Consider the following 57,671-nt stretch of genomic DNA (forward strand, 5'->3'; position numbering starts at 1 on the left):
AGATTGTTGGACCAACAAGGTCGTCATTCAAGATAGCGAATGGCGTATCTTGAAGAGCACGTTTAGCTAAAGTATTACGCACAACACGTGTAGCAACACCTAGTTTACGAGCTTCAACACGAAGAGCAGTTAATTGCTCAACAGTTAAACCTTGGTAGTCAGCAACAACGGCAGCGAACGCTGTAGAAGCAATTTCACTTACTTCAGCAACGATCTGTTTTTTGTCTTCGATAAGAAGAGCCATCGTAAAACCTCCTAACGGTGATTTATGCACTCATACGAGTGCACTCCCAATTCGTAAGCCCTATTCAGACTTACACGCGGAGGAGCAACAAATCACACCACCGCGTCTACTCAGACTGGATGATTAAGAAAAACATTCGAAAATATTTCTCGCCTGAGGTCTTTGACGCTGATAAACATTCATTTATCAATTCAAAGTTTGCCTAAAAACCCCTTCTCCCTCAGGGAGAAGGTAGGGATGAGGGTATAAAACCTCTCCCCAACCCTCTCCTATAAAGAGAGGGAGCCTTTCAGGGCTTCAAAATTCTTACTAATTACTTAGAAACGTTGCTTACGTCAACGATCAAACCAGGACCCATAGTTGAGCTCAAAGTGATCTTTTTAACGTATACACCTTTAGACGTTGCAGGCTTTAACTTTTTCAAGTCTGCAATTAAAGTTTCAACGTTTTGACGTACAGCTTCTTCGCTAAAGCCAAGTTGACCAATAGCAGCGTGGATGATACCCGCTTTGTCTACACGGTAACGTGCTTGACCAGATTTAGCATTCTTAACCGCGTTAGCAACGTCAGGCGTTACTGTACCCACTTTCGGGTTTGGCATTAAGCCACGTGGACCAAGAATTGTACCAAGCTTACCAACAACGCGCATTGCATCAGGAGCAGCAATAACGACGTCGAAATCAAGGTTTCCACCTTGAATGCTTTCAGCAAGGTCATCAAAACCAACGATATCAGCACCAGCAGCTTTCGCAGCTTCAGCAGCAGCACCTTGAGCAAATACTGCAACACGTACAGTTTTACCAGTACCCGCAGGTAAAGTTGTAGCACCACGAACAACCTGATCAGATTTACGTGGGTCTACACCAAGGTTTACAGCGATATCTAAAGATTCTTTGAACTTCGCAGCTGGAAGGCTGTTAAGAACTTGTACTGCTTCTTCCAAAGTGTAAACTTTGTTTGCTTCTACAGCAGCAGCAATGGCTTTTTGACGTTTAGTTAACTTTGCCATGTCTTATAGCTCCACTTCCAAGCCCATAGAACGTGCAGAACCAGCAATGGTACGCACACGAGCGTCTAAATCAGCACCAGTTAAATCTGGTTCTTTAGTAGTCGCGATTTCTTCTAACTGAGCACGAGTCAACTTACCAACTTTAGTTTTGTTAGGTACAGAAGAACCCTTTTGAATACCAGCAGCTTTCTTAAGAAGAATAGATGCAGGTGGAGTTTTCATGATGAAAGTGAACGACTTATCGTTGTACACAGTGATCACGACAGGAATTGGCAAACCAACTTCAAGTTTTTGTGTAGCAGCATTGAATTCTTTACAGAATGCCATGATGTTTACACCACGTTGACCCAATGCAGGACCAATTGGTGGAGATGGATTTGCTTTACCAGCTGGAACTTGCAGCTTGATATAGCCGTCAATCTTCTTAGCCATTGAAAATTACCTCTGGGTACAGACGCCGCTAGGCTCCCCAAAAAATTAAACAACACCGAAGTGTTAGAACAACAATGCCCGATCAGATCGGGCGCTTCTCAACCGACGCAGATTAAACCGTTTTTTCGACTTGGCGAAACTCGAGTTCAACCTGAGTTGGTCGATTAAATACATTAATCGTCAACGTTAAACGTGACTTTTCGTATTGAACTTCCTCCACGACCCCTTTAAAGTCAGTGAACGGACCGTCAACAACGAGCAATTCTTCACCAGGTTCAAACATCGTCTTAGGACGAGGTGCTTCACCTGTATTACGCACACGAGCAAGGATCGCATCAGCTTCACGTTGTGAAATCGGCGCTGGTTTCTCTGGTGTACCACCAATAAAACCAAGAACTTTTGGACACTCTTTTACAATATGCCAAGTATCATCATTCATTTCCATTTCGACCAATACATAGCCAGGAAAGAATTTACGCTCAGACTTACGCTTCTTACCATCCTTCATTTCCACTACTTCTTCAGTAGGAACAAGGACTTCACCAAAGCTTTCAGCAACAGTACTACGCTGAATTCGATCATTAAGCGAACGCATCACTTGTTTTTCAAAGCCTGAATAGGCATGAATAATATACCAACGTTTCATCGCGTTCTTACCCAATAATTAACTTAATAAACCAACCTAACCCGTAGTCGAAACACCATAAAACCAATGATGCAACAAGTACAACTAAGAGAACTTGCCACGATGTCGTGATCGTCTCTTGTTTTGTTGGCCAGGTCACTCGACGCAGTTCAATTCGCGCATCTTGCAATAAACGCACAAAGCCTTTGCCTTGATGGGTGGCGTATAATAAACCTAAAGCGACGACGACACAAGCCAAAATCACCCCAACACGCACCCAAATATCATTTGCTGGTGCCCAATAGGCAGGTAAATGCTGATTTACCAATGCTGAACCGACTAATAAAGCTATAGCAATCAACCACAAGACAACATCTAGCGGTGAACCAGAACTTACAACTTCTGCAACATTATTTCTTTGAGGGATTGGCGCGTCGCTTAATGCGTCACGCGATTTATCATTCGACATTTTTTTACTCGTCGTAGAATTCGCGACTTATTATATGACAACTCAGCCAGAATTAAGCTTTTTTATTTAAAAAAAGTGGCAGGCCAGGAGGGACTCGAACCCCCAACATTCGGTTTTGGAGACCGACGCTCTACCAATTGAACTACTGACCTAACGTGCAAATCGAAAGCCGGAGCTTTCGATTTGAGTGTAACACATGGTATTGGGCTTATGCAGTTACTTTAGCAACAACACCAGCGCCTACAGTACGACCACCTTCACGGATCGCAAAACGTAGACCTGGGTCCATTGCGATTGGGTGGATTAACTCTACCGACATCTCAACGTTGTCACCAGGCATTACCATTTCTACGCCATCTTGTAATTTGATCGCGCCAGTTACGTCAGTTGTACGGAAGTAGAACTGTGGACGGTAACCGTTAAGGAATGGAGTATGACGACCACCTTCTTCTTTAGAAAGTACGTATACTTCTGCATCGAATTTAGTGTGCGGCTTGATTGTACCTGGTTTAGCAAGTACTTGACCACGTTGTACGTCTTCACGCTTAGTACCACGAAGAAGAACACCACAGTTCTCGCCTGCACGACCTTCGTCAAGCAATTTACGGAACATTTCTACGCCAGTTACAGTTGTCTTAACCGTATCTTTGATACCTACGATTTCAACTTCTTCACCAACTTTTACGATACCAGCTTCTACACGACCAGTTACTACTGTACCACGGCCTGAGATAGAGAATACGTCTTCGATTGGCATCAAGAATGCTTTATCGATAGCACGTTCTGGCTCTGGGATGTAAGAGTCAAGTGCAGCAACTAAATCGATTACAGCTTTCTCGCCATAAGGACCATCGTTACCGTTTAATGCTTGAAGAGCTGAACCACGGATGATTGGAGTGTCATCACCTGGGAAGTCATAAGTAGAAAGAAGTTCACGAACTTCCATTTCTACTAATTCAAGTAATTCTTCATCATCAACAAGGTCACACTTGTTCAAGAATACGATGATGTAAGGTACACCAACCTGACGTGAAAGAAGGATGTGTTCACGAGTTTGTGGCATTGGACCATCAGTCGCAGCACATACAAGGATCGCGCCGTCCATCTGAGCAGCACCAGTAATCATGTTTTTAACATAATCGGCGTGGCCCGGGCAGTCTACGTGAGCGTAGTGACGGATTGGAGAATCGTATTCTACGTGTGAAGTATTAATTGTAATACCACGTGCTTTTTCTTCAGGAGCTGAGTCGATTTGTGAGTAATCTTTCGCTTCACCGCCGTAAGTTTTTGCACAAATAGTTGCAATCGCAGCAGTTAAAGTTGTTTTACCATGGTCAACGTGACCAATTGTACCCACGTTTACGTGTGGTTTATTACGTTCAAACTTAGCCTTAGCCATTTTGATTTTCCTCGTTTACGTCGACACCAGTTTAGAGAAAAACAACCCTGAAAAACCTTCTTTATCGACATTCGCCTAAAAAACTAGACACCTAATACTTGAAAAGCAGACTATAATAGCCTGCTTCTTTAAAAACCTGTGGAATAACCACTAAACTGTATATCTGGAGCTCTTATCGAGATTTGAACTCGAGACCTCTCCCTTACCAAGGGAGTGCTCTACCACTGAGCTATAAGAGCGACATCTTCGATGGAGCGGGAGACGAGGGTCGAACTCGCGACATGCAGCTTGGAAGGCTGCCACTCTACCAACTGAGTTACTCCCGCATATTGGTATTTACCACTTTTATCGAAGTTAGATGGTGGTGAGAGAAGGATTCGAACCTTCGAAACTTTCGTAGCAGAGTTACAGTCTGCCCCCTTTGGCCGCTCGGGAATCTCACCATATCACACTTACACAGTGCTGTTCTTTCACTTTATACTACCACACTTTAAGATGGTGCCGGCACACGGATTCGAACTGTGGACCTACTGATTACAAGTCAGTTGCTCTACCAACTGAGCTATGCCGGCTCTTTCTTAGTGTTTCGTACGTTTCGTATCGGAACGGTGTGCAGTTTAGCAAAACTCTGAATCGATGCAAGTGCTTTTTTCAAAAAAATCGCTAAAAACTCATAAAATCAATCCGTTTGATGATAATTCAACCGCTTTGATCACTGCGCGAGCTTTTATTTGGGTTTCATTCCATTCAGATTCAGGATTTGAGTCTGCAACCAGCCCTGCTCCTGCTTGTACATAAACCTTTTTATCACGAATTACACAAGTACGAATCGCAATTGACATGTCCATTTCACCATGCCAGCCTAAATATCCAACAGCACCACCAAATACACCACGTTTCACAGGCTCAACTTCGTCAATAATTTCCATGGCACGAATTTTTGGTGCGCCTGAAAGTGTCCCCGCCGGGAATGTTGCTTTAAACACATCTAAAGCATCCACATCATCACGGACTTCACCTTGTACATTGGACACAATATGCATGACATGTGAATAACGTTCGATCACCATACGGTCAGTGACTTGCACTTTCCCAATTTTAGATACACGTCCCACATCATTACGACCAAGGTCAATCAACATCAAATGTTCTGCAATTTCTTTTTCATCTGCCAATAAATCTTGCTCTAAAGCAAGATCCTCTTCTTTGGTTTTACCACGCGGGCGTGTGCCCGCCAAAGGACGTACGGTTGCAATGCCGTTTTCTAGGCGAGAAAGAATCTCTGGTGACGAACCCACAATATGGAACGGCTTTTGATCCGTTAAGGTTTGCCCTTGTACCAAGAATAAATACGGCGATGGATTTAAATGACGTAATGCACGGTAAACCTGCAATGCCTCACCATCAAAGTCAGATACCATCCGCTGTCCCGGCACAACCTGCATCACATCGCCCGCACGAATATATTCTTTGACTTTTTCTACCGTTTCAAGGAATTTTGCTTTACCCGTGATCGATTCAAAATGCGGTGCAGTATGTGGTTTCGCCTGCAAACTAACAGGTATCGCCAGCAATTGTTCAAGTTGATCCAGCTTTTGTTGGGCTTGAGCATAGGCATCGGGCTGATTCACATCGGCATGATGAATTAAAAATAAGGTATCTTTTAAATTATCAAACACAATCACGGTTTGAGAGAGCATCAACCAAAGATCAGGTAGCGTTACGGGATCAGCAGCAGGGACGTTTTTCAGTTTTGGTTCAATATAACGCACAGCGTCATAGCCCAAATAGCCCACCAACCCCCCAGTAAAGCTTGGCAGATCAGGTAATTCGACTTGAGTGGGGACTTTAAACTGACTTTGAAACTCACGGATATAGTCAAAGGGATCAGCACAATCTTGCTGTTTCACTGTGCCATCCGCCTGTTGAATGGTGAGTACACCTGCATTGCAGGAAAAAACAGTCGACTCACCTAAGCCGATCATCGAATAACGCGCCCAGTTTTCCCCACCTTCGACAGACTCAAATAGATAAGCTTGTTTTTGTTGTTTAAAACGTGCAAAAACAGAAAGTGGGGTTTCAGTATCCGCTAAACGTTGGCGGTAAACAGGAATGGTGTTATAGCCTGCTGCTTTTAATTGTTCAAATTGTACTAACGTGGTCATGAATCTTCTCTATGGTTTTAATTTCTGTGCGTTGTTTCTTTAGTGCTATCTCAAGCCCGCCATCGAAAAACCATAACCATCTTCATGCCTATCTCCTTATTCAATCCGCTCAAACCAATTCCACCAAACGATCGACCACTTGTTGTGGCTGGCAGTCATAGATACTCTCTCCATGATTATAGCCATAGCTGACCACAATACAATCAATACCTGCGCGTCTTGCCGCTTCAACATCATTACTTGAATCACCGATCATTAAGGTTGCGGCTATAGATGTGCCTTCCAGCTCCACACAGTGCAACAGCGGTAATGGATGCGGTTTTCGTTCAGGCAAACTATCACCACCAATCACTATTTTGAAATATGGACTCAATTGCAGAATATCCAGTATCCCTTTCGCCAGATGCTCAGGCTTATTGGTGACACATGCCATCGTAATATTATGGATTTGACAATAATCTAGAAATGGCAAAACACCCTCATACACTTGGGTATTTACACAGAGTTCCTGAGCGTAGACCTCAACAAATGTACTGAGAAGTTGTTCTTGCTGTCGAGCACTTACTTGCCCAAACAAATGTTCTAGCACAGCCTCACACAGTTTAGCTGCGCCTTTTCCAACCCAAACCCGAACTTGTGCTTCAGTCACTGTCGCGAAGCCCAGTTTTTCCAAACTCAAATTCATCGCTCGATATAGATCAGCGGCGGAATCTACCAGTGTCCCATCCAGATCAAATAAAACTAAATTACGGCTTTGTAACTGAGCAACAGACATATATTTCGCCCCAAGAAATGAAAAAGGCATACCAACGTGGGCATGCCTTGATTGTAAAAGCTTCGCCCGATTATTTAAAGAACAGCCAAGCAATCACCGCTAAAATGATCAGTACAATAATCGAAATCAAACCCACAGAAGCATTCTTTTGTTGCTCTTTTTCCTGAGCGACACGCGAAATAGGTTCTTCAACCACTACAGCTTGTGGCTCAGGTACTGCCTGAACACTCACCCCTTCAGGAATTGGGGCTGGTTTTGGAATACCAACTTGTTGCGGCATACCATCACGACTGATCGGTGTTTCAACTGCTCGCTCAGCAATGCTTGGCATACCTTGATCATGTGATGCAGCCGTCACAGGCTCAATCTCAATTTCAGGTAATTCAATCTCAGCTGCCGCTGGCGCAAGTACAGAGAATACAAAGCTGGCAAATTGTACGATATCGCCATCATGTAATTCGGTTTCCTGCTCAACACGCAGATCATTGATAAATGTACCATTTGACGAATTGAGATCTTGCACCCAAAGCTGCTGATCTTTCAACAACAAAGCTGCATGACGACGCGAGATATCCGCTGATTGCAACAAAATATCGGCATCTTGGTGTCTACCCACCAACATGTCGCGCTCGATATTCAGCTCTTGCCCCGTAAATTCACCTGTAATGGCTTGTAATTTCCAAGTCATAGATGCATATCCTTATATAATTTCTTGCAATCATAACATTGTGACATAAGCGCTTCTGTGCTTCTACTGTGAAGACGCTGGACGGATTGTCGTAGTGGTTACTGTGTTTTTACTACGCTCTGTTTCCTTGACCGGAAGCTGTACCCTTTTCTGCTGTACCGGAGGTTCTTCAATTGCAACTGGTGTTGTCACTACCACTGTTTTTTTAGCTTGGGTCGCGGTTGGAACTTTTTGATAAGGTGAATTCACTATTGCGGGTTGCGGATTATAAATATCCGTAACATTTTCTGGCAACTTAGCAAAATTACCATTTTTATCCATGGAGAGTTGCAAGCTATAGAGCTGATTATAGCGCTGTTGAGATAAACGTCTCACGTCATCCGAATCCCCAACAATGGTTGGATGAATAAAGACTAACAAGTTACGTTTTTCTTTACTCTTTGAATCCGCACGAAATAAACGCCCGACATAAGGAATATCACTGAGGATCGGTAAACCTTGGCGCCCCATCGTTGCATTATCAACGACCAAGCCACCCAATACCACTGTCTGCCCATGATCTGCCAATACGGACGTCTTAATTGCTCGCTTGTTGGTAATTAAATCCGCGGCCTGACCTTTCCCCTCCACATTGGAAACTTCTTGTTCAACTTCTAAACGGACTGAGCCACCCTCACCAATATGTGGAACAACTTTCAGGGTTACACCAACATCTTTACGCTCAACCGTTGTATATGGGTTCACAGTACTATTGCCAGTCGTTGCCACAGAGCCTGTAACAAAAGGAACGTTTTGCCCCACTACAATATAAGCTTCTTCATTATCCATCGTTACGATGGATGGTGTAGAAAGAAGATTCGATTGGGTATTTTCTTTTAATGCTTGAATCAGTGCACCATAGAGTTGACGAGAACCATTGCTGCCTTCTTTATACTTGCCTAAACCAATGGCAGCACCAGCACCCAGAGCAGCACCAGCACCTGCTGCACCACCCGTTAAATAACCAGCCGCAATTTTAGACAAACTTGATCCAACATTTGAGAAGTTGATTAACCCGACACCGCTATTTAAATCACCCATTGCCCATTGCACACCCAATTGGTCTGCATCATTTCCAACGACTTCAATAATAGCAGCCTCAATTAACACCTGCTGACGACGTGTATCCAATTGCTGAATCGCTGCATCAATTTCACGCATCAACTGAGGGTCAGCTTTCACCACCAATGCGTTTTGGGTTGGATCCGCAATAATACTGACACCCCCCTGATTAAAACTGGTGATACCTGAGTTCTGACTATTATTCGAATTGCTATTTAAATTAATTGAAGGTGTCGAAACAGAAGAACCTGTTGATGAGCTTGAGTTTTGATTGTTCGAAATTAAGTTGTTAATCGAATTTGATCTATTATTATTGCTATTTGATGATGAAGATGAAGCCGATTGTCCTGTCACCAAACCTTGTAAAATCTCAGCTAAATTCTTGGCACTGGCATATTTCAAGCGAAAGACTTTAAGACCACCCAAACGATCTGCGGAGGGTACATCCAACATTTCAACCATTTGACGTAAACGCTTACGTGAGTCTGGATCACCCTTGATTAAAATACGGTTAGTTCGATTATCGGCAATAATACGCACCCGTGAACCAATAAAATCTTTTGATGCACCTGTTGCACTCATGGTCTCCAATAAACCAATCACTTCTTCAGCTTGACTCGATTGCAAACTGATCGCTTCAATATCATTTTGACCCGTGCCATCCAAATTACGCACGATATTTTCAAGCTGATAAATATTGGTTGCACGATCAGAAACAATTAGGGCATTGGTTCCTGCCACTGCCGCCAAATGTGCAAACTGTGGCATGAGTGGACGTAAGGCTGGAATCAAGTCATTCGGATTGGTATTTTGCAGCCAAATCACCCGTGTTACGATTTGATCACCACCCGCACGGCTACGTGCATCGTAAGGAATTCCAGAGTTCTTCGCATTACTGTCGGGGACAAGCTTCACCGTGTTCCCAGAAGGGAGCGCCACCACACCATTGACATTGAGTACACCTAGAAATAGGTCATACACCTCGTCCTTATTCAAAGGCTTGTTGGAAATAACCGTCACATTACCACGCACACGAGGGTCAACCGCAAAGTTCTTCCCTGTAATATCCGCAACTTCATTAATAAATGCGGTTAAGTCTGCATCACGTAGATTAATCTTCCATGTTTGTGCTTGCACATGGGTACTGATTGTCGCGACCAAGGGTGCGGCAGCAAGTAATGCCCAAAGTGGACGTTGATGATTTAAAAAAGCCATAACCTGCACTTATTCCTAACTGATGTGTGACGTGTGATCACTAAAAACTTTGTTGTATGGTCATCACTTGATCACCACGTTTTATTTCTATTTTGGCATGCCCTTCACGACGTACTTGCTCTAATAATTGTACTTCGTTGAGTCCCTGCCCGACACTTTGACCATTGATCGATAGAATACGATCACCAGAACGTAAACCCAAGGTGTTTTTTAAATTCGATGGCGTCTTATCTGATATTTCATAACCATCTGTGCCGCCACCGCTCACCCCCATATTTTTTAGATATTGATCGCGATTGTCCTGCATTTGCTGGATCGCCTGACCTAAAGCGGATTGTGGTGAGTTCTGAGTTGGTGCAGCTGCTGCAGGTGGCACACTGTTGTTACTGTTCAATACCGGTGCAATGGGTTGATATAAGCCCTTATCCAAACCCTTAAACTTTACTTCTCGAGTTGCGCCATTACCTTGTCTCAAGATCACATGATCCCAATACACTTCTGCCAGTTGATATGAAGTCGAACCAACAGTTTCTCCTACACGATAACGTTCAGCCGTATCATTCAACTTAATCACTGCCGAAGACAAGTAATTTGGCTGACCTAACAATACACCTTGCAACTCCAAGTTAACATTATCATCAGCCGAAGTTGCTGCAGGTTCATTGAATAACGCAAAAGAACTGATATTAGGCACTTGAGCTTGCTGCGAACCCAATTCAACTCGGTCAAACTGCATTGGTTGTGGTGGCGCAACCACCCACCAAAACAATGAAGCCAGTTTCCAACATAACCACAAAATCAGCAGTGCTAAAACCAGACCACTGAGCTTATCCAGTTTTTGCCAACGCAATTGTTGTATTTTTTCAGTGATTGCTTTCATTAGAAACCACCTTGCAACAAGGGTTGCCGTGAACTAATCACATAGGTGTCCAAGCCAGCTTTACCTTCATACGAGGGAATGTTTAACAACATGCGTTGAGTGAGTTGTACATCTAGCATCAGACTCGCATCTAAGCTTAGGTTTGCCATTTTCTGACTACGTTGATCACGCACATCAATTTGTAATTGTCCGTTTTCATCTTTGAGTTCAGCCACTAAAGACGGCATATTCATACGATCTTGTCGCTGACCAAAAGTATAGGCCAACGCACCACCGCCCCAATTCAATTGTCCGTCTACCGCACTAAAGCCTTTTTCTTTTTGGTAATTCAATTGTACGTCTTTCAGTTGGATTGAGTTTTCAGGCCACTGCCAGTTGGCAAAATATTTTAATGTTTCAGGCGAGATTTTCCCTTGCAGGTCTTTAATCACGATTTTCTTGCTTAGACCATAAGCAAAAACGCCATTGAACTGGGTATTACCGCTATGGATATCAAGATCTGCACCAACGCGCAGTAATAGCAAATCCAGAGGACGGGTTTTCCAATGCACTGAACCACGCAACTGACCACGTTGCCAGTCTGCTTGCCCCTGCCAAATGTTGCCGCTGACATTATGTAATATTTGATTATCTTTTGAAAATTTCGCAATTAACCATGTTGCTGGAATTTGTAAAATAATAAAAATTAAAAATGCAAAAATGGCGAAAATCCACCATCTCCATTGCTTGGTTTTTTTCTTCATTCCACCCTTACCAACATGCAAATATCATCCTTTTTGAGACAATCGCCCCCTGAATGACATTATGCATACTTTTTCAACATCGCCAATTCTCTGATATAAAAAAACCAAGCTTTTTAAGCCTGGCTTTTGATAAAGGATAAAGTCATCGTATGACAGAACGATGACTTTTAAACTTGCTTAGATTAAGAAATCTTCAAGTTTTGCACCTTTCTCTAATTCAGCAACTAACCAGCGCGGCTGTTTACCACGACCAGTCCAAGTTTCTTCAGCATTGCTTTTATTACGGTAGCGTGGCTCTACTGCTTTACGCGTTGTTTTCTTACGCTTTTGCTCACCCACTTCCAATAATTCTTCAACACTGAAGCCAATCGCTTCTGCAATTGCAATAATTTGATTATATGCATCTTCAATTGCTTGATCTTTTTTACTCGCAATTAAAGCTTCTGCTTCAGCTTGTAAACGTTTTAAATCTTCTACAGATAACTCGCTAATATCTGGTTTCATTAGAACCACTCCAACTTAATAGGGGAAATATATCACTCAAAAATAAAATGAATTTCAAATTCGATTCAATATTAATTTATAAATGATTAAATAATCAATATAAGATTACCCCACTTAATCATATATCAAGCACTAAATCACATTTTATTTACAATAAACCCAAAAAAAAGCAGCCGTGTTATATAAAAACATATTTTATAAAAGTGAATAGCTGGCTAGCAGCAATACGATTTATATTAATTTACTCTTAATTTTATCTAAAAAATTCTAATTTTATTGGGCTTATCAAGGTTCAAATACACCAATCTTTCCGATGCAGCGTATTTGAATCTTATTATATGAATTTACGATATAATCAAACAAAAATAGACATAATCGTCTTTATAATCATTCATATTATATTAAAGCATGCCCTACGCTTTGCTCTAACTGAATTATTTTCTGTCTAATCTCATCAGGAATATTTAATTTCTTTGAGCTAGCCTTATCCACACAGACCATAACTGCCTCACCTGTCGCTACGGTTTGCTGTTGTGTTTCACTCCACAACACATAATGCATACGAAAAGCGCTATTTCTTAACTCTTCGATACGCGCACCAATATGTAGCACGTCAGGGTAAAATACTGGACTTAAATATTTACATTGGCTTGATGCAACGACTGTCAATATATCCTGATCAAAGATATTCAACGCCATTAAATAAGCAATGCGTGCACTCTCGATATAACGATAATACTGCACATTATTTACATGACCAAAAGCATCCATATCTCCCCAAGCAACCGTTTGCTTAAGTACAATCGGATAGACAGACAGTTCCTTCATATTTTTACTCATATCTTAAAATTAAGAAAATTCACATCATTTTCAAATATTAAATTTAACTGCCTGATTAAATCAGGATTATCACCCAAAGTTGATTTAATCCTTAAATAGCTCATTAAAATATTATCTGGATATAAAGTTAATAATTGCTCTGCTTCTGCCTGTCGTTGTGTTGCCACATAAATATGCCATTTTGCAAAGCTAAGCATCGGCACACTGGTGTAACGCTGTTCAAGCTGCATAATGCGCTGCTCAACATAGGCATAATCTGGAATCTGCTTCAATAATTGTTGTTGGAACCACAGATAAAACACTTCTGGATCAAACTGGTCTTGTAATAAATGCAAAGCCAGATCTTCATGCTGCAAACTCATTTCTGGCATACGTGCCAATAATTTCAACCAGAGTACTTTACTACTGTACGGACGAGTTTGAATTTCATCCTGTAAAACCAGATAACGTTGTTGCAATGCAGCAAGATCATCCACAGAAGCCTGATCAAATCGTATAAGCAACTGCTGTAACCATAAGTCACGATGTTCTGCATCTAACAAACCATATTGGGTTGTTTGCAAGAATAACCACGGTTCTTGTAAAGCAAGCTTCCCCCATAACGCAGTAATACGTTGCTGATAAGCGGTTTCAATCTCAGTCAACCAAGGAGAAAGCTGATGTTGAGCAAGAAACTCTAGATGGGTCAGCGCTTTCTGTGTTTCTTGCCGCTCAAGATAAATATCTATGCGTTGTAATTCAGCCAGCTCAAATGCCATCGGTGCAGATTTTTCCAAACTATGCAAGGCAGTTTCATAATCGCCATTCTTATAATCAAATTGCGCATCAATAATATGATTGAGCAATCCTGACTGAGTATAAACACGCTCAATAAAGACTTGCTGATCTTTCGCCGCTTCCAACAGCCAGACAATGCCAAGCTGCTCATAAGGATGCAAATCTTTAAAATGAAGGATTGTTTCTTTTTTTCGCTGCTCGCGGGCAAGATAACGTTTACCAAATAACCAAGTCAATTGTGCCAATAAACTGATCAGAATAAATAGTCCAATGAGCCCTAAAACACCCGTTTGAAATTGCCAATCTCGCCAATAGATATAGACATAGCCATTTCCATAGCCATAACTCAATACAGAAAACAGTGCGAATAGCACCAAACTTGCAAGTACATAAATCAACAGTAAACGTTTCATAATGCCTTATCCCAACAAACCCAGTGTGGTTAATTTTGGTGTTGGTACTACAGGTAGATTTGAAATTTTCTCTAAGCGCAATTTCATTTGTTGACTATTTTGATCTGGCAATTCAGCAAGTAATTGCATCACTTCCAGAGTAGATTTTCGATATTCTGCTCGTTGCCCTTGTTTTAAGGCTTGAGAAGCGAGTAACAAACGTAATTGTGCTTCTTTCAAGGTAATATTACGATTCATCAAGTCAGGTGAGTTGCGCTGTACTTTTTCTAATTTGAACCACTGCCACCACGATGCCGTTTCATTTTTTGTCATAGACAATTTCGGATTTCGGATGTCTTGTTGAATCTTTTGATCTAGTTGCTGCAATAGATTATCAAGTTGCTGTTGTTGTTGTGTCTGACTCAATACATATTGTTGAATCGCTTGTTTATCCTGCTCAATCGACTTAACCAAGCTATGTTGTAACGCAGGAGATACTGCATATTGCACAACATGCTGTTGCACTTGATTAAGCTGATCCAGCGCATAAATAAACTGCTGTTGATCCAATGCAAATTGAACCAATTGCATGTGCTGCTTAATCAAAATAACTGGCGCAATCCCCGTCACCGTAGTCGGGATGGAGACGCTATCCGTAGGCTCTACCGAGCTGGTATTTTGTAACTGGCGTTGGACTGCAACAAATTGATCATTCAATAAAGCATAACGCTGCTCGGTCTGATCTAATTGCTGTTGTAACTGCGGTACAGTTTGAGAATATTGCGCAACATCGTAACTGAGTTTAGCTAACCACAATAAACTCAATCCTAATATTAGATAACCAATTTTTCTCATACATGTCCTTGCCAATCACTCATGCGTTGAATGATCTCTGATGCAGATAAATTTTCAAGCTGAATAATGTTAAATCCTTGAGCAGTCTGGTCCCGCACCTGTATCAGAATCTGAGCCAGACGTGAGCCTAAAACCAAATAAACCCACTCTGCCGTACATGCATGCTGACCACATAGCTGCTGCCAATAGTTCCAGCTTGCTTCACTACTAATCAACACCGCAACAGGCTGATTTAAACTTATTTTTTTTACAATTTCAGGAAATTTGGAAAAACTTTGTTCTGGGCATTGGCGGCGATAGAGCACAAAATTTAGAATCTCAACACCTTGTTGCTGCAATTGCTGCATCATAAACTGTCGCCCTCCCAAACCACGCCAGAATGCAATTTTTTTTAAATGCATCTGCTGTTTTAGGATGGGAAGCTCCAGCATTCCCTCTGAAGTTTCCACCTCAGGAACAACACTTGCTATTTTAAATTGAGCTAAAGCCTTTGCCGTAGCTTGCCCCACTGCGACCCATTGAATATGTTTAAGCTGATCAAGTTGTAATCCCGCTTGCTGCAAATAACGCACTCCAATATCAACAGCAGTCGGACTAACCACCACAATCACTTGAGTCTCCGCCAAGGCTAAGTAAAGTTGTTGCAAAACTTCAGAAAAAGGCTCTGCAACCAACTCAAGTAAAGGCAGCGCTTCGACCTGATAACCAACTTCTCTCAGAGCTTGAGTTAAAACAGAAGCACGGTCATCAGGACGTGTATTAATAAACAGCATTAATACAACGCTTTAAGCAATTCACCCGCACCTTGCGCTAGCAATCGCTGAGCGAGCTGTTCACCCAATTGCTCAGCATCTACTGTTGCACCAACCAATTGCTCTTTCAACAAAGTCTTGCCATCCACACTACCAACACGCCCTTCTATTTGCAGTTGATCATTGGCCAAGATCGCATAACCAGCAATCGGCACTTGGCAACCCCCTTCCAGATAGGCATTAAAGGCACGTTCTGCACGTACACAAATCGAGGTTTCTTCATGCTGTAAGGGTTGGATCAATTTTAATAATTGCACATCATCCGTACGACATTCTAAACCCAGTGCACCTTGCCCCACCGCGGGCAAACTTACAACAGGGGTTAAGCAATGGCGAATTCGATCCGCTAGGCCTAAACGTTTTAAGCCGGCACTGGCCAAGATAATCGCATCATATAAACCATCATCCAGCTTGGATAAACGTGTCCCTACATTTCCACGTAAATCGATAATCTCTAAATCAGGGCGTAGCTGTAAAATTTGACACTTACGGCGTAGGCTCGATGTGCCTACTTTTGCACCTTGTGGCAACTCATCAAAATGTGAGTATTGGTTTGAGACAAACGCATCTAGAGGATCTTCACGCTCACAGATCACAGCCAAGCTTAAACCTTCAGGTAAATGCATCGGCACATCTTTCATTGAATGTACAGCCAAATCCGCACGACCATCCAGCAATGCTGCTTCCAGCTCTTTTACGAATAAGCCTTTACCACCAATTTTGGCTAATGGTGTATCTAAAATCTTGTCGCCTTGGGTGACAAACTTAACCAATTCAACCGTTAAATCCGGATAAAGCGCATTTAAACGAGAACGAATATGTTCCGCCTGCCAAAGTGCAAGAGGGCTTTGTCGAGTCGCAATTTTTAAGGTTTTCATAAATTCAAGTTAAGTATTGATCAAAGCAATTGCTCCAAACTTAACTTGATCACCTGAAATTGCAAGTAAAAATTCATAAAGTGATCAATCATTCAGCTAAAAAGCTGGGTTTTATAATTGATGCATACACTCTCTTAAACTCGGTAAGTGACGGCGACTGACGGATAAACGTTCCTCCAGTTCACGCAAACGTACCTGATATTGCCCTGCTGCTACTAATTCCAGCCCTTCAAGATAGTCGAGCGAGACCAAAGCATTACGATGAATGCGGATAAAACGGTCTGCAAATTCTAATTCCAAGTCTTTCAGTGTTTCATCAATCAGCACACTGCCATTTTTATGGCGAACAGTGACATATTTCTGATCTGCTAAAAAATAATAAACATTTTCCAATGGAATCAGTTCTACCCCGCGATAGGTTTTCGCAGCAATTTGATGGCGTTGTGTTTTGGTATCGTACATATCGTCTTGTTGTTTTAAACCAGTCATTTGTGCTTGTGTAAGGTGAGTTAAATGATTAAACACCTGTTGTAAATCTTGTTGTGCAACAGGTTTAAGTAAATATCCTTGTGCTTGAAATTTAAATGCTTCCAATGCATGTTGATCATATGCCGTACAAAAAATAATCGCAGGTCTAGGATTGAGCTGACTGAGTTGTTCAGCACATTCCAAACCATTCATTCCTGGCATTTGAATATCTAATAAAACGACATCTGGTGAGTCGTTTTCAATATGATTTAACACATCCTGACCATGATGCGCCGTCGCAATGACTTCGTGTCCCATCTGGGTCACTAAACGTGACAAACGCTCTACTGCGAGAGGCTCATCATCAGCAATCAGAACTCTCATCCTCTCCTCCTTGTCACCGTTAACTTCATCCATATTTTTTATGGTTAACTTGACTTATTATTTTACTCGATAGTGGTAGCTCACCACCGTCGTATATAACGACGTTCCCCCATAAATCTGAAACTTAACCGTTTGCCCATAATAAGCTTTCAAGCGCTGCTTCACATTGTCTATCGCAATACCATTTCCCTTTCTCGATTTTATTGTATCGTGAGAATAAGGGTTAGTAATGACTATACTGACTTGATTTTGCAATATTTCAACCAATACGCTAACAGTCGAAGGTTGCAAAACTTTTTCCACCCCATGAAAAATACTATTCTCAAGCAAAGGTTGCAACGTTAATAACGGAATCGTCACTCGTTTTAATTCAATGGGTGTCGCCTGTATGTTCCATTCTACATTCAAACGGGCACCTAAACGCATCTTTTCTATACTTAAATATTGCTGACATAAGTCAATTTCCTCAGCCAAGCTCACCAATTTCAGTTCTTGAAAACTTGCTCTGAATAAACGCGACAAATTAATCAACATATTTTCAGCTTTTTCAGGATCAATCGCAATTAAGCTCACCACACTATTCATACTATTAAATAAGAAATGAGGGTGTATCCGTGCCTGCATCGCCTGAATTCGCGCATTCAGTTCACTATATTGCTGATTCATCCATTGCTCACGCATATACAAGTAACGCAAACAGAAAGCGCCCAACAAAACCCCATAGCTTAAATGCAAACTACTCCCATGAAATAAGATCTCCTCTGAAAATGAAGCTGAACGTGCAGCCCAATATTGAATAATATTGATCGCACAGGTGGTCAACAGTACAATCAGTTGCAACAGTACAAAGCCCATTATCAAGGCGACTTTCTGACTAAACTTAGCAAAAAAATCCTTAAAATAATCAACTAGTGTTGCGAAAGACAAAATCACCCAATTAATAAAAACCATATATTGCAGTACACGGAAGCCCTCTAAGGCTTGCCATGAGCGTGCTTCAGCCAAAGCCAACACCATCGCCAAGACATTACTTGCAACAATTAATTCCAATAAGTATTGCCATTGCCCAATTTTCGTAAAAAAATAGGAGCCTGATGGATTCCCCTGACGAGTTTGCGATAACTTCTTACGTCGAGTTTCGGCAACTGCGTTTGGATTTGCTATACTCTTTTTTATTTTGCTGAGCCGCCATGACCACATCTTCTCAATCCTCTTCTTCAGCCAGCCCGAATCAAACCTCTGGAATGTGGGGCGGTCGCTTCTCTGAAGCAACAGATGCTTTTGTTGCAGAATTTACCGCATCTGTGCAATTTGACCAACGTTTTTATAAACAAGATATTGCAGGTTCAATTGCGCATGCCACCATGCTTGCCAAAGTTGGTGTCCTGACTGAAGCTGAACGCGATGACATTATTCAAGGTTTAAGCACCATTCAAGCTGAAATTGAGGCAGGCAACTTTGAATGGCGCATTGATTTAGAAGACGTACATATGAACATTGAGTCTCGTTTGACTCAACGTATCGGCATTACAGGTAAAAAATTACATACTGGCCGTAGCCGTAATGATCAAGTTGCAACTGACATCCGTTTATATTTGCGTGATGAAATTGACGACATCTTAGGTTTATTACTGCGCCTACAAAAAGGCTTACTGGGTTTGGCTAGTCAAAACACCAACACCATTATGCCAGGTTTCACTCATCTCCAAACGGCTCAACCGGTGACCTTTGGTCATCATCTGTTAGCATGGTTTGAAATGTTAGTCCGTGATACTGAACGTCTACAAGACTGTCGTAAACGTGTTAATCGCATGCCACTCGGTTCAGCCGCTTTAGCTGGAACAACCTATCCGATTGATCGTGCTTACACCGCAGAACTTCTCGGTTTTGAAGCAGTTTCAGAAAACTCATTAGATGCTGTTTCTGATCGTGACTTTGCCATTGAATTTAATGCAGCCGCGTCTTTGATCATGATGCATTTATCGCGTATGTCGGAAGAACTTATTTTATGGACTTCGGCACAATTCAAGTTCGTGAATATTCCAGATCGCTTCTGTACAGGCTCATCAATCATGCCACAGAAGAAAAACCCAGATGTGCCTGAGCTGGTTCGTGGTAAGTCAGGTCGTGTTTTTGGTGACTTAATTAGCCTATTAACCTTAATGAAAGGCCAGCCATTGGCCTATAACAAAGACAACCAAGAAGATAAAGAACCATTGTTTGATGCAATTGATACCGTTCGTGGTTCATTGATGGCATTTGCCGATATGGTTCCAGCCTTAGTTCCAAATATCGAGATTATGCGTGAAGCAGCTTTACGTGGTTTCTCAACTGCAACCGATCTTGCAGACTACCTCGTCAAAAAAGGGGTTGCTTTCCGTGATGCCCATGAAATTGTTGGTAAAGCCGTGGCTTTAGGCGTTGCAGAAGAAAAAGACTTATCTGAATTGACACTTGAACAACTGCAACAGTTCTCTGATTTGATCACAGCAGATGTATTTGACAAGGCACTGACTTTAGAAGCATCTGTCAATGCACGTGATCACATTGGTGGAACGTCACCAAAACAAGTTGAAGCTGCGATTGCCCGTGCGCACACTCGCCTAGAACAGTTATATTAATCTCCCTATATCCCTCTTTTACAAAGAGGGACTTTCACTGGATGCCATAATGACTAGACAAGTATTTTGCCGCAAATATAAACAAGAGCTTGAAGGCTTGGATTTTGCACCATTTCCTGGTGCCAAAGGCCAAGAGTTCTTTGAAACCGTTTCAAAACAGGCGTGGCAAGAATGGTTAAAACATCAAACTACGCTGATTAATGAAAAACGTTTGAATGTATTTGAACCCGATGCTAAAAAGTTCCTCGAAGAACAACGTGAGAAGTTCTTTAATAACGATGAAAGCGTAGAAAAAGCGGAAGGCTGGACTGAAGAGAAATAAGCAGTCCCATCTAACCTTACGATAAAAAAGAGAGCTGAAAAACAGCTCTCTTTTTACATGATATTTACATAAGTAATAAAGCCTTACAGAGTATACACAGTTGTCTACATGACACTTTAAAGCACCATGTTTATAGTTATATTCAGAAGGACAAAGAGATACGTTGATATCTCACGTAACGCATGATATTTCTCTCCCAGACTTTCCCCCGAAGTCTGGGATTTTTTTTATTATGACCCGCTCAAAAATAAAAAACCGCTCCAGTTAGAGCGGTTAGTTATTATTTTACTTTTACCATTATTTTTGATGCACTTTCTGTTCAATTTCTTCGATACTGGTATGACGGACATCGGTACCTTTCGCCATATAAATGACTTGTTCTGAAATATTACGTGCGTGATCACCGATGCGCTCTAATGAACGCAATACCCACATCACATTAATCACCCGTGAGATATGACGCGGATCTTCAATCATATAGGTCATTAAAGTACGTGTTGCCGACTGATATTCACGATCAATATCTACATCCGCCATCACCACTTTCAAGGCTTGCTCCACATCTAAACGTGCAAAAGCATCTAATGCATCATGAATCATGACACGTACTTGGTTACCAATATGACGGGTTTCCATATAACCACGTGGTGACTCGCCTTCTTCACACAAGGTTTGTGCAATACGCGCAATTTTCGCAGCTTCATCGCCAATACGCTCTAAATCCGTATTGCCTTTGCTCATTGCGATCACCATACGTAAATCAATCGCTGCTGGATGACGACGTGCGAGAATTAAGGTTAAGCCTTCATCAATATCACGCTCGAATTGGTTCACGGCATTGTCTTTAAACTGTACATCAATGGCTAAATTAGCATCTGTGTCTAATAGAGCATGAATCGCATTTGCGACCTGTTGCTCCACTAATCCACCCATGGTCATAAACTTGGTGTGCACATCTTGCAAGTCTTCATTAAATTGTGAAGAAATATGATGACTTAACACAGGATTGCTTGGGCTCACAGTATGCCTCCACTAGACACATGGAAAAAATGATTGGTGATTAAAACATAGAAATGATGAAACTTTTATGACAATAGCACGGATTGGCCTATTGTTGATTGGTGTGAATTGCTACAACAAAAATTTAAAAATCTGTTACGCTAAACGTGTCGCTTGACGGAGCGCAGTTAACAAACTGCTGAGATTATCTTAATTACGCAATTTAAAGATAAGTACCGTTGAACCTGATCAGGTTAACACCTGCGTAGGAATCAAGCCCAGCAAAAAACTTAGCTGCTATTTATCATAGAGATAAATCCGCCATGGTTTTTGGTCGTGCTTGATTCGTTAATGCTATACATAAGGATCATGCCATGAACCAATTAACGAATCTTTCCCCTGCTGATATTTCTGCTCAACATGAGCAAGCTGCAAAAGATTTAACCCGAATATTACCTGCATCTCGAAAAGTCTATGTTGAAGGTTCTCGCCCTGATATCCAAGTCCCATTCCGTGAAATTAGCTTAACCGAAACACCAACTGGCTTGGGCGGTGAACACAATCCACCCGTCATGGTCTATGACACGTCTGGCGCGTATACCGACCCCAATGTACAAATCGACCTAAATAAGGGCTTACCTTTCGTTCGTCAAACATGGATTGAAGAACGCCAAGATACCGATGTACTTTCTGGTCTTAGCTCTGAGTTTGGTCAGGCACGTTTAAAAGATATTCGTACAGCTGACATTCGTTTTGCCCACATTCAAAACCCACGTCGCGCGCAAACTGGTAAAAATGTCACGCAAATGCACTATGCCAAGCAAGGTATCATTACCCCTGAAATGGAATATATTGCCATTCGTGAAAACCAGCGCCAACGTGAAAATGTCGATATGCGTCAGCATCCTGGGCAAAACTTTGGTGCACAAAATTTAAGAGAAATTACGCCTGAATTTGTACGTCAGGAAATTGCTGCAGGTCGTGCCATTATTCCAGCCAACATTAACCATCCAGAATGTGAACCAATGATCATTGGTCGCAATTTCTTGGTGAAAATTAATGCCAATATCGGTAACTCTGCGCTCGGTTCATCGATTGATGAAGAAGTTGCGAAGATGACGTGGGCAACCCGTTGGGGTGCCGACACCATCATGGATTTATCGACGGGTAAAAATATTCATGAAACCCGTGAGTGGATTATTCGCAATTCACCTGTTCCAATCGGAACTGTACCGATCTATCAAGCATTGGAAAAAGTCGATGGTGTAGCTGAAGACCTAACATGGGAAATCTTTAAAGACACCTTGATTGAACAAGCCGAACAAGGCGTTGACTACTTCACCATTCACGCAGGTGTATTACTGCGTTATGTACCCATGACAGCAAATCGTCTCACGGGCATTGTGTCTCGTGGCGGTTCGATTATGGCGCAATGGTGCTTGGCCCATCATCAAGAAAACTTCTTGTACACGCATTTTGATGAAATCTGCGAAATCATGAAGGCCTATGACGTGTCATTCAGTTTGGGAGATGGTTTACGTCCAGGTTGTGTGCAAGATGCCAACGATGAAGCGCAGTTTAGTGAGCTTAAAACATTGGGTGAGTTGACGCATCGCGCTTGGGAACATGATGTACAGGTGATGATTGAAGGTCCGGGGCATGTACCAATGCATATGATTAAAGAAAATATGGATCTTCAACTTGAAGTCTGTAAAGAAGCGCCTTTCTACACCCTTGGCCCACTTACAACAGATATCGCACCGGGTTATGACCATATCACCTCGGCGATTGGTGCTGCGATGATTGGTTGGTACGGTACAGCGATGCTGTGCTATGTCACGCCAAAAGAACACCTAGGTTTACCGAACAAGAAAGATGTCAAAGACGGTATTATTACCTACAAAATTGCAGCACATGCGGCTGACTTGGCCAAAGGTCATCCAGGTGCACAAGTCCGCGACAATGCCTTATCTAAAGCACGCTTTGAATTCCGTTGGGATGACCAATTCAATTTAAGCTTAGATCCAGACACAGCACGCAGCATGCATGATGAAACACTTCCCAAAGAAGCGCATAAATCGGCACACTTCTGTTCGATGTGTGGACCAAAATTCTGTTCGATGAAAATCACCCAGAATGTGCGAGATTATGCGCAAAATCAACACAATGCCAAGCAGTCAAATGATGTAGAAACAGAAGTTGAAGCAGGTCTCAATGCCATGAAAACCGCTTATCAGGAACATGGTCAAAAATTGTACCACAAGGTGTAAATCAACTAAAAAAAGATTTTCCTGCGAATCATTCTCGGTTAGGATGAGATATGTACAATCTCATCCTGATTGAAGATGAATATTCTTGACCACGCCAGCTATTCAGCAACCGACGTTACGATAGAATCTCGAGAGCCTTTGTTCCGAGGATTCATTCAAGTTGAGAAAGTGAGTTTAAAACATCGGTTATTTCAGCGAGCTGATTTTTCACCTTTAATTCAACGTGAATTGGTTCATCGCCCAGAAGCCGCTGGCGTTTTACTATATAATGACCAACAACAACGCTTTGCACTGATTGAACAATTTCGTGTCGGTGCATTGAGTGATCCTATTTCGCCATGGCAACTCGAAGTCATCGCGGGGGTACTTGATGGAAATGAATCGCCTGAAAGCTGTATCCGCCGTGAAAGCCTAGAAGAATCTGGCTGTGAGATCACCACATTAAAACATTTATTTAGCTTCTACCCTTCTGCTGGCGCATGTTCTGAATTTTTTCATCTATATGTAGCAGAAGTTGATTTGCCAAAGGACGGGGGCATTTTTGGGATGCCAGATGAAGGGGAAAATATTCAACTTCATCTATTTAATTATTCCGCATTAGAAGCATTATTAAATAACGGGCGGTTGAGAAACGCACCTGTAATCATGGCATTGCAGTGGCTGTCTCAACATATACAACTACAACAAAGATAAAAATCTGAAGGGGCTAACGACGGTGACTTTCCAAGTCTCATCATTATCGCAACAAGATTTTGTGATGATACAGATTACTGATACACATTTATTAGAGTATCCACATTTAGAATTTGTCGGGATGCAACCCGAACAAAGTTTTCATGCTGTAATCGACTTGATGCGCCAGCAACATCCTCATATTGACCTCATTGTACACACCGGTGATTTGGCACAATCGCCAACCCCATTGACCTATCAACGCTATGTACAACATATGCAAAGCGTGGGAATTCCCTTTTTCCATACGCCAGGCAACCATGACGATGTGGCGCATTTTCCATTTCATGAAACAGATCCAACTCAACCAACTGTGATTGAGCTGGGTCAATGGTGCATTATTTTATTAAATAGCGCGCAACCAAAACGTATTGATGGAAAAATTGCTGACACACAATTGCAGCAACTCACCCAATTACTTGCACAACAACATGATCGTCATGTGCTTATTGCTTGTCATCATCATCCTTTTGCGATGCAATCGGCATGGATTGACCAACACAAGCTCAAAAACTCCTCAGACCTGTTGGAAACAATCCAACCATTCTCCAATGTCAAAGCAATTGTCTGTGGTCATGTGCATCAAGATTCGATCAATACATGGCAAGGTGTTGAATTTTTATCTACCCCTTCAACCTGTATCCAATTCAAACCCAAAAGCGATAAATTTGCGCTCGATGAAGAGCATCCTGGTTATCGCTATATCCGCCTTAAAGCGAATGGCGAACTGGAAACTCAGGTCTACCGCTTACCGACATCGCAACGAATGAGTAGTTCTGAAGTTTTAGGATATGATTAAACTTTTGATTACAAATTACATTGTCAATTTCAGACAAAATCTGGACGGGAATGACTACCATCTTGCTTAAAAACTCTATATGATGTCGACCCTTGATGGGAAAAACCATCTCAGGTTTCTATAAAAACACTTGCATATCACCATATTTTTTGCGTATAGATAGTACGTGTAAGATGAGGAATGCCCTATATGGCGAATGACAACCAAAATCAAGTCTTGGACGAACAGACAGACGTGATCGACGATCAAAAATTGGCTGTGAAACGTACACGTAAAACCAAAGCTAAAGCTTCAGAAAGCGGTACAACTGCAAGCTTATTTGGAATTGCGCCTTATCAGCCAAAGAAAAATGAAGAATATATGTCTGAAGGACAACTTGAGCATTTCCGCCAAATTTTAAATGCATGGAAAGCTGAGTTAATGTCCGAAGTGGATCGCACCTTGAATACTATGCAAGATGAGTCAAGTGCGCTTCCTGACGTCAACGACCGAGCAACGCAAGAAGAAGAATTTGCAATTGAACTACGTACACGTGACCGTGAACGCAAGCTCATTCGCAAAATCGAACAATCGGTTGAAGCCATTCAAAACGAAGACTACGGTTTCTGTGAAACTTGTGGTATCGAAATTGGCTTGCGTCGTTTAGAAGCTCGCCCAACTGCGACTTTATGTATCGATTGCAAAACTTTGGCTGAAATCAAAGAAAAGCAAAATAACGGTTAATTTTGAAAACCGTGTCGAGCCATGAGATTAAGCAAAGCGATGCTTTGCTTAATCTCCGCTCATATGTGGGTCGGTTTGCGCCATCGCCAACCGGCCCATTGCATTTTGGCTCCCTACTCACTGCAGTTGCCAGTTATTGCGATGCCAAAGCCAATCACGGCCAATGGCTGGTTCGGATTGAAGATACCGACATTCCCCGTATTTATCCCAATAGCGAAGCACACATTCTCTCTTGCATTGATGCCTTTCAATTTGAACCCGATGCAGAGATTATTTTTCAAAAAGATCGTTTCGAGATCTATGGACAGGTGCTTGAGCAACTCAAGCAATTCAATGCGATTTATGCCTGCCAATGTACCCGTAAAATGTTGGGTTCCAATCATATCTATGCCGGAACCTGCCGCGATTTAAATTTAGAGTTTGCTGATCAAGCGATACGCTTAAAGGTTAGTGATCAACAGATTTGTTTTGAAGACCGCTTACAAGGTCGACAATGTTCTAACTTACAGCGTGATCTGGGTGATTTTGTATTAAAGCGTCGTGATGGCATTATCAGCTATCAATTGGCGGTGGTGGTCGATGATTATCTACAAGGTATCACGCATGTTGTACGCGGTGCGGACTTACTCGATAATACTGCTCGACAAATCTGGTTAGGTGCTTTGCTGGGTTATCCGAGTTTAAGCTATATGCATTTACCGCTTGCCATGAACGATCAAGGGCAGAAACTGTCTAAACAGAATCTGGCACAAGCACTGGATATCACTCAAGCCCCCAAACTGTTACAGCAAGCGATCTTGGCTTTAGGCCAACCTGCGGTGGAACTGAATCAACCCCGTATTATGTTGCAACAAGCGGTGCAACAATGGGATGTAAACTCGATCCCGCTCGGCATTCATTTGACGGGAACTTTTCAGTAAGCCGAAAAACCCTGAACATTGTCAGGGCTTTTCTATCTGGACCAATTTAGAAATTTGATTCTTCTTTTAATGGGTTCAACTCTTGCGTTGATGCATCGATCTTTAAGATCAAACTAATCATCGCTGCACACATCATCAACGATGTACCACCATAACTAATAAACGGTAAAGTCAAACCTTTGGTTGGCATCAAGCCCATATTCATGCCTGCATTCACCAGAATCTGCATCAGAAAAATAATGCTAATTCCATAGGCTAAATAACCTGCACGCAAATAGTTATGTTGCAAGGCACGATGACCGATACGAATGCAACAGGCCAACATGGTAAATGACAGTATCATTACGATAGACACGCCAAAGAAGCCGAATTCCTCACCTAAAACCGCCAACATAAAGTCGGTATGTGCTTCAGGTAAATAAGAAAGCTTCTGCACACTGTGTCCTAAGCCTGTACCAAACCACTCGCCTCGACCAAAAGCCATCAATGCATTCGAGAGCTGGTAACCCACACCCAATGGATCTGCCCAAGGGTTAGTAAACGAGATCAAACGTTGGAATCGGAATGGCTCGAAGATAATTAACGCACTGACACCTGCAAAGATCGCACCGAGCATGATCAAAAACTGCGTTGCAGGTGCGCCAGCTAAGAAGAATACACCCACCATCATTAATACAATCACGACGGTTGCACCTAAGTCTGGCTCAGCCACAATAAAGCCCACGGTTAAGGCCATCACACCACTTAAGCGGAGCAAACCTTTCCAGTGTGTTCGGACTTCTTTGGCACGGCGTACCACATAATCCGCAGTAAAAATCGCCATTACAATTTTGGCAATCTCGGTTGGCTGCAAGGTGAAACCACCCACCTTAATCCAACGATGTGCACCATTGACTTCAGAACCGACCACCAATACCGCTAAGAGCAGGACAATGGTAATGAGCCATAAAGGAAAGGCATTTTTAAACCAGAGATTCAATGAAACCCGATAGGTTAAAAATGCCACCACCGCTGCTACTACGATCGAAATACCATGACGAATCAAAAAGTAAAAAGGACTCTCATGGATATATTCCGCATACGGCATAGACGCCGATGCAACCATGATTGAACCGAAACATAGCAGCGAAATCACAGAAAAAATCAGGATATTTCGTGCCGTCATTTCTGCGGGTAGCTTAGGTAAACGATTCAGCAATTGCGAAATCTTCTGTACCGTATTTTGGGCTAAGTCAGCCATAGTTCTATTCCCAGTTCTTATTTTTCATTCAAGGCATTTACACATGCCACGAATTGATGCCCACGATCATTGTAGCTTTTAAACATATCAAAGCTGGCACAGGCTGGCGAAAGTAAAACCACATCTTCTGCTTGAGTGGCTTTTTGAGCCAGTGCTACCGCTTCTTTTAAGCTGTTTGCATGCTGAATCACTGTTGTACCTTGAATCGCCTGTTCAATCACCGCAGCATCTTCACCAATGAGAATCACTGATTTCACATATTTTTGAATTGCGTCACGAAGAGGTTTGAAATCTTGCCCTTTACCCTGACCACCAAGAATCAAAGCCAGCTTGCCTTTTTTCACTTCAATTGCGGCACCAAGACCATCAATTGCAGCCAGCGTCGCACCAACATTAGTTCCTTTGGAATCATTGTAATAGCGCACACCGTCAATGGTTTCGACATACTCACAACGATGTTCCAAGCCTTTAAAATGCTTAAGCGTTTCAAACATTGAAGCTGGTGGTAAACCAACAGCTTCACCCAAAGCCAAACATGCCAACGCATTGGCAACATTGTGCATGCCTTGAATGTACATCTCAGAGGTTCTCAGCAATCGCTCTCTTCCACGTGCCAACCACATGCTGCCATCTGCATCACGTAATACACCATATTGATTTAAATCAGGAGCATTCAAACCAAAACTTTGCATTGGGGTAACATCTGGAACCAATGGACGGCTGAGATTGTCATCACGGTTATAAACGACTTTTTTCACACCTTGGAAAATACGATGTTTGGCTTTGTGATAACCCAACATATCACCATGACGATCTAAATGATCTTCACTCATATTCAGCACCACAGCAACTTCTGCATTCAAGTGTGAGGTGGTTTCAAGTTGGAAGCTCGATAACTCTAAAATAATTAAATCAGGTTTATCTTTTAACAAATCTAATGCTGGACGACCTAAGTTGCCACCAACAGCCACATTTTTACCTGCCTCTTGTGCCATCAAGCCAATTAAAGTGGTCACGGTACTTTTTGCATTTGATCCTGTAATCGCAATAATTGGCACTTCAGTCGCACGGCGTAATAATTGAATATCACCGACTACTGGGATGCCTTTTTCAACGGCCTGTTGAATTTCTGGAAGTTGCGGTGCAAGTCCTGGACTGAGAATAATTTCTTCTGCTTGTAATAAAAGCTCTGTATCGAGTTGACCAAAACTGGTACGAACACCTGCTGGAATCTGATCATGTCCAGGAGGTGTTGCTCGTGAATCTGTTACTGCAACTTGGTAGCCCTGTTCATGTAGAAAGTTAACAGCTGACACACCCGAAATACCTAAGCCAACCACAACTTTTAATCCACCACGTTGTATTAACATTTTCGCCCCATTTTTTGCAGATTACAGAATGGCAAAAATGTTAGCACTTTACTGTTTTAAATGCTTTTTCAGTTTTGGTTTTATTCAATCTTTTTTGTGTCAGTGCGTAAAAGCTTAAGCAGGGATAAAAAAGCTTATCCCTAATAAAGCCAAGATCACAGCACCTAACCAATCTACAGATTTAAATGCATATTGCTTGATTTTAAGTTCAATCAATTCGGGTCTCAACCACAGATAAATCAAGATTAAACATGAGATAAGCCAAGAGAGGGTTTGTTTGTAAATATTCAGACCTTTAGACAAAGCAGCGAGATAAAGCAGTGTCATCACCAGCATGAAACCCAGTAAAATCAATTTATGTTTAGAGCTTAATGATGGTTTTTTACTCATTTAAGCCTGATTCATTTTTTCTTTTCCAAAAAAATTGCCCATCTTAAGATGGGCAATTTTAAGATTGCGATTAACGCCATTTCACTGTTTGAATGGGTTCTGCTTTTTTGTTCTCCTTTTCATCAGTCGAACAACCACAGCCACCGCCACAACCCACAGCCATTTTAGGTTTTAACCATGTCGCCAAACGCTGCCAGCCTAAACGCTGACAAGAATTCGACAAACTCAGAAATGCTGAATTTGCTGTTTGAGGGAACACCTTTTTGAATACGACAACAGCACTCCACAATACCAATACAGCAACAATCAAGTACTCAAACATAACCGTCTCTCCAATGATTGCCTCCCTCTTTAAAGGGAGGCTAGGTGGAATTTCTTAACCCCAAATGCTTGATGCAATTTGATAAGTTAAGAAAGACATTAAATACGCTAAACCGAATAAATATGCTGTCATTACAGAGACATGTTTCCATGAACCTGTCTCACGGCGTACCGTTGCTAACGTTGCCAGACAATGTGGCGCGTAGATAAACCATACCAATAATGATAAACCTGTTGCCAATGACCAACCCGTCCCATCAGCACTAATCAAATGCGACAAGCCTTGTGCAATCGCATCATCATCTGCACCTGACAAGGCATATACCGTACCCAATGCAGCAACCACAACTTCACGCGCCGCCATTGCAGGAATAAGAGCAACCACGATCTGCCAGTTAAAACCAACAGGTGCAAAAATCGGTTGCAGCAAATGCCCTAACATTCCAGCAAAACTGTAATCGATATCAGGTAAAGTCGCCCCTTCTGGAGCTTGCGGGAAGGTACACAAGAACCAAAGTAAGATCGACAGGGCGAAGATAATCCCACCGACTCGTTTTAAGAAGATTTTGCCGCGATCGAGCAAGCCAATCCCAACACTTCTTAAATCAGGAATACGGTAACTTGGCAACTCCAGCAATAAGGCATGTTGTGATTTATCTTTTTGCAGAAACTTCATCACAATCGAAACACAGAGTGCGCTGACAATGCCTGACATGTACAAGCCAAATAGCACTAAACCTTGTAAGTTGAAAATACCCCATACCGTTTGACTTGGAATAAAGGCCGCAATCAACAAAGCATAGACGGGTAAACGCGCAGAACAGGTCATCAATGGCGCAACCATAATCGTGGTAAAACGATCACGTGGGTCACTGATACTACGGGTCGCCATGATCCCAGGCACTGCACATGCAAAGCTCGACAGCAAAGGGATAAAAGCTCGGCCACTTAGACCCGCTTTAAACATCAATTTATCCAGCAAGAACGCGGCACGCGGTAAATAACCTGATTCTTCTAATACCAGAATAAAGAAGAATAAAATCAAAATTTGTGGCAAGAACACCACCACACTACCCGCGCCTGCAATAATCCCATCGACCACCAAACTATGCAGTAATGGTTGCGAGATATACTCGCCAAGCTTCTCACCAAACCATGCAAAGAAGGTTTCAATCCCGTCCATAAACGGTGCAGCCCAAGCAAATACCGCTTGGAAGACGATAAACATCATGATTGCAAGGCTCAGTAAACCAAGCACTGGATGTAAGAAAATCTTATCCAGAAAATCAGTACGTTTATCTTCCTGATCAACAAAGTTCACCACATCTTTGAAAATCACTTCAATTTTCTGGTGATGATCCCCTTTCAAGCCACTCAGTTCCGTTTGTGGAATCGAATACTTGTCTTGATCAAGTGCATGTAGTAGGTTTTCGATACCTGAATTGCGTACCGCAACCGTTTCAACCACAGGGACACCCAAACGCTCAGAAAGTTTTTGAGTATTGATCTGAATACCACGGCGACGTGCTTCATCCATCATGTTCAACACGACAAGGATTGGACGCCCCAGCTCAATAATTTCCAGCACCAAACCCAGATGTAGCTTTAAGTTGGTTGCATCCACCACACACAAGAAGGCATCTTGTTGCCCTTCTTCCGCAATCTTGCCTTGACAGACATCACGGGTAATCTCTTCGTCTGGGCTGGTTGCTTGAAGGCTGTATGTGCCTGGCAAATCTAAAACACGTACTGCTTTTCCAGATGGAAGCTGAAAATGCCCAACTTTACGTTCAACCGTCACACCCGCATAGTTGGCAACTTTTTGGCGTGTCCCAGTTAAATGATTAAATAAAGATGTCTTACCACAGTTTGGATTTCCCACAAGGGCAACACGTAACGCATCACTCATGCAGGTGCTCCTTCAAGTTGAATTTCAATTTTATCCGCTTCCGCTTTTCGTAACGCAAAACGCGTAAAACCGAGCTGGATTAGAATCGGATCTCCACCAAAGATGCCTTTGGTAATCACCTGTACTTGTGTACCTGGCACAAAGCCTAAACTTTCTAAACGAACTGCAACTAAATCTGGCTGTTCTGTCTCATCGACCACGCGATTTACTTTCGTAATCATCGCTGTTTGCTTGACTTTTAATGCTGACAATCGCACCGCTTCTAACCCTTAACCCTTTTTTGCTAGTATACAAGCAAATGAGAATAATTACCAAAACCAATCTCAGTGGCATTTGCTTCTGTGACAGATCGACAACAATTCATTTTTCTTTTACAGTGCAATTCAACCAAAAATAAATCAGGGCAGCGTTCTCCCTAAAATACCCGCCCCTCTTTCACTGAGAAATATCTTCAACGCCTTATGTTAAATAAAAAGCCTCGTATTCCCGCTGCGGTTAACATCCCCGAACATTTGAGTTTTTTACAGGGTTTTCGAGCTTATCTGGTGGCTCAAACCGTAAGCCCACATACCCGTAACGCCTATTTATCCGACCTGATTCAATGTGCTGAATTACATCAAACGGCCGCATTACCACAGTGGTCTAGTGATGACATTGCTGATGTTCTCATCGCACTCACCAAGGCCGGTAAAAGCCCGCGTTCGATTGCACGTTGCCTCTCTGCTTTAAGACAGTTTTATAAGTTTTTAAGAGAACAGAAATTACGGGACGATAATCCTGTTGCTACCCACCATTCCCCTAAAATTGGACGAGCCTTACCCAAGGATTTATCTGAACAAGATGTAGAAGCATTAATCAATGCACCTGACATCAACACAGCATTAGGCCTGCGTGACCGCGCCATGTTCGAAGTCCTGTACGCCTGTGGTCTGCGTGTTTCAGAATTACTGAATTTACGTTTAGAACTGATCAATTTAAAACAGGGCTTTGTTCGAATCACAGGTAAAGGCAATAAAGAACGTCTCGTTCCGCTGGGGCAATTTGCCTGTGATTGGATCGAAAGATATTTGGCTGAGTCACGTCCGCAGCTGTATAAAAGCAGCACGGATTATCTGTTTCTCACTCAACATGGCGGCATCATGAGTCGACAGAATTTTTGGTATGCGATTAAGCGTTATGCCGTACAAGCTAATATTCAGGCGGAATTGTCTCCCCATACCTTACGCCATGCTTTCGCGACTCATCTACTCAATCACGGCGCAGATTTACGTGTGGTACAAATGCTACTTGGACATAGCGACCTATCTACTACGCAAATTTACACTCATGTCGCACAACAGCGGATGCAGGAATTGCATGGTAAATACCATCCACGTGGCTAAAACCACCTTTTATCTAGGATTCAGACAAAACCTGATTCTATTCACAGAGCTTATGCAAGATTTAACGAAGTGATTCATTTTTTTTGTTATGCTAGGCCCCTTATACAAATGAATTCGTACAAAAAAGGTTCTATATGTTGTTTACTCGGTCTCAACTTGTAATTGCTTGTACATTAGCATCAACATTATTAGTCAGTGCTTGCTCTAAAGAAAACTCAGCACAAAAACAAGATGCGCTCACAGCAAGTGCACCGGCGACGGGTGAAGCATCAACATTAAACGAACGCAATGCACAACAGCGTTTGGTTACTACCTTAGAAAAAAACTTTAAAACAGCCAATATCAACGCGAAAATCCTTAGCATCAAAAAAACTGAAGTCCCAAACCTCTATTGGGTGAGTCTGGAAGGGATGGGTTCAGTCTATGCCACTGCTGATGGTCAATACATTATTCAAGGTGATGTGGTGCGTTTAGGTGATAAACAGTTGCACAATGTCAGTGACGCTCTACAAGCAACCGAAAATAAGAAACATTTAGCTTCACTCAAAACTGAAGACTTAATCGTTTATCCTGCACAAGGTGGCAAAGCCAAACATGTCATCTATGTATTCACCGATTCAAGCTGCCCTTATTGCCATAAACTGCATGAACATCTTGCTGAAATTAATACCAAAGGGATTGAAGTTCGTTACATCGCCTGGCCACGTGGCGAACAGTTCATGCCAACCATGCAAGCGATTTGGTGTAGTGAAGACCGTAAGGCTGCCTTCGATCAAGCTGCCAAAGGCTTACCCGTTTCGGCTGCTGAATGTAAGAACCCTGTTCGTGACCAGTATCAACTGGGTTTAAATATGGGCGTGAATGGTACACCTGCCATTTATAACGTCGATGGCGAATATTTAGGTGGCTATATGACGCCTGAAGAAATCGTACAACGCTTAAACAAATAAGTTCAAACTACACTACAAATAAGCAAAGACTCGGGCGACAGATTAAAGATGATCGGAATAGGGTCTGTTACCACTTTATCTATGATTGCGGCAGAGGAGATTTTTAGGCGATACAAGGCATGGATTGTGAAATTTAGTCATTCTAAATAATGAGCAATGGCTAAAGTTGCGCAAGATAACGCAGAAGCGCCAAAAATCTCCCTGCCCCACAGGGTTGTCGCTAAAACTCCCTCATACGTCGTTATGAAACTTGGCAAGGGAATGCCATTCCCTACGTTTCATGCCTAGTCTGAAGAATTTTCAGCCGTCAACGCAATTCATTTATAAAGTGACAACAGACCCTAGTGTCTGCGCATTTTTTTAGCTATGATCAAGCTTCATTAAAATGATTGAATATAATGGAGTGTAACGTGAAACCAGTTCGTCTGGCGATACTCGGTCTTGGTACTGTAGGTGGTGGAGCCCTTAAATTACTACAAGAAAATGCTGCGGAAATTAAACGCCGTACCGGTCGAGAAATTCAAATTACACACGTAGGCACACGCCGTCCACGTCCAGATTTACAACTCGAAGGCATTAAACAAAGCGATGACTTGATGGAAATCGTACGTCAGCCAGATGTTGACATGGTGGTCGAAGTCATGGGTGGTATTCATCCTGCTTATGAAGTCATCATGGAAGCCATTAAGCATGGCAAACAGGTTGTGACTGCAAACAAAGCTTTACTGGCTGAACATGGCAATGAACTGTTTAAAGCAGCAGAAGACAATGCTGTTCAGATTGCCTATGAAGCAGCTGTTGCGGGTGGTATCCCAATCATTAAAGTGATCCGTGAAGGTCTCGCAGCGAACCATATCGAATGGCTTGCGGGCATCATTAATGGTACCGGCAACTTCATTCTGACTGAAATGCGTGAAAAAGGCCGTGCCTTTGAAGACGTTTTAAAAGAAGCGCAAGAACTTGGTTACGCCGAAGCTGATCCAACCTTTGATGTTGAAGGCATTGATGCTGCACATAAACTGACGATTTTGGCGTCATGTGCTTTTGGTATTCCATTACAGTTTAATAAGGTCTATACCGAAGGCATCAGCAAAATCACCGCTCAAGATGTCAAATATGCAGAAGAGCTTGGTTTCCGCATTAAGCATTTGGGCATTGCACGTCGTGCCGAACAAGGCATAGAATTACGCGTCCACCCAACCCTCATTCCTGCGGAAGAGCTCATCGCCAACGTCAATGGCGTGAAAAATGCGGTCTTAGTTCAAGCCAATGCTGTCGGCCCAACCTTATATTATGGTGCAGGCGCTGGTGCTGGCCCAACAGCCTCGGCTGTAGTTGCCGATGTCATTGATATCGTGCGTGATATTTCTTATACCGAAGATGGTGCAGGTACCATTCCTCAACTTGCCTTTGAAGCACTGACCAATGTGCCGATCTTAAGCCGTGAAGAAATGACCACAGGTTATTATATTCGCCTCAATGCTGAAGATCAGACGGGTGTCTTGGCAGATGTTACGACCATTCTCAGCCGTGCTGGTATTAGTATTGATGCCATCATGCAGCAATCACGCTTGAAAGACTTGATTCCAATCGTAATTTTGACAGATCCGATTGTTGAATCAAAAATGGATGAAGCACTTGCACAAATTCAAGCATTACCTGCAATTCGTGGCGAAATCGTAAGAATTCGTTTAGAATCGCTCGATAGTTAATCAGGTTGAGGGAAAATAACCTCCCTCACCCCGCTCTACCTCATATTGGAACACCATCATGTCGAATGCCAATCGTTATACTGGTCTTGTAGATCGTTATCGTGACCGTTTACCCGTGTCTGCAACTACACGTGCAATTTCTTTAGGTGAAGGGAATACCCCACTGATTAAACTAGAGAACATTCCACGTATTATTGGCAAAAACGTAGAAATCTATGTGAAGTACGAAGGTCTGAACCCGACAGGTTCATTTAAAGACCGTGGTATGACAATGGCTGTGACCAAAGCAGTTGAAGAAGGTTCTAAAGCGATTATCTGTGCATCTACAGGCAATACTTCAGCGGCAGCGGCAGCGTATGCAGCACGTGCAGGTATCAAAGCGTTCGTATTAATCCCAGAAGGCAAAATTGCCATGGGTAAAATGGCGCAGGCAATGATGTACGGCGCGATCACCATGCAAATCCGTGGTAACTTCGATGACGGTATGCGTCTGGTCAAAGAAGTTGCAGATCAAGCACCTGTAACGATTGTAAACTCAATTAACCCATACCGTCTGCAAGGTCAAAAAACCATTGCTTATGAAATTGTAGAAGCATTGGGTCGTGCTCCTGATTATCACTGCTTACCTGTCGGTAATGCCGGTAACATCACAGCACACTGGATGGGTTATACCGAAGCGGTTGCCAATCAACCTGCGGATCAGTTTGAGCAAGTGATTTATGATGCTGCAACCGATCAATTCACTGGTCCTAAACCAGAAGGCTTACCAACAATGGTTGGTTATCAAGCATCTGGTGCTGCACCATTCTTACGTGGTGCACCAGTAGAGAACCCTGAAACAGTTGCAACAGCGATTCGTATTGGTAATCCACAAAGTTGGAACCATGCTAAAGCAGTGGTCCGTGATTCTAAAGGTTGGTTCGATGAACTGACTGATGCTGAAATTCTAGAAGCACAACGCTTGCTTTCAATGTATGAAGGTGTGTTTGTTGAACCTGCTTCAGCAGCATCAATTGGTGGTGCGATCCGTGATCTTAAAGCAGGTAAAATTGCTGAAGGTTCTGTGATTGTATGTACAGTGACAGGCAATGGCTTAAAAGATCCTGACACTGCAATCAAACAATGTGCTGATGCCGTGATGTTGTCGATTGATGCGACTATGGATCAAGTGAAAGATTCTATTCTTTCAAATATGTAAGTATACCTACTGAAATAAAAAAACCAGTTGCCTGCAACTGGTTTTTTATTTCTAATTATAAAAAGAAAAAGTTATTCGTAATCATCATAGCTATATTGTGCAGCTAATTCTTTTTCGATCCTCTGAATTTCTTCAAGCTCAATTTGTTTGATTTCAAATAATGGTTGTTTGAGTAAAGGATTAACCGCATATAAAGCTTCTTCTTCCCAACCCTGCATAATCGTTAAAATTTGACTTTTCTGATCGTATTTCAAACCCGATTGCGCTGTGATCATTGCCTGTAACAGCACAGGCTCATCAGATAACTCATCAAGTGAGCCTTTAAGCTGAATATCACCATAGTCATAATCTGCAAAAATAGTTCCGACATTGGTTTTTAATTGTTCAGGTTGATCTGCATAAGCTAAACTGGCAAAAAACTCATCATGCTCTTCCACCCATTTCTGTTTTTTGACTGACCAAAGCGCATAAAACCGAGCCTCATGTTCAAACTGTAGCAGTTGAAATTTTTGCATTCCTGCCAATTGAATAAATTCAAAGGTATCTTCATCGCTTAAGCTTTCAGGTAATACATCATCTGAAATATCCCCATCTTCACAGACATGCTCAGCACAACGTGAAAACACAAAATCATCCAGCTGTTTTAGCAATGCTTCATCTGCATCAAAAAGGGATTCCACTTCATATAGGGCAAAATCTCGCGCTCCATCAATTTCTAACTTTTTATATGCAGCCTCGGCTTGGGCTTTATCCTCAAAAACATTGGCAATACGATTGCCTGCCACATAAAAGACTTCATCGTTATACCCAAAGTATTTGGCACGAATCACATAAGTCGTCATGGTGTTCCCCTTAATTCATTTATCATTGAGTTGTTTGTTTTATTTGGTGTAATGCTTGAGCACTTGCAGGAATTACCATGCCATTATCCATTCATAATTCAAAATGCATGGCATTAAAAAATCAGCGGGGCTATACACGATATTGTCCAGTTTCGGCAGTTACCCAATCCTCGGCAAAATATCGTAGATAAACCAACTATTATGGATGGGCAATAGCGAATGCAATTTTCCTGTTAGTGCTAAAGGCGATAACATTAATTGTGAAAGTGTTTTATCCTGCACATAATCATGATGTAATTGTTCTAAATGCTGTTCAAAGTTCTTAGGCAATTGTCTTGCATCTATCGCATTGACAAAATCATTGAGTGTCGGAATAAAACGTTGTTGGTAATCCACCAATAAATGATCACGTTCGCACAAATCTTTAATATCAATTGATTTGCCTGCATTATTGTGAAGACTATGCTCAAACACAGGAACCACAACAGAATTTATGCCCCACAAGGTCTGTGAAATTCGGTGTCGTGCATCACTACACAGGCTTTTGGTACTACCTATAAACGCATGTAGTTCATAGTCGTCTTCGGGTTCCCCACCCCAACGTTTTGCAGAAATCCGTGCGTGTTGCATCGCATTCATAACGGTCTGTCATCATTTTTTGTTGTAAGCACACATTAGCCGATTTTGGCTCAAAAAACGAACATAATTTATTGAAATAAGACAAGTTGTGTCGCATGATTCAGGCATAAAAAAACTCTTCATAAAGAAGAGTTTTTTATATTTCGAATGATTAAACGCGTTTTGGCAAAGTGCTTAACCAGCTTAATAAATTGGTGGCATCGCTATTACGTGCTTGCGAACTTGGCGCACCTAATAACACCACAACCGCTGGGCGTGAATTCACAGTGGTATGCATCACCACACAACGGCCTGCTTCATTAATATACCCTGTTTTTGACAAGTTAATGTTCCAGCCACCATTACGTACCAACGCATTGGTATTATTCGATTTCAGCACACGGTAACCTAAATTGAAGTCATAGGTTGGTGTGGTAGAGAATTGACGAATCAAGCCATATTGTGAAGCGGTACTTACTAGAATACCCAAATCACGTGCTGAAGAAACATTATGTGGATCTAAACCTGTAGATTCAGCATAACGCGTAGATGTCATGCCCAATTGCCTCGCTTTTGCATTCATTGCCGCAATAAATGCAGAACGGCCACCTGGATAGGTACGTGCTAATGCAGCTGCAGCTGGATTCTCAGACTTCATTAATGCAAACAAAAGTGCTTCTGCGCGATTCATAGTATCGCCTGCACGTAGGGTTGAACTTGAGTTCTTACCGCCTGCACCAGCAAAGTCGATTGACTCCAGCGTAATTTCTTCTGACATGTTTAAACGTGCATCTGCCGTGACGACAGCAGTCATCAGCTTCGTAATCGACGCAATGGGTACCGACATGTTACTGTTTTTACTGTACAGTACTTCACCCGTTTGCGCGTCCATTACCAAAGCAGCACGTGCATTGACAGAGGGCTGACTACTATACCCAAAGGTATCTCGAATCTGCCCTGACTGTTGTGGCGTACTTGAAGAAGTAATTGTTGCCGAACCACCATTACGCAATGTTGTGGTAACAGAGGTTGAACCTTGTGGACCAATTTCTAATGGTTCATCATCTTCCATCAACTGGCTTGCATCAGTTGCAGACCAATTCATCGAAGCTGAACCGCTTACACGCGAAGAAGCTGGATTGTTATTCACAACCAGTTCAGCAAAACTTGTTGTGCTCCAGGCCAACAAGATAGACATGCTTAAAACATGCATGATAGATTTTTTAGAATTTTTCACGACACAATACTCAACTCAGGACGCTGCACATTTGCGCTTAATACCATTATGCCTTACATTTAAACAAATCGGGTAAAGCTTTTATAGACACAATTGTGTACAACTATTCGCTAAAAACGAAGAATAGGATTGCTAATTTTGTCGTTTCATTGCAAGCTAATTTTGCTTTATGTAACAAAAAACCAGTTTTTTTGAAAAAAGGAGGTCTTCTTGATCACTGTTCTCGTTGTTGATGATCATGAACTCGTACGCACAGGAATTTGTCGTATGTTGGAAGACCACCCCGATGTAGAGGTCATTGGGCAAGCTGAATCAGGTGAAGAAGCCATTGCCTTAGTCCGTCAGAAACACCCTCAAGTGGTGTTGTTAGATGTGAATATGCCAGGTATTGGTGGAGTGGAAACTACTCGTCGCTTATTACAAAGCGCACCTGAAACAAAAGTGATTGCCGTCAGCGGTCTTGCTGAAGAACCCTATCCATCCCTGTTATTAAAAGCAGGAGCGAAAGGCTATATCACCAAAGGTGCACCGATTTCTGAAATGGTTCGTGCTATTAACAAAGTCATGCAAGGCGGAAAATACTTTAGTGCAGATATTGCTGAACAATTGGCCAGCTCCTATCTTTCAGATACACAACAGTCTCCTTTTGATGCGCTATCAGAACGTGAGATGCAAGTTGCCATGATGGTGGTGAATTGTATTAGTGCCCAAGAAATCGCTGACAAATTATTCGTAAGCGTCAAAACTGTAAATACCTATCGTTATCGTATTTTTGAAAAACTGAGCATTGATAGTGATGTCAAACTCACCCATCTTGCGATTCGCTATGGACTCATTAAACCTTAAAAAACAGTAAGCGCCTATGTTAGGGAAAATTGCGTCGTCAGTCTCACAAACTGTCTATCGGCTTGGGGTTTGGTATAGTGGCTATCGGCTAATCATTTCGATTAGCCTGCTGTTAATTTATTTACTCACTGCTGAACAACTTTCCAGCAACTATATTTATCCCTTCTTATATTTTTATACCTTGATTTGCTATATTGCATTCAACATTTTTCAACTGTTTTTATTACAGTTTGTACCGATACAAATCTCCAAGCAGTTGATTTTTATCTTTCTGATTGATGTCATTTGCCTAAGCTTGATCACCTTTTCTGCGGGTGGTCCAAATCTGCAACTCAGCTTACTTTACGTCATTATTATTTTCTCGTCTGCAATTTTATTAAATGCACATCTGTCGCTGATTATTACTTTATTTGCCGTCATCATGGTGGTTTACCAACGTTTTTTAGGTGACTTTTTTGAGGCCAATAATTTAAATCACCTCGGAAATAGCGTTTTTCTGGCGTTTTTATTTTTTGTAGTTCATGCCATTGGTCGTATTGCAGTACAGCGTTTTAAAATTCTAGAAACTTTAACTTTTCATCAATCCATTGAAATCCATCAACTACAGAATATTAATCGCTATATCTTAGAACAAATCGAAGATGGCTATTTAGTACTGGATGAAAGTAACCATATCGTGTTAACCAATCCTGCAGCCAATGCGCTATTGGGTATCCATTTACCGATTTCCTTAGAAAAAACGCCACTAGTCAAATTACAACCTGACCTATTTGAACTGGTTCAGTTTAGTGACTTAGAAGACGGCGAAGAATTCAGTTTTGAATCACAGCAAAGTTCATACACCATCAATGTTCGAGTGAAACATCTAATTGTTCCCGAACAAGCCTTAGTGTTATTGATCTTAAAAGATGCACAGAAACTGACTCAACAAGTTCAGCAATTAAAACTCGCCGCACTTGGTCAGCTGTCAGCCAGTATTGCCCATGAAATTCGCAATCCTTTGGCTGCTATTGTGCAAGCCAATGAATTATTCAAAGACAGTGATACCCACCAACAAGAAATGCTGTCGCGCATGATTAGCAAACAAGCCAAGCGGATTGATAGCATCGTGCAAGACACCTTAGCAATGGCACGAAATAAACCGACAGAAGCACAAGAAATTGATCTGAGCTCCTTCTTTGAAAGTTTACTCAATGAAGATCTTGCAGATGCTAAACAACAAATTCAAATTAAAATCACAGAGCAAACCAACATCTTATTTGATGAAAAACAATTACGCCAAGTGCTGATTAATTTAATTAGAAATGCATTAAGACACAATGCAACTGACGCGCCTTATATTGAAGTCGAGGTGCACGAAAAAGACGGACGAACGTGCATTGATGTCATCGATTTTGGGACGGGTGTCTCAAAACGGGATATTTCTCAACTGTTCAAACCATTTTTTAGTACCGAAATTAAAGGAACTGGTTTAGGATTGTATTTGTCTCATACGTTTTGTGAGGCAAATCATGCAAAGCTCACTTATATAGAGCGACAACAAGGAGCATGCTTCAGGATTGAATGCTCAAAAACTCATTGATTTATAGATTAGGTTTCTCGGGGAAATGGCAACAAAACAACCACTCGTCTTATTGGTAGACGACGAAGAAGATTTATGTCTTTTAATGCAGATGACGCTGGCGCGTATGGGCATCAAGACACATCTCGCCTATCGGGTCGAACAGGCAAAAAAGTTCTTTACTGAATTCCAGTACGATGCTTGCTTAACAGATTTAAATCTTCCAGATGGCAATGGTTTGGATCTGGTCAAACACGTGACACAGAACTATCCCAATACGCCTATTGCGGTACTGACTGCCTACGGCAATATGGATATTGCCATTTCAGCCTTAAAAGCAGGCGCATTTGATTTTGTCAGTAAGCCTGTCAACCAGATGCATTTGGATCAATTGATTCAGAAAGCATTAAATCGTCCACAGCCTGAACAAGAGGCCGCAGAAACAGCCTTAGAGAACAAGCTGTTAATTGGACGTTCTGCACCCATTCAACAGCTTCGCATCGCCTTAAAGAAAATTGCCCGCTCCCAAGCCCCTGTATTTATTACGGGTGAATCAGGAACAGGCAAAGAAGTGGTTGCGAATCTAGTCCACCGTTTAAGTAATCGCAGCGAAGGCCCTTTTATTGCGATTAACTGTGGTGCGATTCCAACTGAATTGATGGAAAGTGAGCTATTCGGGCATAAAAAAGGCAGTTTTACTGGCGCGACTCAGGACAAGCAAGGCTTAATTCTGTCTGCACACGGCGGTAGTTTGTTCTTGGATGAAATTGCCGAACTACCTTTAAATATGCAAGTCAAATTGCTGCGTGCCGTACAGGAAAAGAAAATTCGTCCCGTTGGTTCAGATCAAGAGATTGATGTGGATTTCCGTGTAATTAGTGCCAGTCACCAAGATTTGGAACTGCTGGTACAGCAAGGTCGTTTCCGTCAAGATTTGTTCTTCCGTATTCATGTGATGGATATCGTACTGCCGCCTTTACGTGAACGTGGACAGGATATTTTGTTATTGGCCAATCACTTTATTCAAAAGATTAGTCAAGAATGGGACCTCACTGCGAAATCGTTGTCTTCACGTGCAGAGCAGTTCTTATTACAGCAATATTTCCCAGGCAATGTGCGTGAATTACGCAATATTATTGAACGTGCAATTACGCTGAGTGACGATGACAATATTGATTTGGCACATCTCCAAACGGCACCTTTACGTAGTTCATTGGCAAACCCAGCACCTTCATTTTCCAATACGACGGCTGAAGAAGTTGAAACACCGCAATATTCTGCAAGCCCAAACATGAGTTCAAAGAAGCTTCCACCTGAAGGTTTGGAGCGTTATTTGGAGAATATTGAAAAAGAAATTCTTCTGAATGCACTGAATCTCACACATTGGAATCGAACGTTGGCGGCAAAGAAGTTGGGAATGACCTTCCGTTCGTTACGTTATCGATTGAAGAAGTTCGGTTTAGATACTGAAGATGATGAATAATCAATATTAAAAAAAGCCCCTCAACTGAGGGGCTTTTTTTAATATCTACTTTTCAAAACCAAATCTGTGACATGTTCAAGATAATTATCTTCTTTCATCTCGGCAGACAAAGCATAGGTCTGATTTGGCTGAATGCCTTGACCTTCAATCATATTGCCATTTGGAGTGTAATAGTGTGATACCGTCATCTGCAATGCAGCGCCACTTGGTAGGGGGAACAACTTTTGAACCACGCCTTTGCCATAACTATTTTCGCCGACCACCCAGGCACGCTTATGCTCTTTTAATGCCGCTGTAAAGACTTCAGCAGCAGAAGCGGAACGACGGTTGATTAAAATGCCTAATTTCATATTTTGAAATTCATTAGAAGGAAGTGCTTGGAATTGCTGATCACCTTCAGAACGACTTTTAGTCGTGACAATTAAACCCTGATTTAGAAATAGATCCGCCGCTTCGACCGAGGCTGAAAGCAAGCCCCCTGGATTATTACGTAAATCGAATACCACGGCCTTAAGTTTGGTCGAACTATATTCTTCAATCAAACGTTTAATCTCATTCGCCGTATCTTGCTGAAAAACACGTATTTTCAGCACCAATACCTGATTGTGCAATAAAACGGGTTCAATATCAGTTTCGACTTTTTTATTTCTCACCAAAATGGTCGTACTATTATTCTCTGTTTGTATCTGGACAGTACTTCCAATCGAGCCATAGAGCAGACCTTGTACCTGGTCTTGATTTAAGCTTTTGAGTTCTTGGTTATCCACTTTTAGGATAACTTGTCCATTGCGTAAACCCAGCTTACTTGAATCCGAACCAGACTTCAGATCCTGAATTTGCCACGTTTTCGAATGTGCATCATAATTTAAATTGAAATCGACAGAAGCTAAATCACCCTCTGTATACTGAATCAGTTGACGATATTCTTCTGCTGATAAATAACGGGAGTAACGATCTAAACCGCTCACCAAGCCTTTAATCGATTGCTGGAATAAAGCATCATCCGACTTTTTATCGACATAGTTATCTTTGACGATGCCGTAAATCTGTACAAATTGTTGAATAGATTCAATTGGGACTTCAGCATTACCAGACTTGGCATCTTCATTCGACCACCCTGAAGAATGGGTGATTGGTGCGGCTGAGAGACTATGTCCCCAACACATCAACACACTTGCACATAACGCTCGGTAAATGTTGTTGTGTTGGGTCATTGATTCACCTTATTTTAAAGTAATTAAGTTCTTGCCTTGCATTTCAGGCGGCACAGGAATGTTCATCAAATGCAAGAGTGTTGGTGCCACATCCGCCAATACGCCATCTTCAGCAATCGTTGCTTGCGTAGGACCAACATAAATAAATGGAACCAATTCTGTGGTATGTTGGGTATGAACCTGCCCACTATCATAGTCTTGCATTTGCTCTACATTACCATGATCCGCTGTAATTAACATATGCCCTTTGTTCGCCATCACTGCATCGTAAACTCGGCCTAGACAGCTATCGACTGTTTCAACTGCTTTCACTGCGGCATCAAACACACCCGTATGTCCAACCATATCACCATTGGCATAGTTCACGACTAAAAGGTCAAACTCACCAGAATTGATTGCATTCACCAACTCATCAGTCACTTCATAAGCACTCATTTCTGGTTTTAAATCGTAAGTTGCAACATTCGGTGAAGGAATGAGAATACGTTTTTCACCTTCATATTCATCTTCACGACCACCACTGAAGAAGAAAGTGACGTGTGCATACTTCTCAGTTTCAGCAATACGCAATTGGGTCTTACCCAGACTTGACAAATATTCACCAATCGAGTTTTTAAGCCCTTCTGGCATATATGCCACAGGTGCATCAATACTGGCTTGATAACGGGTCAACATCACAAACTTAGACAGGTTTGGAACGACTTTACGGGTAAATCCAGCAAAATCTTTTTCAACAAAAGCACGCGTAATCTCACGCGCACGATCGGCACGGAAGTTCATAAACACAACACTATCGCCATCTTGCACTTTGGCAATTTCACCAATACGTGTTGCTTTAACAAACTCATCATTTTCATTCGCGGCGTAGGCTTGTTCTAGGCCTTCGACGGCAGAGTCTACAACACGAACCGCCTCACCTTCTGTCATTAAGCGATAAGCTTGTTCAACACGATCCCAACGGTTGTCACGATCCATTGCAAAGTAACGACCAATCATCGAAACAATACGACCTTGATGTGGATATTGAGCAAATAAAGCATCAAACTTTTCTAATGATGGTTTTGCACTCCGCGGTGGAGTGTCACGTCCATCTAGGAAGGCATGTAGATATACTGTTGCACCACGTTTTAATGCTAGCTCACACATTGCCACGATATGGTCTTCATGTGAATGAACACCGCCTTGAGACAACAGGCCCATCACATGTACGGCACCCTTTGCTGCTTTGGCTTTTTCTACAGCATCAATTAAAACTTCATGCTCAAAAAAAGCACCAGTGCGGATATCTTTAGTAATGCGGGTAAAATCTTGGTACAGCACACGACCTGCACCTAAATTCATATGACCGACTTCAGAGTTGCCCATTTGACCGTCAGGCAAGCCGACATCTTCGCCTGAACCTGAGATTAAACTATTTGGATGCTTGGCCTTCATCGCAGTGAGGTTTGGCGTTTTTGCCGCTAAAAAAGCATTATCTTCAACTGCTTCACGATGTCCCACACCATCCATAATCACCAGAACGTGAGGAATTTTGCCAGCATTTGCATCCGTCATAATGGACTCTCTGTTTGTCATTTGATCGGTCTATTTTACCGAAATTTAATCGAATTCTCCATGACCTGACTGATGGCTTTCATCAATCCTGATCATAGAACCTCTCCATCAAGATTAGCGTGCTCGATAGAGCAGATAGCTCCCCACCATAAAGATCAGCACCACGGGCATCAGCACAAACCATGCAGGTGAAGGTGCGTACACCAAGCTTGCATAGCCCAAGAAATCTTGAAGATAGAAGAAACCTAAGCCTGTGAACAGTGAAATCACCAAACGGAAACCCATTGACTGTTGACGTAATGGCCCAAAAATGAAAGAACAAGCAATCAACACCAAAGTAATTAAAGAAAATGGTGAGGTCACTTTCTGCCAAAAGGCCAATTCATAGGTCTTCGGAACCTGGCTATATTCATCCATATAGCGCATGAAACTAATCAACTGGCTTGGAGATAAATCTTCAGGGTCCAAGGTCACCATATGTACATATTTCGGCTGTAATGCTAAACCAAGCGATTGCTGAGCATGATCCGTTTTAATGGCATTGCCTTGCGCCAGTAAATCCACTTGATGTGATTGAGACAACTGCCATTCACCATCTTTAATAAACTGCCCTTTTTCAGCGGTCACAAAAGACTGCAAGCGATAGTCCTGATCAAAATCAATGGTCTGAATGTTGCGTAGCTGACCTTGTGAGTTGGCATAATCAATATAAATAAAACGCTGACCTTCACGTGACCAATAACCTTTGACTTCGCCCAAAGCCGCTACACTGCGTTGTTTTTTAATACTTTGAGCTTGTTCGTTGGTATAAGGAATCACCCATTCACTCAACACAAAAGACAGTACGATCAATAACAGCGCTGAACGCATGACCCAGCCAACAATTCGCCATAAACTGATACCAACAGAACGCATCACGATCAGTTCACTATTCGAAGCAAGTGCGCCCAGTCCTAAAACAGAGCCAATCAATGCAGCAACAGGCAGGATTTCATATAAATAACGCGGTGCACCCCACATCACAAATAGAAAGGCCTGCCATGCATTATAGTTAGGTTTCAGCGAACCCAATTCACCAAGGTACGTAAATAATACTTGTAGGAAAGATAACACCAGCGTTGTTCCGAGCATGGCTAGAACCGTGGTTTTTGTCACATGTTTGGCGACTATTCGACGTGCTAACATCACAACCCCACTCGCTGCATACTTTTCTTAATTTTAGGCGCTAATTTTTGTTTACGTGCAAAAATTGCGGCTGCAATGGCATAAACCAAAATCACAGCTGGATAAGCCCAAATGTCCAACTCATCTTTACTGATTCGAGTCTTAATCGCGATCAGTACCACAATTAAGCTAGCAAAAATAAAGATCGCAGGAATCAAACGATAATAACGCCCTTGACGCGGACTCACTTCAGACAATGCGACAGCAAGCATCAAACCCACAATAATGATAAATGGCCCAAAGATACGCCAGCCTAACTCACTACGCACCACGGAGTCATCCCGTTTCTGCCAAAGCTTGGACATTGACAATGCTTCTACATCATCACTTTCAAATTTCACATCTTTATCATTTTCTAAACGTAATCGATAAGATTGAAATTCTGCCTGAAGATAACGTGGCTGATTAGGATAAATCTCGTAACGGCGGCCTTGAACCAAGTCCACGACATTAGCCGTATCATTAGCAACTTCAACACGAGTGGCTTCTTTCGCCAAAATCATGATGTCTGGTTTATCTTCTTGGTTGGATTTTTGATAGAAGAAAATCTCTTTTAAATTCTTACGATCTTCAGACAATGAGTCTGCATAAATTGTAAAAGGCCCTGAAGAAATAAACTCCTTAGGACGAACCAAGTCAAAGCCCGTGCGTACCGCTTGTGTGCTAGTCAGTTTTTCAAACTCACGTAAGCCCCACGGCCCCATCCACACCATTAAACAGGTTTGTACCACCAGATATACCAAGGTCATCGGTAACAACATGCGTGCCAACTGGTTACGGCTTACACCACTGCTATTTAACACCGCCATTTCATGGTCAACATAAAGACGACCAAACACCAGCATCAAGGCAATAAAGAAACCCAAAGGAAGAATCAGCGTTAAAAACTCGGGTAAACGATAGCCAATGATGCTAAATAAAATGCCTGCATCTAAACGACCTTGAGCTGCCACGCCAAAATATTTGATTAAACGACCACCCATCATAATCAGGGTTAATAAACCAATGACGACGAGTGATGTCGAAACCACTTGTTTGACGAGATAACGCCGAATAATCAAAGTAATACTTCCAAAAAGCCCAATTGAAGGTAACGCTAGTTTACCCGAATGTTAAAAATATAAAACCTATCGCTTGTTGCGGATTGCAACCTCATATCTGAAAGTGTTTAATGGACTTATCTTTCTTTTTCACTCATCAGGTTCCATACAAACAATGAAATTTACCCTTCATAACGCATTCCCAACTCAGGCGTCTAGCGAATCTTTGTGGATTTTGGTTGATTCAGAACAATTACAACAGAACTTAAATACATATCAAATCAATCACCTAGAAGAAGTGCTTAAGGCAACACAATTCAAAGCAGGTTTTAACGAAAGCTTAGCCTTAATTACTAACATTTCCGTACAAGCCAATGCTCAACTGCTCGGACTCGGAAAAAGTGCCGAGTTAAAAGCCACAAAATTAGCAAAACTCGCACAAACTATTATCAAATCATCACAAAATAAATTTAAACAAATTAGTGTCGATCTTTCAGCACTCCCAACCGATTTACATTCACTATTTGTCTTGAGCCTCACCCAAGCTGCTTATGGTTATGACGAATTTAAATCGAAAAAGAATGAGTCTGTCTTAGAAACAATTCACCTGATCGCCAATCAGACCACTTTAGATGATGCACAACTGAATCTAATTCATGCGGTGCAATCAGGTCAAAACTACGCACGTGATCTCGGCAACCGTCCAGGTAATATTTGCTTCCCTGAATATTTGGCAGATCAAGCGATTGCACTTGCAGCACAATATCCAGCGCTTTTAAAAGTCACAGTGCTGGATGAGCAGCAAATGGCGGACTTGGGGATGTATGCCTTCCTTGCAGTCAGCAAAGGCTCTGATCGCCCGGGTCGCATTATTACACTCGAATACAATGCCAAAGTAGATCAAGCACCTGTCGTGCTTGTCGGTAAAGGTGTGACCTTTGATACAGGTGGTATTTCATTGAAACCAGGACTAGGCATGGATGAAATGAAGTTTGATATGTGCGGCGCAGCTTCTGTTCTTGGAACCATTCAAGCACTATGCGAAGCACAATTGCCTATTCATGTGGTCGGTGCGATTGCAGCTGCTGAGAATATGCCTTCTGGTCATGCTACTCGTCCAGGTGATATCGTCACTACCATGAGCGGTCAAACGGTTGAAATTTTAAATACCGATGCAGAAGGCCGTCTGGTTCTCTGTGATACCTTAACGTATATCAAACGCTTTAACCCAGCACTGGTGATTGATATTGCAACCCTCACAGGTGCATGCGTTGTTGCACTGGGTAAAGTAGTGAGTGGCTTATTTACGCCAGATGATGAGCTTGCTCAAGACCTACAACAGGCAGGTGAACAGTCACTAGACCGCGTATGGCGTATGCCAGTGATGGAAGAGTATCAAGAATTATTGGATTCTCCTTTTGCTGATATTGCCAACATTGGCGGTCCATATGGTGGCGCAATTACTGCCGCGTGTTTCCTCGAACGTTTCACCCGTGATTATCGTTGGGCACACCTCGATGTCGCAGGTACGGCGTGGTTATCGGGTGCAGCCAAAGGTGCAACGGGTCGTCCAGTGCCATTACTAATGCAATTCTTGGCCAATCGTGTTGCAACGAAAAACTAAAAAATGCCACAAATCAGCTTTTATCTATTTGAAAATAGTAAAGAACGGCAAGTCGAAAGTGCTTGCCGTTTATGCCGCAAGATTCTGAATCAGCATCCACAAATTTGGTGGTATTGCGCTGATTCAGAGCAGCAAACGGAGTTAGATGAGAAACTTTGGAACTTTGATCCACTCAGTTTTATTCCACATGGCATCAATCAGCCGCATAGTCCTGTGTGTATTTCAGCGGAACTACCTCCGTCGAATGATTGGATCGTGTTTAATTTTAACAATCATGCACTTGAACAAACTCAAGATTTTCGCCACATTATCGAAATTATTGAAAATAATGAAACGGCAAAACAGATCGGGCGGGAAAAATTTAAAATGTATCGTCGTTTAGGTATTGAACCTCGAACATTTAAATTATAAATCGGCAATAAACAGCATCATTTGAGGAGTGTCTTGTGGCATTAAATGTAGGTCAGGACTTTAAAAAACGTTGGTTAAATGCACCTGAGGCTGTCCGTCAGACCTATCAGGACGATTTAGCACGTATTTGTGATCTACTGCTACCACAAACACTGACTCAGACATGGACGCAGCATGAAGAAAATGCTCAGAAGCTTTCTCAACAGCGCATTGATCAAGCCTATGCCGACTTAAAAGCGGACTTGATTGAACAAGCACGTATTCGTAAACAACTGGCTTTGGAAAAGGCTTTGGAAGAGAAACGTGCTGCCGAAGCTGCCTATGCCGCACAACTGCAAGCCGATGAAGCCCGCCAATTTGAACAACAGACTGAAAACCTGCTTGCCTTACGTGGCCATATTGATCAGGAAATTGCACAGCAAACCGAACGCTATCAAAGTAACCCTGAGCACCCAAATATCGATTATTCAAAGGCTCAACGTGTTGTGATCGATGATCAGCAAATTCTGTCAGAGTTGGAAAGTGTCCGTGTACGACTTGAATTAGAAGCCGAAGGTTTAATTGAGCAAGCAGTAACTGTATTCCGCGCCAAGTTACATGCCCTCGCACAAGATGAAATTGACTATATCTTGAAAAAGAGTGAATTTTCAGACGAAAAATAATAAAAAAGCCCAGTTCGAACTGGGCTTTTTTATACTTCATCTTTTATTTTAAAAAACCGTTTTCAGCTAAAAAAGCCATACTGATATTCGATTCAGTTTTCTGTTCCGCAGCCTTATCACCTAATAATAAACGCTCAATGTAGCGTGCCAGTACATCCACTTCCAAATTGACTTTGCTTCCAACCTGCCAAGTGCCAATATTGGTACGCTCTGCAGTATGTGGGATCAAATTCAAACTTAAAATATTACCGCGTAAATGATTAATGGTTAGACTGATCCCGTCGACAGTGACTGAACCTTTTTCGGCTAAATATTTGGCTAATTCAACAGGCGCTGTCACTTCAAAATACAGTGAACGTGCATCATGTCGCACTAAGGTAATTTCACCTAAACCATCGACATGACCACTGACAATATGTCCACCAAAACGTGTAGTTGGCAACATCGCTTTTTCTACATTGACGGCTTGACCGACTTTCCATTGACCTAATGTGGTACGGTTTAAACTCTCACGCGAAACGTCAGCTGCATACCAGTTTTCACCCCATTCAATCACAGTCAGGCAGATCCCGTTGGTGGCAATCGAATCCCCCAAATGTACATCAGACATATCCAAATCAGTTTGAATACGCAAACGAACGTCACCACCTACACTTTGTAGGCTCTCAACCTTACCTAAACTTTCAATAATGCCTGTAAACATGGGAGTTTCAACCTACCTTTATTGCAGTATGTACCACTGTAAAGAAGATACCTTAAAGCAAAGAACTAGAGATAACAAGGCATGTGTAGTGCAAACACAGGCAAATAAAAAGGGCAATCCGTTGACTGCCCTTTAGATTATTCATAAGGTCTTTATTGCATTTCAGACACTTGTTTTTCAGCCGTCGCTTTAACTTCAACTTTATGATTCAGCAAGAAATGGCTAAAGAACAGTTTATAGCCAAGTACGCCCAAGCAAGCGCCAACGATCGGTGCAATAATCGGAACAATGAAATACGGGATATCACGACCACCTGTAAATGCAACAGGTCCCCAACCCGAGAAATAAGCCACAATCTTTGGACCAAAATCACGTGCAGGGTTCATGGCAAAGCCCGTTAATGGGCCAAAAGAAGCACCAATCACGGCCACTAACAAGCCCACCAAGATCGGTGCCAAAGCACCACGGGGTAAGCCATTGCTGTCATCACCAATCGCCATAATCAACCAGAGTAGCAACATGGTGATAAACATTTCCACCATAAAAGCCTGCCCAATCGAGAGCAAATGATGTGGATAGGTCGAGAAAATTCCTGCCAGTTCCAGACTTTCGACACTACCACGTACCATGTGATGAGTCTGTTCATAATCCACAAATAAATTGCTATATAACCCGTATACCAGCAATGCACCCGTTGCTGCGCCAGCCACTTGAGCAATGATATAGAACGGGACTTTACGCTTATCGAAGCCAGCAAAAAGTGCCAATGCGATAGTCACCGCAGGATTAAGATGCGCCCCTGAAATACCTGCTGATAAATAGACCGCCAATGCAACAGCCAAACCCCAGACAATGCTGATTTCCCACAAGCCTAAACTCGCCCCTGCAAGTTTAAGTGCAGCCACCACACCAATACCGAATGATAAAAAAATTGCGGTAGCAAAAAATTCAGCTACACATTGCCCCAATAAGGTGGGTTCCGAGCGACTCATAACAACCTCTCTTGGTCATCGCTGCAAATAGGCAAGACCCTAAATTAAGCTCGGCAAACTATAGTTATTTTCAGATACGGTCAATATCATTTGGTAAAAATTTGAACGATTGGTCAAAGTATTTCCATCCTTATTTCGGTGAACACGATTATAAAAATAGAGAGTAACAAGAATCTATATATTTGTTTTAAATCATTATTTATTAATTATAATTTTCTAACTTCTAATTTAAATGTATGACTTAGCATGTATAAACCAACTTAAAATTGATAGAAATTTACTATAAAAACAGAGGCTTATCTTACAAAACGATTAAATTAATCTAATTAACCGATACTCAGTAAATATTGGATACAAAAACACCACTTTGTGGCCAAAGTGGTGTCTTTTTTCTTTTACCAAAGTGCCAGTTGGGTGCTATTGCCCGTGGTGTCGACCCCACCCAATTCAGCGAAATGGTACAACTGCCCCAAAAGCTGTCGTAATGGTGGCCCTGACTTAGCATGGGTATCCGTGATCACAATAAACTCAAGTACGCGCGCGCGTTCAGACTGGCGTTGTTTACTGACCCGATAACGTGGAACATCTTGGGTCAATAAAGTCACTTTACCGCGCTTCAAATTTGCAGTCAGCAAGTCTTTCGGCTCAATATTTCCATCAGTCGAGTAACTGGTCAAAATATAACGTGCATTAATCGTTTCCAATAACTTTTCATAGGCCTCTTTGGCATATTTAGATGAGTTATAAGGACTTGGACGCTCTTTACGCCAAGCTCGATCAATACCACTTTTAAAACCCTTGGTGTCTGGGGATGGCAAGTCCACTTGATCCCATAAAGTCAGTGCATTCAGAACATGATAGTTACTGCTATAAGCATGCTGATTATAGGGTGGATCAAGATAGGCGACATCAACCTCAAAGCTACTCATTTGATTAGCCAAGTGCTGTGCATCGACACACCACACTTCAGCAGCTGGACGTTTAGGATCACCAATCTCGCAAAAGCGGCTCGGTGTCAGCCACAATAACGATTCAATCCGCTCCAGCGCCGTTTGGGTACGTCCGCCCCAACCTTGGTGGAAACTCTTGAAAACGCCACTGGTATTACTGACGAAACTTGCGGAATACAGTAATGGTGCCAATAAAGCACTCATTTCCACATCATTAATTGCACCCTGTGCTTGCCAAGTTGCAATCTGCTGACGAATCGCATCGATCCGCATGCCGTTACGACGTTTGAAGAACAGGCGATCACGGGCAGGATCATACACATCATCATTACGTGGGCAGAGATTATGCGTGACCCAACCTTTAACTTCAGGCAAGCGATTCAGGTAATCAATGGCTTTCTGATAGCCGCCTAACTCTTTAAATGCAGGCGCATCAACACAAGCCAAAATCGCATTGTTCAAGGCATGACTATACGGTTCCCAGTCATTGGCAATCACGCGATAACCATTTTGACGAGCTAAACGAGAGACCACACCGCTCCCCGCAAAGAAATCAGCAAAAATCGGTGGATTCTTTTTCTTGCTATTCAGTGTCCCTGTAATCTCAAGCGCTTCAAGAATCAGATGAAGCAGTCGACGCTTATTACCGAGATACGGCACTAACTGATGAAAAAGATATTCGTCAGTCGTACGGGCAGCATGACGACGCTTGTGATAAACCGATGGTTCTGGATTCATATCATCTCTTGGATAGGGAGCAATCTTAGGCGAATGTCTTGCCCAAGTTGGGTTACATCGACCAACTCAAAACGGAGCTGCTCTGCCATTTTGCTAAATTCAGCATTAAACATAGCTCGAGCAGATTGACCAAGTAAAGTTGGTGCAACATAACTAATCATTTCATCAACCAATCCTTGTTCTAAAAAGGCCGTTGATAAAGTTGCACCAGCCTCAACCAATACATCATAAATTTGGTACTGTTGAGTTAGGGTCTGCAATAATTGATTTAAAGCTTGCGGTGGCAATTGTATCACGCCTATATCTGCAAGTTCTTGACGAAATGGTGTCATCACCATGACAGTTTCGGGATTTTGTAAAATCTTGGCGCTCAACGGCAGTCGTCCTTGGCGGTCCAGCACAATACGCTTAGGTTGAACCACCGTGCTCAGTTCAATTCCATCTAATGCACGTACGTTCAATTCACAATCATCGGCTAAAACCGTTTGAATTCCCGTAATGACTGCGCCTGAAATGGCACGCCAGTGCTGCACATCTTGGCGTGCTGCTGTGCCTGTAATCCATTTTGACTCCCCTGATGCCATCGCGGTACGACCATCCAAGCTAGAGGCAATTTTTAAGCGGACATAAGGCAGCCCAGTTGACATGGCTTTTAAAAAGCCCATGTTGAGCGTTTTTGCTGTTTCAGCACAAACACCCGTTTCAACCTCTATACCTGCAGCTTGTAAAATCTGGACGCCTTTACCTGCAACCAATGGATTCGGATCTGAACAGGCAATCACAACTTTTTTTACCTGAGATTTGACCAAAGCTTCTGCACAAGGTGGTGTTCGCCCGTAATGCGCGCAAGGTTCTAAAGTGACATATGCAGTTGCATCTTTGGCGTTCTCAGCTGCCTGACGCAATGCAAATACTTCCGCATGCGGCTGCCCTGCCTTTGGATGATACCCCTCTCCAATCAATTGGCCATCTTTGACGATGACACAACCGACATTTGGATTGGGTTTAGTCGAATATTGTCCAAGTCGAGCCAATTCAATAGCACGCTGCATCCAATACTGATGTTCAGATAAATGATCTTGGGTTAACTCAGACATGATCTCTCGAATTTAAACTTCATTTTCACGTTGTTGCATTTGCTCAATTTGATGGCGAAATGCTTCTACATCTTGGAAATCTTGGTACACAGAAGCAAATCGAACATAGGCAACATGATCCAATGCAAATAATGCCTGCATCACGATTTCACCAATGGTTCTGGATTTGACATCACGCTCGCCTAGACGACGAATCTGCGATTGAATATCACTGAGTACGGTTTCAATTTGTTCCTGAGTGACAGGACGTTTTTGCAAGGCATGCATTAAAGAACGACGTAGTTTGGCCTCATCAAAAGGTTCATTTTTACCGTCGGATTTGATCACACGTGGCATCACCACATCATAACTCTCAAAGGTGGTAAATCGCTCCCCACAAATGACGCATTCACGACGACGTCGAATCTGGCAGCCTTCGGCAGCCAAACGGGAGTCTATGACTTTACTATCAGCGGCGTTACAAAATGGACAATGCATAGTTGCGTGATTATTTACTCTCTTTGCTTAAGTGTAGCAAAGTTTCTGCAATTGCAGAACTTGAACAAGAGCAAAGTAGCACTTTGATCGAAGTGCAAGAAATAAGTCCAAAAAAACAGCCCATTCGGGCTGTTTTTTAAATCGCATGTTATGCAGATTATTCGATACGTTCGCCATGTTGGCTCAGGTCAAGACCCATACGTTCATCATCAGCGCTGACACGGATACCAATCACCAAATCAATTACTTTCAGGATAATGAAGGTCACAATTGCGCTATACGCGATTGTCGCTAACACACCTTCGATTTGTACCCACAATTGACCGATAAAGGTTGGTGCAAGTGCAACATTTGCCGCTTTAATGATTTCATCACTGTAGAACACACCCGTAAGAATCGCACCAACGATACCACCAACAGCATGTAAACCGAACGCATCTAGAGCATCATCCGCTTTAAGCAGGCGTTTCAGTGCTGTAATACCCCAGAAGCACACCACACCACCAATTAAGCCCATGATTAATGCACCGCCTACACCAACGAAACCAGCAGCGGGTGTAATCACCACTAAACCAGCAACCGCACCTGATGCACCACCAAGAACTGATGCTTTACCACGAACCAGACGTTCAACAATGAGCCATGAGAATGCAGCAGCGGCAGCAGCAACTTGAGTCACAAGAATCGCCATACTTGCACGCGCACCAGCACCTAAAGCACTACCACCGTTAAAGCCGAACCAACCTACCCAAATCAAGCTTGCGCCAATCACTGTTAAGGTTAAGTTATGTGGCGCCATAGATTCACGGCCAAGACCTGTACGTTTCCCTAACATATATGCTGCAACCAAACCTGCAACACCTGCGTTAATATGAACAACAGTAC

The 57,671-nt window shown here is 42.3% G+C and carries 56 protein-coding genes, 5 tRNA genes, 1 pseudogene and 1 riboswitch (2 of these 63 running past the window's edge); of the genes and pseudogenes, 17 read left to right on the forward strand and 45 right to left on the reverse strand.

Annotated features, from left to right (window positions below; all coding sequences use genetic code 11):
- From rplJ to A7P55_RS07180, 25 genes are all read right to left on the reverse strand, one after another.
- A protein-coding gene (gene rplJ / locus A7P55_RS07060; RefSeq protein ID WP_004802230.1) for a 50S ribosomal protein L10 crosses the window boundary here: on the reverse strand, positions 1-244 show its 5' end (the start). It extends 263 nt beyond the left edge of the window; only the first 244 of its 507 coding nucleotides appear in the window; its start codon is at positions 242-244; its stop codon lies beyond the left edge, outside the window.
- Between the two features lie 313 nt (positions 245-557).
- Positions 558-1,253: a 50S ribosomal protein L1 gene (gene rplA / locus A7P55_RS07065; protein WP_004656290.1), complete on the reverse strand. Its 696-nt coding sequence runs from the start codon at positions 1,251-1,253 to the stop codon at positions 558-560.
- A 3-nt stretch (positions 1,254-1,256) separates the two neighbouring features.
- Positions 1,257-1,685 (reverse strand): 50S ribosomal protein L11, encoded by a 429-nt coding sequence (gene rplK, locus A7P55_RS07070; protein WP_004637639.1) that lies wholly within the window; start codon positions 1,683-1,685, stop codon positions 1,257-1,259.
- Positions 1,686-1,797: 112 nt separating this feature from the next.
- Positions 1,798-2,331 (reverse strand): transcription termination/antitermination protein NusG, encoded by a 534-nt coding sequence (nusG, locus tag A7P55_RS07075; protein WP_171551596.1) that lies wholly within the window; start codon positions 2,329-2,331, stop codon positions 1,798-1,800.
- 7 nt (positions 2,332-2,338) lie between these two features.
- The gene (secE, locus tag A7P55_RS07080; RefSeq protein ID WP_004802225.1) at positions 2,339-2,779 is read right to left on the reverse strand and encodes a preprotein translocase subunit SecE; all 441 of its coding nucleotides are present in this window, start codon (positions 2,777-2,779) and stop codon (positions 2,339-2,341) included.
- A 76-nt stretch (positions 2,780-2,855) separates the two neighbouring features.
- Positions 2,856-2,931: transfer RNA gene (locus A7P55_RS07085), tRNA-Trp, on the reverse strand.
- Positions 2,932-2,987: 56 nt separating this feature from the next.
- The gene (gene tuf / locus A7P55_RS07090) at positions 2,988-4,178 is read right to left on the reverse strand and encodes an elongation factor Tu (protein ID WP_004802222.1); all 1,191 of its coding nucleotides are present in this window, start codon (positions 4,176-4,178) and stop codon (positions 2,988-2,990) included.
- A gap of 164 nt (positions 4,179-4,342) precedes the next feature.
- Positions 4,343-4,417 (reverse strand) — tRNA-Thr (locus tag A7P55_RS07095).
- 11 nt (positions 4,418-4,428) lie between these two features.
- Positions 4,429-4,504: transfer RNA gene (locus A7P55_RS07100), tRNA-Gly, on the reverse strand.
- 33 nt (positions 4,505-4,537) lie between these two features.
- A tRNA-Tyr gene (locus tag A7P55_RS07105) sits at positions 4,538-4,621 on the reverse strand.
- A 53-nt stretch (positions 4,622-4,674) separates the two neighbouring features.
- A tRNA-Thr gene (locus A7P55_RS07110) sits at positions 4,675-4,750 on the reverse strand.
- A 99-nt stretch (positions 4,751-4,849) separates the two neighbouring features.
- Positions 4,850-6,343, reverse strand: a complete 1,494-nt coding sequence (gene trpE / locus A7P55_RS07115) for an anthranilate synthase component I (protein WP_171551597.1) — start codon at positions 6,341-6,343, stop codon at positions 4,850-4,852.
- 109 nt (positions 6,344-6,452) lie between these two features.
- Positions 6,453-7,118 carry a phosphoglycolate phosphatase gene (locus tag A7P55_RS07120; protein WP_171551598.1) on the reverse strand — a complete coding sequence of 222 codons (666 nt, stop codon included), beginning with the start codon at positions 7,116-7,118 and terminating at the stop codon, positions 6,453-6,455.
- Between the two features lie 70 nt (positions 7,119-7,188).
- Positions 7,189-7,806 carry an FHA domain-containing protein gene (locus A7P55_RS07125; protein WP_171551599.1) on the reverse strand — a complete coding sequence of 206 codons (618 nt, stop codon included), beginning with the start codon at positions 7,804-7,806 and terminating at the stop codon, positions 7,189-7,191.
- A 63-nt stretch (positions 7,807-7,869) separates the two neighbouring features.
- Positions 7,870-10,122, reverse strand: a complete 2,253-nt coding sequence (gene gspD / locus A7P55_RS07130) for a type II secretion system secretin GspD (protein ID WP_171551600.1) — start codon at positions 10,120-10,122, stop codon at positions 7,870-7,872.
- Between the two features lie 40 nt (positions 10,123-10,162).
- The gene (locus A7P55_RS07135; protein ID WP_171551601.1) at positions 10,163-11,002 is read right to left on the reverse strand and encodes a type II secretion system protein N; all 840 of its coding nucleotides are present in this window, start codon (positions 11,000-11,002) and stop codon (positions 10,163-10,165) included.
- Entirely contained in the window at positions 11,002-11,745 is a 744-nt protein-coding gene (gene gspN / locus A7P55_RS07140; protein WP_171551602.1) for a type II secretion system protein N, read from the reverse strand. Before gspN ends, A7P55_RS07135 begins: the two co-directional genes overlap by 1 nt.
- A 177-nt stretch (positions 11,746-11,922) precedes the next feature.
- Entirely contained in the window at positions 11,923-12,249 is a 327-nt protein-coding gene (locus A7P55_RS07145; protein ID WP_171551603.1) for an H-NS histone family protein, read from the reverse strand.
- 396 nt (positions 12,250-12,645) lie between these two features.
- Positions 12,646-13,077, reverse strand: coding sequence for a thioesterase family protein (locus A7P55_RS07150; RefSeq protein ID WP_216077985.1), 432 nt, complete (start codon positions 13,075-13,077; stop codon positions 12,646-12,648).
- 8 nt (positions 13,078-13,085) lie between these two features.
- Entirely contained in the window at positions 13,086-14,279 is a 1,194-nt protein-coding gene (locus A7P55_RS07155; RefSeq protein ID WP_171551604.1) for a heme biosynthesis protein HemY, read from the reverse strand.
- A 6-nt stretch (positions 14,280-14,285) separates the two neighbouring features.
- On the reverse strand, positions 14,286-15,113 hold the full coding sequence (locus A7P55_RS07160) for a hypothetical protein (RefSeq protein ID WP_171551605.1): 828 nt from the start codon (positions 15,111-15,113) through the stop codon (positions 14,286-14,288).
- Positions 15,110-15,886 carry a uroporphyrinogen-III synthase gene (locus A7P55_RS07165; RefSeq protein ID WP_171551606.1) on the reverse strand — a complete coding sequence of 259 codons (777 nt, stop codon included), beginning with the start codon at positions 15,884-15,886 and terminating at the stop codon, positions 15,110-15,112. Before A7P55_RS07165 ends, A7P55_RS07160 begins: the two co-directional genes overlap by 4 nt.
- On the reverse strand, positions 15,886-16,803 hold the full coding sequence (hemC, locus tag A7P55_RS07170) for a hydroxymethylbilane synthase (RefSeq protein WP_171551607.1): 918 nt from the start codon (positions 16,801-16,803) through the stop codon (positions 15,886-15,888). The genes A7P55_RS07165 and hemC overlap by 1 nt, the downstream gene beginning before the upstream one ends.
- 111 nt (positions 16,804-16,914) lie before the next feature.
- Entirely contained in the window at positions 16,915-17,655 is a 741-nt protein-coding gene (locus tag A7P55_RS07175; RefSeq protein ID WP_005191841.1) for a LytTR family DNA-binding domain-containing protein, read from the reverse strand.
- A gap of 57 nt (positions 17,656-17,712) precedes the next feature.
- The gene (locus tag A7P55_RS07180) at positions 17,713-18,855 is read right to left on the reverse strand and encodes a histidine kinase (RefSeq protein WP_171551608.1); all 1,143 of its coding nucleotides are present in this window, start codon (positions 18,853-18,855) and stop codon (positions 17,713-17,715) included.
- On the opposite strand from A7P55_RS07180, the gene argH reads away from it, so the two are divergent.
- Positions 18,846-20,276, forward strand: coding sequence for an argininosuccinate lyase (argH, locus tag A7P55_RS07185; protein WP_171551609.1), 1,431 nt, complete (start codon positions 18,846-18,848; stop codon positions 20,274-20,276). The genes A7P55_RS07180 and argH overlap by 10 nt on opposite strands.
- 49 nt (positions 20,277-20,325) lie before the next feature.
- Complete coding sequence (locus A7P55_RS07190; protein WP_005278388.1) at positions 20,326-20,598, forward strand: oxidative damage protection protein; 273 nt, start codon at positions 20,326-20,328, stop codon at positions 20,596-20,598.
- 297 nt (positions 20,599-20,895) lie between these two features.
- Here the strand turns inward: A7P55_RS07190 and phoU are convergent, their stop codons facing one another.
- Entirely contained in the window at positions 20,896-21,618 is a 723-nt protein-coding gene (gene phoU, locus A7P55_RS07195; RefSeq protein ID WP_005154764.1) for a phosphate signaling complex protein PhoU, read from the reverse strand.
- A 147-nt stretch (positions 21,619-21,765) separates the two neighbouring features.
- Positions 21,766-21,886, forward strand: a riboswitch (TPP riboswitch).
- A gap of 85 nt (positions 21,887-21,971) precedes the next feature.
- Here phoU and thiC point away from each other — a divergent pair.
- The 5 genes from thiC (at position 21,972) to gluQRS (ending at position 27,041) form a co-directional block, all read left to right on the forward strand.
- Positions 21,972-23,867 (forward strand): phosphomethylpyrimidine synthase ThiC, encoded by a 1,896-nt coding sequence (gene thiC, locus A7P55_RS07200; RefSeq protein WP_171551610.1) that lies wholly within the window; start codon positions 21,972-21,974, stop codon positions 23,865-23,867.
- Between the two features lie 75 nt (positions 23,868-23,942).
- On the forward strand, positions 23,943-24,560 hold the full coding sequence (locus tag A7P55_RS07205) for an NUDIX domain-containing protein (protein ID WP_171551611.1): 618 nt from the start codon (positions 23,943-23,945) through the stop codon (positions 24,558-24,560).
- Positions 24,561-24,582: 22 nt separating this feature from the next.
- Positions 24,583-25,398 carry a 3',5'-cyclic-AMP phosphodiesterase gene (gene cpdA / locus A7P55_RS07210; protein ID WP_171551612.1) on the forward strand — a complete coding sequence of 272 codons (816 nt, stop codon included), beginning with the start codon at positions 24,583-24,585 and terminating at the stop codon, positions 25,396-25,398.
- 189 nt (positions 25,399-25,587) lie between these two features.
- A complete protein-coding gene (gene dksA, locus A7P55_RS07215) occupies positions 25,588-26,121 on the forward strand; it encodes an RNA polymerase-binding protein DksA (protein ID WP_171551613.1) in 534 nt (177 codons plus the stop codon).
- An 11-nt stretch (positions 26,122-26,132) separates the two neighbouring features.
- Positions 26,133-27,041: a tRNA glutamyl-Q(34) synthetase GluQRS gene (gene gluQRS / locus A7P55_RS07220; RefSeq protein WP_171551677.1), complete on the forward strand. Its 909-nt coding sequence runs from the start codon at positions 26,133-26,135 to the stop codon at positions 27,039-27,041.
- Between the two features lie 46 nt (positions 27,042-27,087).
- Here the strand turns inward: gluQRS and ftsW are convergent, their stop codons facing one another.
- The 6 genes from ftsW to A7P55_RS07250 form a co-directional block, all read right to left on the reverse strand.
- A complete protein-coding gene (gene ftsW, locus A7P55_RS07225) occupies positions 27,088-28,281 on the reverse strand; it encodes a putative lipid II flippase FtsW (protein ID WP_005291305.1) in 1,194 nt (397 codons plus the stop codon).
- 17 nt (positions 28,282-28,298) lie between these two features.
- Positions 28,299-29,651 carry a UDP-N-acetylmuramoyl-L-alanine--D-glutamate ligase gene (murD, locus tag A7P55_RS07230; protein ID WP_171551614.1) on the reverse strand — a complete coding sequence of 451 codons (1,353 nt, stop codon included), beginning with the start codon at positions 29,649-29,651 and terminating at the stop codon, positions 28,299-28,301.
- Between the two features lie 114 nt (positions 29,652-29,765).
- Positions 29,766-30,041 (reverse strand): hypothetical protein, encoded by a 276-nt coding sequence (locus tag A7P55_RS07235; RefSeq protein ID WP_171551615.1) that lies wholly within the window; start codon positions 30,039-30,041, stop codon positions 29,766-29,768.
- Between the two features lie 70 nt (positions 30,042-30,111).
- Positions 30,112-30,363: a DUF6587 family protein gene (locus A7P55_RS07240; protein WP_171551616.1), complete on the reverse strand. Its 252-nt coding sequence runs from the start codon at positions 30,361-30,363 to the stop codon at positions 30,112-30,114.
- A gap of 54 nt (positions 30,364-30,417) precedes the next feature.
- Positions 30,418-32,271, reverse strand: a complete 1,854-nt coding sequence (locus A7P55_RS07245) for a ferrous iron transporter B (protein ID WP_171551617.1) — start codon at positions 32,269-32,271, stop codon at positions 30,418-30,420.
- Positions 32,268-32,528 carry a FeoA family protein gene (locus A7P55_RS07250; RefSeq protein WP_004656347.1) on the reverse strand — a complete coding sequence of 87 codons (261 nt, stop codon included), beginning with the start codon at positions 32,526-32,528 and terminating at the stop codon, positions 32,268-32,270. The genes A7P55_RS07245 and A7P55_RS07250 overlap by 4 nt, the downstream gene beginning before the upstream one ends.
- Positions 32,529-32,732: 204 nt before the next feature.
- Between A7P55_RS07250 and xerD the strand changes: the two genes are divergently transcribed.
- From xerD to thrC, 4 genes are all read left to right on the forward strand, one after another.
- Entirely contained in the window at positions 32,733-33,653 is a 921-nt protein-coding gene (gene xerD / locus A7P55_RS07255) for a site-specific tyrosine recombinase XerD (protein WP_171551618.1), read from the forward strand.
- A gap of 134 nt (positions 33,654-33,787) precedes the next feature.
- Entirely contained in the window at positions 33,788-34,603 is an 816-nt protein-coding gene (locus tag A7P55_RS07260) for a DsbC family protein (RefSeq protein WP_171551619.1), read from the forward strand.
- 410 nt (positions 34,604-35,013) lie between these two features.
- Positions 35,014-36,315, forward strand: a complete 1,302-nt coding sequence (locus A7P55_RS07265; RefSeq protein ID WP_171551620.1) for a homoserine dehydrogenase — start codon at positions 35,014-35,016, stop codon at positions 36,313-36,315.
- 58 nt (positions 36,316-36,373) lie between these two features.
- Positions 36,374-37,513: a threonine synthase gene (thrC, locus tag A7P55_RS07270; RefSeq protein ID WP_004802157.1), complete on the forward strand. Its 1,140-nt coding sequence runs from the start codon at positions 36,374-36,376 to the stop codon at positions 37,511-37,513.
- 71 nt (positions 37,514-37,584) lie between these two features.
- On the opposite strand, the gene A7P55_RS07275 is transcribed toward thrC, so the two are convergent.
- From A7P55_RS07275 to pbpG, 3 genes and pseudogenes are all read right to left on the reverse strand, one after another.
- Complete coding sequence (locus A7P55_RS07275) at positions 37,585-38,355, reverse strand: hypothetical protein (RefSeq protein ID WP_171551621.1); 771 nt, start codon at positions 38,353-38,355, stop codon at positions 37,585-37,587.
- Between the two features lie 22 nt (positions 38,356-38,377).
- Positions 38,378-38,994, reverse strand: a pseudogene (locus A7P55_RS07280) (hypothetical protein).
- 151 nt (positions 38,995-39,145) lie between these two features.
- Positions 39,146-40,210 (reverse strand): D-alanyl-D-alanine endopeptidase PBP7/8, encoded by a 1,065-nt coding sequence (pbpG, locus tag A7P55_RS07285; RefSeq protein WP_171551622.1) that lies wholly within the window; start codon positions 40,208-40,210, stop codon positions 39,146-39,148.
- Positions 40,211-40,420: 210 nt separating this feature from the next.
- Between pbpG and A7P55_RS07290 the strand changes: the two genes are divergently transcribed.
- Genes A7P55_RS07290 through A7P55_RS07300 form a run of 3 tightly spaced genes read left to right on the forward strand, consistent with a single transcriptional unit; the run spans position 40,421 to position 44,100 of the window.
- On the forward strand, positions 40,421-41,056 hold the full coding sequence (locus tag A7P55_RS07290) for a response regulator (protein ID WP_004802154.1): 636 nt from the start codon (positions 40,421-40,423) through the stop codon (positions 41,054-41,056).
- 16 nt (positions 41,057-41,072) lie between these two features.
- The gene (locus A7P55_RS07295; protein WP_171551623.1) at positions 41,073-42,638 is read left to right on the forward strand and encodes an ATP-binding protein; all 1,566 of its coding nucleotides are present in this window, start codon (positions 41,073-41,075) and stop codon (positions 42,636-42,638) included.
- A 25-nt stretch (positions 42,639-42,663) separates the two neighbouring features.
- Entirely contained in the window at positions 42,664-44,100 is a 1,437-nt protein-coding gene (locus A7P55_RS07300) for a sigma-54 dependent transcriptional regulator (RefSeq protein ID WP_171551624.1), read from the forward strand.
- 38 nt (positions 44,101-44,138) lie between these two features.
- Here the strand turns inward: A7P55_RS07300 and A7P55_RS07305 are convergent, their stop codons facing one another.
- The 4 genes from A7P55_RS07305 to lptF all read right to left on the reverse strand — a co-directional run bounded on the left by A7P55_RS07305 (position 44,139) and on the right by lptF (position 49,153).
- Entirely contained in the window at positions 44,139-45,314 is a 1,176-nt protein-coding gene (locus tag A7P55_RS07305; RefSeq protein ID WP_171551625.1) for a S41 family peptidase, read from the reverse strand.
- A 9-nt stretch (positions 45,315-45,323) separates the two neighbouring features.
- Positions 45,324-46,868, reverse strand: coding sequence for a 2,3-bisphosphoglycerate-independent phosphoglycerate mutase (gpmI, locus tag A7P55_RS07310; protein ID WP_171551626.1), 1,545 nt, complete (start codon positions 46,866-46,868; stop codon positions 45,324-45,326).
- A 114-nt stretch (positions 46,869-46,982) separates the two neighbouring features.
- Positions 46,983-48,053: an LPS export ABC transporter permease LptG gene (gene lptG, locus A7P55_RS07315; protein ID WP_171551627.1), complete on the reverse strand. Its 1,071-nt coding sequence runs from the start codon at positions 48,051-48,053 to the stop codon at positions 46,983-46,985.
- On the reverse strand, positions 48,053-49,153 hold the full coding sequence (gene lptF, locus A7P55_RS07320) for an LPS export ABC transporter permease LptF (protein WP_171551628.1): 1,101 nt from the start codon (positions 49,151-49,153) through the stop codon (positions 48,053-48,055). Before lptF ends, lptG begins: the two co-directional genes overlap by 1 nt.
- 154 nt (positions 49,154-49,307) lie before the next feature.
- On the opposite strand from lptF, the gene A7P55_RS07325 reads away from it, so the two are divergent.
- Genes A7P55_RS07325 through A7P55_RS07335 form a run of 3 tightly spaced genes read left to right on the forward strand, consistent with a single transcriptional unit; the run spans position 49,308 to position 51,829 of the window.
- A complete protein-coding gene (locus A7P55_RS07325) occupies positions 49,308-50,756 on the forward strand; it encodes a leucyl aminopeptidase (protein ID WP_171551629.1) in 1,449 nt (482 codons plus the stop codon).
- 3 nt (positions 50,757-50,759) lie between these two features.
- Positions 50,760-51,167 carry a DNA polymerase III subunit chi gene (locus tag A7P55_RS07330; RefSeq protein ID WP_171551630.1) on the forward strand — a complete coding sequence of 136 codons (408 nt, stop codon included), beginning with the start codon at positions 50,760-50,762 and terminating at the stop codon, positions 51,165-51,167.
- A 35-nt stretch (positions 51,168-51,202) separates the two neighbouring features.
- Complete coding sequence (locus A7P55_RS07335; RefSeq protein ID WP_171551631.1) at positions 51,203-51,829, forward strand: hypothetical protein; 627 nt, start codon at positions 51,203-51,205, stop codon at positions 51,827-51,829.
- Between the two features lie 43 nt (positions 51,830-51,872).
- Here A7P55_RS07335 and A7P55_RS07340 read toward each other — a convergent pair whose 3' ends face one another.
- The 6 genes from A7P55_RS07340 to A7P55_RS07365 all read right to left on the reverse strand — a co-directional run.
- Positions 51,873-52,532 (reverse strand): riboflavin synthase, encoded by a 660-nt coding sequence (locus A7P55_RS07340; protein ID WP_004656373.1) that lies wholly within the window; start codon positions 52,530-52,532, stop codon positions 51,873-51,875.
- Positions 52,533-52,684: 152 nt separating this feature from the next.
- The gene (locus A7P55_RS07345) at positions 52,685-53,524 is read right to left on the reverse strand and encodes an MIP/aquaporin family protein (RefSeq protein WP_171551632.1); all 840 of its coding nucleotides are present in this window, start codon (positions 53,522-53,524) and stop codon (positions 52,685-52,687) included.
- A gap of 395 nt (positions 53,525-53,919) precedes the next feature.
- Positions 53,920-55,212 (reverse strand): DNA adenine methylase, encoded by a 1,293-nt coding sequence (locus A7P55_RS07350; RefSeq protein ID WP_171551633.1) that lies wholly within the window; start codon positions 55,210-55,212, stop codon positions 53,920-53,922.
- On the reverse strand, positions 55,209-56,309 hold the full coding sequence (gene ribD, locus A7P55_RS07355) for a bifunctional diaminohydroxyphosphoribosylaminopyrimidine deaminase/5-amino-6-(5-phosphoribosylamino)uracil reductase RibD (protein ID WP_171551634.1): 1,101 nt from the start codon (positions 56,307-56,309) through the stop codon (positions 55,209-55,211). Before ribD ends, A7P55_RS07350 begins: the two co-directional genes overlap by 4 nt.
- Positions 56,310-56,321: 12 nt before the next feature.
- Positions 56,322-56,786 carry a transcriptional regulator NrdR gene (gene nrdR / locus A7P55_RS07360; RefSeq protein WP_171551635.1) on the reverse strand — a complete coding sequence of 155 codons (465 nt, stop codon included), beginning with the start codon at positions 56,784-56,786 and terminating at the stop codon, positions 56,322-56,324.
- A gap of 157 nt (positions 56,787-56,943) precedes the next feature.
- Positions 56,944-57,671: the 3' portion of an ammonium transporter gene (locus A7P55_RS07365; protein ID WP_005200614.1), read on the reverse strand. Its footprint extends 679 nt past the window's final position; 728 of the gene's 1,407 nt are visible here — the last part of the coding sequence; its start codon lies off the right edge, out of view — the gene reads right to left on this strand; the stop codon is at positions 56,944-56,946.

It is taken from the genome of Acinetobacter sp. Ac_5812, assembly GCF_013072695.1.
Taxonomy (GTDB): Bacteria; Pseudomonadota; Gammaproteobacteria; order Pseudomonadales; family Moraxellaceae; genus Acinetobacter.

Bases quoted from the DNA above. Each gene is read 5' to 3' on its own strand.
- A7P55_RS07260 (WP_171551619.1), top strand. From the start codon at position 33,788: ATGTTGTTTACTCGGTCTCAACTTGTAATTGCTTGTACATTAGCATCA.
- dksA (WP_171551613.1), top strand. From the start codon at position 25,588: ATGGCGAATGACAACCAAAATCAAGTCTTGGACGAACAGACAGACGTG.
- A7P55_RS07350 (WP_171551633.1), bottom strand. From the start codon at position 55,212: ATGAATCCAGAACCATCGGTTTATCACAAGCGTCGTCATGCTGCCCGT.
- thiC (WP_171551610.1), top strand. From the start codon at position 21,972: ATGAACCAATTAACGAATCTTTCCCCTGCTGATATTTCTGCTCAACAT.
- nrdR (WP_171551635.1), bottom strand. From the start codon at position 56,786: ATGCATTGTCCATTTTGTAACGCCGCTGATAGTAAAGTCATAGACTCC.
- argH (WP_171551609.1), top strand. From the start codon at position 18,846: ATGACCACATCTTCTCAATCCTCTTCTTCAGCCAGCCCGAATCAAACC.
- A7P55_RS07275 (WP_171551621.1), bottom strand. From the start codon at position 38,355: ATGACGACTTATGTGATTCGTGCCAAATACTTTGGGTATAACGATGAA.
- murD (WP_171551614.1), bottom strand. From the start codon at position 29,651: ATGTTAATACAACGTGGTGGATTAAAAGTTGTGGTTGGCTTAGGTATT.
- hemC (WP_171551607.1), bottom strand. From the start codon at position 16,803: ATGAAAACCTTAAAAATTGCGACTCGACAAAGCCCTCTTGCACTTTGG.
- A7P55_RS07345 (WP_171551632.1), bottom strand. From the start codon at position 53,524: ATGAGTCGCTCGGAACCCACCTTATTGGGGCAATGTGTAGCTGAATTT.
- ribD (WP_171551634.1), bottom strand. From the start codon at position 56,309: ATGTCTGAGTTAACCCAAGATCATTTATCTGAACATCAGTATTGGATG.
- A7P55_RS07180 (WP_171551608.1), bottom strand. From the start codon at position 18,855: ATGTGGTCATGGCGGCTCAGCAAAATAAAAAAGAGTATAGCAAATCCA.
- A7P55_RS07325 (WP_171551629.1), top strand. From the start codon at position 49,308: ATGAAATTTACCCTTCATAACGCATTCCCAACTCAGGCGTCTAGCGAA.
- lptG (WP_171551627.1), bottom strand. From the start codon at position 48,053: ATGTTAGCACGTCGAATAGTCGCCAAACATGTGACAAAAACCACGGTT.
- A7P55_RS07120 (WP_171551598.1), bottom strand. From the start codon at position 7,118: ATGTCTGTTGCTCAGTTACAAAGCCGTAATTTAGTTTTATTTGATCTG.
- trpE (WP_171551597.1), bottom strand. From the start codon at position 6,343: ATGACCACGTTAGTACAATTTGAACAATTAAAAGCAGCAGGCTATAAC.
- A7P55_RS07300 (WP_171551624.1), top strand. From the start codon at position 42,664: ATGGCAACAAAACAACCACTCGTCTTATTGGTAGACGACGAAGAAGAT.
- gspN (WP_171551602.1), bottom strand. From the start codon at position 11,745: ATGAAGAAAAAAACCAAGCAATGGAGATGGTGGATTTTCGCCATTTTT.
- A7P55_RS07330 (WP_171551630.1), top strand. From the start codon at position 50,760: ATGCCACAAATCAGCTTTTATCTATTTGAAAATAGTAAAGAACGGCAA.
- A7P55_RS07175 (WP_005191841.1), bottom strand. From the start codon at position 17,655: ATGAGAGTTCTGATTGCTGATGATGAGCCTCTCGCAGTAGAGCGTTTG.
- A7P55_RS07150 (WP_216077985.1), bottom strand. From the start codon at position 13,077: ATGAAGGAACTGTCTGTCTATCCGATTGTACTTAAGCAAACGGTTGCT.
- A7P55_RS07205 (WP_171551611.1), top strand. From the start codon at position 23,943: ATGAATATTCTTGACCACGCCAGCTATTCAGCAACCGACGTTACGATA.
- thrC (WP_004802157.1), top strand. From the start codon at position 36,374: ATGTCGAATGCCAATCGTTATACTGGTCTTGTAGATCGTTATCGTGAC.
- A7P55_RS07190 (WP_005278388.1), top strand. From the start codon at position 20,326: ATGACTAGACAAGTATTTTGCCGCAAATATAAACAAGAGCTTGAAGGC.
- xerD (WP_171551618.1), top strand. From the start codon at position 32,733: ATGTTAAATAAAAAGCCTCGTATTCCCGCTGCGGTTAACATCCCCGAA.
- A7P55_RS07135 (WP_171551601.1), bottom strand. From the start codon at position 11,002: ATGAAAGCAATCACTGAAAAAATACAACAATTGCGTTGGCAAAAACTG.
- A7P55_RS07165 (WP_171551606.1), bottom strand. From the start codon at position 15,886: ATGCTGTTTATTAATACACGTCCTGATGACCGTGCTTCTGTTTTAACT.
- A7P55_RS07340 (WP_004656373.1), bottom strand. From the start codon at position 52,532: ATGTTTACAGGCATTATTGAAAGTTTAGGTAAGGTTGAGAGCCTACAA.
- ftsW (WP_005291305.1), bottom strand. From the start codon at position 28,281: ATGGCTGACTTAGCCCAAAATACGGTACAGAAGATTTCGCAATTGCTG.
- A7P55_RS07295 (WP_171551623.1), top strand. From the start codon at position 41,073: ATGTTAGGGAAAATTGCGTCGTCAGTCTCACAAACTGTCTATCGGCTT.
- A7P55_RS07245 (WP_171551617.1), bottom strand. From the start codon at position 32,271: ATGAGTGATGCGTTACGTGTTGCCCTTGTGGGAAATCCAAACTGTGGT.
- secE (WP_004802225.1), bottom strand. From the start codon at position 2,779: ATGTCGAATGATAAATCGCGTGACGCATTAAGCGACGCGCCAATCCCT.
- rplA (WP_004656290.1), bottom strand. From the start codon at position 1,253: ATGGCAAAGTTAACTAAACGTCAAAAAGCCATTGCTGCTGCTGTAGAA.
- A7P55_RS07155 (WP_171551604.1), bottom strand. From the start codon at position 14,279: ATGAAACGTTTACTGTTGATTTATGTACTTGCAAGTTTGGTGCTATTC.
- nusG (WP_171551596.1), bottom strand. From the start codon at position 2,331: ATGAAACGTTGGTATATTATTCATGCCTATTCAGGCTTTGAAAAACAA.
- A7P55_RS07235 (WP_171551615.1), bottom strand. From the start codon at position 30,041: ATGAGTAAAAAACCATCATTAAGCTCTAAACATAAATTGATTTTACTG.
- A7P55_RS07160 (WP_171551605.1), bottom strand. From the start codon at position 15,113: ATGAGAAAAATTGGTTATCTAATATTAGGATTGAGTTTATTGTGGTTA.
- tuf (WP_004802222.1), bottom strand. From the start codon at position 4,178: ATGGCTAAGGCTAAGTTTGAACGTAATAAACCACACGTAAACGTGGGT.
- gpmI (WP_171551626.1), bottom strand. From the start codon at position 46,868: ATGACGGATGCAAATGCTGGCAAAATTCCTCACGTTCTGGTGATTATG.
- A7P55_RS07305 (WP_171551625.1), bottom strand. From the start codon at position 45,314: ATGACCCAACACAACAACATTTACCGAGCGTTATGTGCAAGTGTGTTG.
- A7P55_RS07125 (WP_171551599.1), bottom strand. From the start codon at position 7,806: ATGACTTGGAAATTACAAGCCATTACAGGTGAATTTACGGGGCAAGAG.
- A7P55_RS07145 (WP_171551603.1), bottom strand. From the start codon at position 12,249: ATGAAACCAGATATTAGCGAGTTATCTGTAGAAGATTTAAAACGTTTA.
- gspD (WP_171551600.1), bottom strand. From the start codon at position 10,122: ATGGCTTTTTTAAATCATCAACGTCCACTTTGGGCATTACTTGCTGCC.
- A7P55_RS07240 (WP_171551616.1), bottom strand. From the start codon at position 30,363: ATGTTTGAGTACTTGATTGTTGCTGTATTGGTATTGTGGAGTGCTGTT.
- rplK (WP_004637639.1), bottom strand. From the start codon at position 1,685: ATGGCTAAGAAGATTGACGGCTATATCAAGCTGCAAGTTCCAGCTGGT.